Origin of the sequence: Pseudoalteromonas sp. P1-8 (genome assembly GCF_001399985.1) — a bacterium.
Taxonomy (GTDB): Bacteria; Pseudomonadota; Gammaproteobacteria; order Enterobacterales; family Alteromonadaceae; genus Pseudoalteromonas.
Window position 1 is genome coordinate 1 of the sequence record NZ_LJSO01000001.1, and the last position, 57,671, is coordinate 57,671.

General features: G+C 41.2%; 41 protein-coding genes and 1 pseudogene (1 of these 42 running past the window's edge). 25 read left to right on the forward strand and 17 right to left on the reverse strand.

The window, feature by feature from the left end:
• Positions 1-795 (reverse strand): annotated as a pseudogene (locus tag AN213_RS00005) (signal recognition particle-docking protein FtsY); the annotation flags it as partial.
• Positions 796-1,004: 209 nt separating this feature from the next.
• Here AN213_RS00005 and rsmD point away from each other — a divergent pair.
• The 13 genes from rsmD to AN213_RS00070 all read left to right on the forward strand — a co-directional run bounded on the left by rsmD (position 1,005) and on the right by AN213_RS00070 (position 16,315).
• A complete protein-coding gene (gene rsmD / locus AN213_RS00010; protein WP_054560979.1) occupies positions 1,005-1,622 on the forward strand; it encodes a 16S rRNA (guanine(966)-N(2))-methyltransferase RsmD in 618 nt (205 codons plus the stop codon).
• Between the two features lie 145 nt (positions 1,623-1,767).
• Positions 1,768-1,983 carry a 30S ribosomal protein S21 gene (gene rpsU, locus AN213_RS00015; protein WP_002957797.1) on the forward strand — a complete coding sequence of 72 codons (216 nt, stop codon included), beginning with the start codon at positions 1,768-1,770 and terminating at the stop codon, positions 1,981-1,983.
• A gap of 21 nt (positions 1,984-2,004) precedes the next feature.
• A complete protein-coding gene (locus AN213_RS00020; protein WP_054551044.1) occupies positions 2,005-2,451 on the forward strand; it encodes a GatB/YqeY domain-containing protein in 447 nt (148 codons plus the stop codon).
• A gap of 136 nt (positions 2,452-2,587) precedes the next feature.
• A complete protein-coding gene (gene dnaG / locus AN213_RS00025) occupies positions 2,588-4,339 on the forward strand; it encodes a DNA primase (protein ID WP_054560980.1) in 1,752 nt (583 codons plus the stop codon).
• Positions 4,340-4,462: 123 nt separating this feature from the next.
• Positions 4,463-6,319, forward strand: coding sequence for an RNA polymerase sigma factor RpoD (gene rpoD, locus AN213_RS00030; protein ID WP_054560981.1), 1,857 nt, complete (start codon positions 4,463-4,465; stop codon positions 6,317-6,319).
• A 64-nt stretch (positions 6,320-6,383) separates the two neighbouring features.
• A complete protein-coding gene (gene prmA / locus AN213_RS00035) occupies positions 6,384-7,265 on the forward strand; it encodes a 50S ribosomal protein L11 methyltransferase (RefSeq protein ID WP_055196721.1) in 882 nt (293 codons plus the stop codon).
• 270 nt (positions 7,266-7,535) lie between these two features.
• Positions 7,536-8,507, forward strand: a complete 972-nt coding sequence (gene dusB / locus AN213_RS00040; RefSeq protein WP_054551040.1) for a tRNA dihydrouridine synthase DusB — start codon at positions 7,536-7,538, stop codon at positions 8,505-8,507.
• Positions 8,508-8,528: 21 nt separating this feature from the next.
• Entirely contained in the window at positions 8,529-8,819 is a 291-nt protein-coding gene (fis, locus tag AN213_RS00045; protein ID WP_002957804.1) for a DNA-binding transcriptional regulator Fis, read from the forward strand.
• Between the two features lie 234 nt (positions 8,820-9,053).
• Positions 9,054-10,640 carry a bifunctional phosphoribosylaminoimidazolecarboxamide formyltransferase/IMP cyclohydrolase gene (gene purH / locus AN213_RS00050; RefSeq protein ID WP_054560984.1) on the forward strand — a complete coding sequence of 529 codons (1,587 nt, stop codon included), beginning with the start codon at positions 9,054-9,056 and terminating at the stop codon, positions 10,638-10,640.
• Between the two features lie 102 nt (positions 10,641-10,742).
• Positions 10,743-11,564, forward strand: a complete 822-nt coding sequence (locus AN213_RS00055; RefSeq protein ID WP_055196723.1) for a class I SAM-dependent methyltransferase — start codon at positions 10,743-10,745, stop codon at positions 11,562-11,564.
• Positions 11,565-11,579: 15 nt separating this feature from the next.
• Entirely contained in the window at positions 11,580-12,866 is a 1,287-nt protein-coding gene (purD, locus tag AN213_RS00060; RefSeq protein ID WP_054560986.1) for a phosphoribosylamine--glycine ligase, read from the forward strand.
• A gap of 94 nt (positions 12,867-12,960) precedes the next feature.
• Entirely contained in the window at positions 12,961-15,459 is a 2,499-nt protein-coding gene (locus AN213_RS00065) for an EAL domain-containing protein (RefSeq protein WP_054560987.1), read from the forward strand.
• Positions 15,460-15,505: 46 nt separating this feature from the next.
• The gene (locus tag AN213_RS00070) at positions 15,506-16,315 is read left to right on the forward strand and encodes a DUF2797 domain-containing protein (RefSeq protein WP_054560988.1); all 810 of its coding nucleotides are present in this window, start codon (positions 15,506-15,508) and stop codon (positions 16,313-16,315) included.
• Here the strand turns inward: AN213_RS00070 and AN213_RS00075 are convergent.
• Positions 16,312-18,816 carry an EAL domain-containing protein gene (locus tag AN213_RS00075; protein WP_055196725.1) on the reverse strand — a complete coding sequence of 835 codons (2,505 nt, stop codon included), beginning with the start codon at positions 18,814-18,816 and terminating at the stop codon, positions 16,312-16,314. The genes AN213_RS00070 and AN213_RS00075 overlap by 4 nt on opposite strands.
• 78 nt (positions 18,817-18,894) lie before the next feature.
• Here AN213_RS00075 and AN213_RS00080 point away from each other — a divergent pair, with 78 nt between their 5' ends.
• The gene (locus tag AN213_RS00080) at positions 18,895-19,188 is read left to right on the forward strand and encodes a hypothetical protein (protein ID WP_054560990.1); all 294 of its coding nucleotides are present in this window, start codon (positions 18,895-18,897) and stop codon (positions 19,186-19,188) included.
• On the opposite strand, the gene AN213_RS00085 is transcribed toward AN213_RS00080, so the two are convergent.
• The 6 genes from AN213_RS00085 to AN213_RS00110 all read right to left on the reverse strand — a co-directional run bounded on the left by AN213_RS00085 (position 19,185) and on the right by AN213_RS00110 (position 24,124).
• Positions 19,185-20,105 (reverse strand): histone deacetylase family protein, encoded by a 921-nt coding sequence (locus AN213_RS00085; protein WP_055196727.1) that lies wholly within the window; start codon positions 20,103-20,105, stop codon positions 19,185-19,187. The genes AN213_RS00080 and AN213_RS00085 overlap by 4 nt on opposite strands.
• Before the next feature lie 68 nt (positions 20,106-20,173).
• On the reverse strand, positions 20,174-21,721 hold the full coding sequence (locus AN213_RS00090) for a serine hydrolase (RefSeq protein WP_055196729.1): 1,548 nt from the start codon (positions 21,719-21,721) through the stop codon (positions 20,174-20,176).
• A complete protein-coding gene (locus AN213_RS00095) occupies positions 21,718-22,233 on the reverse strand; it encodes a gamma-glutamylcyclotransferase family protein (protein WP_054560993.1) in 516 nt (171 codons plus the stop codon). The genes AN213_RS00090 and AN213_RS00095 overlap by 4 nt, the downstream gene beginning before the upstream one ends.
• A 7-nt stretch (positions 22,234-22,240) precedes the next feature.
• The gene (locus AN213_RS00100; protein WP_054560994.1) at positions 22,241-22,861 is read right to left on the reverse strand and encodes a LysE family translocator; all 621 of its coding nucleotides are present in this window, start codon (positions 22,859-22,861) and stop codon (positions 22,241-22,243) included.
• Between the two features lie 6 nt (positions 22,862-22,867).
• The gene (locus tag AN213_RS00105) at positions 22,868-23,650 is read right to left on the reverse strand and encodes a hypothetical protein (protein ID WP_054560995.1); all 783 of its coding nucleotides are present in this window, start codon (positions 23,648-23,650) and stop codon (positions 22,868-22,870) included.
• A 3-nt stretch (positions 23,651-23,653) separates the two neighbouring features.
• Entirely contained in the window at positions 23,654-24,124 is a 471-nt protein-coding gene (locus tag AN213_RS00110; RefSeq protein ID WP_055196731.1) for a CreA family protein, read from the reverse strand.
• A 103-nt stretch (positions 24,125-24,227) separates the two neighbouring features.
• Between AN213_RS00110 and AN213_RS00115 the strand changes: the two genes are divergently transcribed.
• Both AN213_RS00115 and AN213_RS00120 read left to right on the forward strand, forming a co-directional pair.
• Entirely contained in the window at positions 24,228-24,815 is a 588-nt protein-coding gene (locus AN213_RS00115) for an outer membrane beta-barrel protein (RefSeq protein WP_054560997.1), read from the forward strand.
• 10 nt (positions 24,816-24,825) lie between these two features.
• The gene (locus tag AN213_RS00120) at positions 24,826-25,155 is read left to right on the forward strand and encodes a 5-carboxymethyl-2-hydroxymuconate Delta-isomerase (RefSeq protein ID WP_054560998.1); all 330 of its coding nucleotides are present in this window, start codon (positions 24,826-24,828) and stop codon (positions 25,153-25,155) included.
• Here the strand turns inward: AN213_RS00120 and AN213_RS00125 are convergent, their stop codons facing one another.
• Complete coding sequence (locus AN213_RS00125; RefSeq protein ID WP_055196733.1) at positions 25,156-27,285, reverse strand: winged helix-turn-helix domain-containing protein; 2,130 nt, start codon at positions 27,283-27,285, stop codon at positions 25,156-25,158.
• Positions 27,286-27,615: 330 nt separating this feature from the next.
• Here AN213_RS00125 and AN213_RS00130 point away from each other — a divergent pair, with 330 nt between their 5' ends.
• Positions 27,616-30,636: a TonB-dependent receptor domain-containing protein gene (locus tag AN213_RS00130; RefSeq protein WP_095209676.1), complete on the forward strand. Its 3,021-nt coding sequence runs from the start codon at positions 27,616-27,618 to the stop codon at positions 30,634-30,636.
• Positions 30,637-30,696: 60 nt separating this feature from the next.
• Here the strand turns inward: AN213_RS00130 and zapE are convergent, their stop codons facing one another.
• The gene (gene zapE / locus AN213_RS00135; protein WP_055196736.1) at positions 30,697-31,809 is read right to left on the reverse strand and encodes a cell division protein ZapE; all 1,113 of its coding nucleotides are present in this window, start codon (positions 31,807-31,809) and stop codon (positions 30,697-30,699) included.
• Positions 31,810-31,867: 58 nt separating this feature from the next.
• On the opposite strand from zapE, the gene rsuA reads away from it, so the two are divergent.
• Positions 31,868-32,566 carry a 16S rRNA pseudouridine(516) synthase RsuA gene (gene rsuA / locus AN213_RS00140; protein WP_054561002.1) on the forward strand — a complete coding sequence of 233 codons (699 nt, stop codon included), beginning with the start codon at positions 31,868-31,870 and terminating at the stop codon, positions 32,564-32,566.
• 154 nt (positions 32,567-32,720) lie between these two features.
• Positions 32,721-34,295: a methyl-accepting chemotaxis protein gene (locus AN213_RS00145; protein WP_055197429.1), complete on the forward strand. Its 1,575-nt coding sequence runs from the start codon at positions 32,721-32,723 to the stop codon at positions 34,293-34,295.
• Between the two features lie 62 nt (positions 34,296-34,357).
• On the opposite strand, the gene AN213_RS00150 is transcribed toward AN213_RS00145, so the two are convergent.
• Positions 34,358-35,140, reverse strand: coding sequence for a YggN family protein (locus tag AN213_RS00150; protein WP_054551020.1), 783 nt, complete (start codon positions 35,138-35,140; stop codon positions 34,358-34,360).
• Positions 35,141-35,245: 105 nt separating this feature from the next.
• Positions 35,246-37,675 carry a zinc-dependent metalloprotease gene (locus AN213_RS00155; protein ID WP_055196738.1) on the reverse strand — a complete coding sequence of 810 codons (2,430 nt, stop codon included), beginning with the start codon at positions 37,673-37,675 and terminating at the stop codon, positions 35,246-35,248.
• Positions 37,676-37,835: 160 nt separating this feature from the next.
• Between AN213_RS00155 and AN213_RS00160 the strand changes: the two genes are divergently transcribed.
• On the forward strand, positions 37,836-38,804 hold the full coding sequence (locus AN213_RS00160; RefSeq protein ID WP_054561004.1) for a class 1 fructose-bisphosphatase: 969 nt from the start codon (positions 37,836-37,838) through the stop codon (positions 38,802-38,804).
• Between the two features lie 40 nt (positions 38,805-38,844).
• Here the strand turns inward: AN213_RS00160 and AN213_RS00165 are convergent, their stop codons facing one another.
• Complete coding sequence (locus AN213_RS00165) at positions 38,845-39,168, reverse strand: hypothetical protein (protein ID WP_055196740.1); 324 nt, start codon at positions 39,166-39,168, stop codon at positions 38,845-38,847.
• 43 nt (positions 39,169-39,211) lie between these two features.
• Between AN213_RS00165 and AN213_RS00170 the strand changes: the two genes are divergently transcribed.
• Together AN213_RS00170 and AN213_RS00175 are read left to right on the forward strand one after the other, a co-directional pair.
• A complete protein-coding gene (locus AN213_RS00170; protein ID WP_055196742.1) occupies positions 39,212-39,568 on the forward strand; it encodes a DUF5522 domain-containing protein in 357 nt (118 codons plus the stop codon).
• A gap of 180 nt (positions 39,569-39,748) precedes the next feature.
• Positions 39,749-42,181 carry a TonB-dependent receptor gene (locus tag AN213_RS00175; RefSeq protein ID WP_055196744.1) on the forward strand — a complete coding sequence of 811 codons (2,433 nt, stop codon included), beginning with the start codon at positions 39,749-39,751 and terminating at the stop codon, positions 42,179-42,181.
• 239 nt (positions 42,182-42,420) lie between these two features.
• On the opposite strand, the gene AN213_RS00180 is transcribed toward AN213_RS00175, so the two are convergent.
• From AN213_RS00180 to AN213_RS00195, 4 genes are all read right to left on the reverse strand, one after another.
• Entirely contained in the window at positions 42,421-44,724 is a 2,304-nt protein-coding gene (locus AN213_RS00180) for an ATP-binding protein (protein ID WP_055196746.1), read from the reverse strand.
• A gap of 9 nt (positions 44,725-44,733) precedes the next feature.
• Positions 44,734-46,002: a PotD/PotF family extracellular solute-binding protein gene (locus tag AN213_RS00185; RefSeq protein ID WP_055196748.1), complete on the reverse strand. Its 1,269-nt coding sequence runs from the start codon at positions 46,000-46,002 to the stop codon at positions 44,734-44,736.
• A 121-nt stretch (positions 46,003-46,123) separates the two neighbouring features.
• Positions 46,124-48,142, reverse strand: a complete 2,019-nt coding sequence (locus AN213_RS00190; protein WP_054561669.1) for a hybrid sensor histidine kinase/response regulator — start codon at positions 48,140-48,142, stop codon at positions 46,124-46,126.
• A gap of 162 nt (positions 48,143-48,304) precedes the next feature.
• Entirely contained in the window at positions 48,305-54,619 is a 6,315-nt protein-coding gene (locus tag AN213_RS00195; RefSeq protein ID WP_055196750.1) for a M4 family metallopeptidase, read from the reverse strand.
• Positions 54,620-54,868: 249 nt separating this feature from the next.
• Between AN213_RS00195 and AN213_RS00200 the strand changes: the two genes are divergently transcribed.
• From AN213_RS00200 to AN213_RS00210, 3 genes are all read left to right on the forward strand, one after another.
• Positions 54,869-56,119 carry a diguanylate cyclase domain-containing protein gene (locus AN213_RS00200; RefSeq protein WP_160318711.1) on the forward strand — a complete coding sequence of 417 codons (1,251 nt, stop codon included), beginning with the start codon at positions 54,869-54,871 and terminating at the stop codon, positions 56,117-56,119.
• An 89-nt stretch (positions 56,120-56,208) separates the two neighbouring features.
• On the forward strand, positions 56,209-57,102 hold the full coding sequence (locus tag AN213_RS00205; RefSeq protein ID WP_055196754.1) for a TIGR01777 family oxidoreductase: 894 nt from the start codon (positions 56,209-56,211) through the stop codon (positions 57,100-57,102).
• A gap of 81 nt (positions 57,103-57,183) precedes the next feature.
• Positions 57,184-57,671, forward strand: the start of a protein-coding gene (locus AN213_RS00210) for a GGDEF domain-containing protein (protein ID WP_055196756.1). The gene runs 655 nt beyond the window's last position; 488 of the gene's 1,143 nt are visible here — the first part of the coding sequence; it begins with the start codon at positions 57,184-57,186; the stop codon falls past the right edge of the window.

A 57,671-nucleotide genomic window follows, 5' to 3' on the forward strand; every position in this document is an offset into this window, starting at 1 on the left:
TCTAAACGATCCGCCTCTGCTTTCTCTGCAGCAATACGTTCTTGCTCTAGACGATCCGCTTCTGCTTTTTCTGCAGCAATGCGTTCTTGTTCTAAGCGCTCCGCTTCTGCCTTCTCTGCAGCAATTCGTTCTTGCTCTAAACGTTCCGATTCTGCCTTTTCTGCAGCAATGCATTCTTGCTCTAGACGGTCTGCCTCGGCCTTCTGCGCAGCAACTTGCTCGGCTTCACGCTGTGCCTGTTCTGCAGCAGCACGCTCTTGCTCTAATTTCATTGCTGCTTCTTGCTCAGCAAGACGAGCTTGTTGTTCTTGACGTTGTTGTTCTGCCGCTTGCTGCTCTTGAGCTAAACGTTCAGCTTCTGCTTGTTCTGCCGCAATGCGTTCTTGCTCTAAACGTTCCGCTTCTGCCTTTTCTGCAGCAACACGTTCTTGTTCTAAACGCTCCGCCTCAGCCTTTTCAGCAGCGATACGCTCTTGTTCTAAACGTTCAGCCTCTGCTTTTTCAGCAGCGATACGCTCTTGCTCAAAACGTTCAGCTTCTGCCTTTTCTACAGCAATGCGTTCTTGCTCTAAACGGTCAGCCTCTGCCTTTTCTGCAGTCTAAACGCTCCGCTTCTGCCTTTTCTGCAGCAATGCGTTCTTGCTCTAAACGTTCAGCTTCAGCCTTTTCGGCTTCAATTCGCTGTTGTTCTTCTATTTGCTTCTGGTTATCAGCCTCTTTTGCTGCTTGCTCTGCTTGTTGCTTATCTGATTTGCCAAAACCAAACCAAGACAGGAATTTACTTTTTTTTGCCATACTTGCTAATAACCACTTATAAAAATCTGATAAACTTACATGAATAATAGTTTGGTGACAGTTCAGCTTTTTAGCCAAACATAAACAGGTACCATCTATCGCTAAGGTCGCAATACTATCACTTTTAGCGCAGTAGAAAAATGACACGCTAGCTATTGCATACAATATTATCTGAGCTAGTGGTCAGTTACCAATGATTAGTGAGTTAAATGAGAAAAAAATCAACAGCTAACCGCCAAGCAAAAGCAGCGAACAATAAATCAGCAAATGGATTTATTCGTATTATTAGTGGGCAATTTCGCGGTAGAAAATTACCCGTAAAAGATGTGCAAGGCTTGCGCCCAACCACAGACCGAATAAAAGAAACTGTATTTAACTGGCTAATGCAAGATACCCGAGGCGCAGCGGTACTCGATTGCTTTGCCGGTTCCGGCGGTTTAGGTTTTGAGGCGTTATCGCGCTTTGCTGATCATGCTGTGTTTTTCGAACTAGATAAAGGTGCCGCTAGCCAACTAAAAGAAAACATTAGCACCCTTAAATTGGATAATGCCGTCGTAAAACAAGGCAATAGCCTTTCATTATTAGAACAAAACATGCAAAACGAGCAATTTGATCTAATTTTTGTTGACCCGCCATTTCGACAAAACTTGGCTGAAAAAAGTTGTTTTTTACTCGAAAAAAATAGCTGGTTATCTGCCCAAGCACTTATATATGTTGAGGTCGAAAGCGAACTAAGCGACTTAGACACCCCAGATAACTGGATGCTTTTAAAAGAAAAAACTGCCGGACAAGTGATTTGTCGGCTATATCAACGCGAGACAAATTAACTCTGTTTTGCAAACCTAGTTTCTGTTAATATTATTCTTTACATGTGGTGTTGCTTCGGATTACAATACCGCACCATTTTTGAACCACTTGGTCGTTATTCGATCAACTTGAGCAACGCTCATTATTTAGGTAGGTGAATTTTTAATGCCAGTAATTAAAGTAAGAGAGAACGAACCGTTTGACGTAGCACTTCGTCGCTTCAAGCGTTCATGTGAAAAAGCAGGTATCCTTTCAGAAGTTCGTCGTCGCGAGCACTATGAAAAACCAACAGCTGAGCGTAAGCGTAAAAAAGCTGCTGCAGTAAAGCGTCACATGAAGAAGCTTTCTCGCGATAACGCACGTCGCGTTAAATTATACTAATCAGTATTTGGTCTTGTATAAATGAGCCTTTTATTAACGCTAAAAGATGCGCAAAAAGATGCGATGAAGGCAAAAGACAAAGAACGTCTTAAACCTATCCGCATGGTACTTGCTGCAATCAAGCAACGTGAAATTGATGAGCAAATTACGCTTGACGACGACGGTATTACCGCTGTTTTAGTAAAGCTTGTTAAGCAACGTCGCGATTCTTACACCCAGTACATTGATGCGGGTCGTGAAGATTTAGCTGAAATTGAAGCCAGTGAGATTAAAGCACTTGAAGAATTCTTACCTCAACAATTGAGTGAAGAAGAAATCATTGCTCTTATTGACTCGGCTATAGCTGATACAAACGCAGCGGGTATGCAAGACATGGGTAAGGTAATGGGAGTTATCAAAAGCAAAGCTGAAGGTCGTGCCGATTTAGGTAAGATTTCTGGCTTAATCAAGCAACGATTAACTGCCTAACCCCCACATACAGATGTATGATTCAAGCAAACCGAGCCTAGTGCTCGGTTTCTTGCTTTTAGTCTTTCATAAACACAGTAATTGTGTTCAAATCTTATTTTACAACGCATAGATAGCGCAGGAAAATACAACAGCTATGGCCGGAAAAATACCTCGACAGTTTATTGATGATTTACTCGCTCGCACAGATATTGTTGAGTTAATTGATTCGAGAGTTGGCCTTAAAAAAGCAGGTAAAGACTACCAAGCTTGTTGCCCATTCCATAACGAAAAATCACCTTCATTTACCGTTTCTCAAGATAAACAGTTTTACCACTGCTTTGGTTGTGGTGCCAATGGCAATGCAATTTCGTTTGTTATGGAATACGACAAATTAGAGTTCGTTGATGCTATTGAAGAATTAGCGAGTATGCTCAATTTAGACGTACCTCGCGAACAAGGCACAAGTTCTGGCCCGCAACGCACTGCAGAACAAAAGCGCTCCGATTACGATTTAATGTTACATGCTGCTCGCTTTTATCAGCATCAGTTAAAGCATCATGCCAACTCAAAAACGGTTATCGACTATATCAAGGGTCGTGGTTTAAGCGGTGAAACAGCGAAAAAATTCATGATTGGTTATGCGCCAAGTGAATGGGAAGCGCTATGCCAGCAACTTGGCCGCAACAAAGAACAAAAAGAGCAGCTTGTAGAACTAAAACTAGCCTCTGAAAAGTCGCCAGGTCGTCAATTTGACTTCTTCCGTGATCGACTCATGTTCCCTATTCGCGATAAACGCGGTCGGGTGATTGCCTTTGGTGGCCGTGTTATGCAAGCGGATCAAGGTCCTAAATACCTTAACTCACCAGAAACCCGTATTTTCCATAAAGGCTTTGAGCTTTATGGTTTATACGAAGCCAAGCAAGCACATAAAAAACTTGAACATATTTTAATTGTTGAAGGGTATATGGATGTTGTTGCTTTAGCTGAGCAAGGCATCGAATATGCCGTTGCCGCCCTTGGCACAGCAACGACCGCAGAACATATGCACACTTTATTTAGAACCACAGATAAAGTGATTTGCTGCTACGACGGTGACCGTGCAGGTCGCGATGCAGCTTGGCGTGCACTAGAAAATGCACTGCCTTATCTTGGTGATGGTAAGTCATTAAAGTTTGTGTTTTTACCAGATGGTGAAGACCCTGATTCACTGGTACAAAAAGAAGGTAAAGACGCTTTTGAAGCTAGGTTAAGCGAAGCGGATGATTTTACTAAGGTGCTGTTTAATAAGCTCAGCCAAGAGATAGACCTTACTCAAGACGCAGGTAAAGCTAAGCTCCTTAGTGATGCCCTGCCACTAATTGAAAAAATCCCTAGTGATTTTTACCAAGAAAATATTTTGGAACATCTTGGCCGCTTAATTGGTCGAACAAGAGAGCAGTTAAATAATCGCGTTAAGTCGCCAAAGCAACAGCATGCGATTGAGCGTAAATTTAAAATAACACCAATGCGTCAAGCGATTGGTATTTTATTGCAACACCCAAATTTGGCGACCAGCATTGCTTATATGCCAGAATTAGCTGAGATGAAAATAGCCGGTATTGAGCTATTTTTACGCATTCAGCACTTAGCACTAGAACGTGAAGGTATCACGACGGCACAAATTTTAGAGTCATTTAGGGATGGCGCTGAATATGACGCGTTAGTGAAACTAGCAACTTGGCAGCACCAAATAAATGACGATCGTTTAGAGACGGTTTTTAAAAATACTTTTAAATTTATTGAAGACCAGTGTTTAAATTATCGACTAGAGACCCTATTAATAAAAGACAAGACCCAAGGCTTAAGCAGCGAAGAAAGGCTAGAATGCCACTTACTGACGCAAGCGTTAAAAGGCAGCAACAGCTAGTCAGAATTGAATAATGCTGTTATACTGTGCTATTCACTGCGTCTAGTTAGTTTTCGTGTCGCTTAATTAGTAAGCGAGCTGGCGCCTGTTGTATCAACTTTCAGAGTGGAAGAATAAATCTCTATGGATCCAACTCCTCAGTCACAATTAAAGCTTCTGATTCAAAAAGGTAAAGAGCAAGGTTATTTAACTTTTGCAGAAGTTAATGATCACCTTCCACAAGACATTATCGACTCAGATCAGGTAGAAGATATCATTAGCATGATTAATGATATGGGTATCAAGGTAAGTGAAAACGCACCTGATGCCGATGAATTAATGATGCAAGAAACAACGACAGACGAAGACGCAGCAGAAGCCGCGGCAGCTGCACTTGCGACTGTAGAAAAAGAGATCGGTCGAACAACTGACCCTGTACGTATGTATATGCGTGAAATGGGTACTGTTGAACTTCTTACGCGTGAAGGCGAAATCGTTATCGCTAAGCGTATTGAGGAAGGTATTAACCAAGTACAGATTTCAGTTGCTGAATACCCTGAAGCAATTACTTATCTACTAGAGCAATGGGACAAGTTCGAAGCAGAAGAAATGCGCTTAAGCGACATTATCTCTGGTTTCTTTGATCCTAATAATGAAGAAGAATCACAAATCTCTGCAACACACATCGGTTCTGAGTTAAACGAAGAGCAACTCGACGAAGAAGACGACGAAGACGATGATGAAGATGACGACAGTGATGACGATGATGATAGCGATGGCGACACAGGTCCTGATCCTGAAGAAGCTCGTATTCACTTCGAAAACTTACGTGAGCTTTATAACAAGGCACGCGAAACGTTCGAAGAAAAAGGTCGCTCGCACCCGGATTCACTTGAAGCTATTGCAGAAATAGGCGAACTATTTAAAACCTTTAAATTAGTGCCAAAACAGTTTGACCGCATGGTTAACAACATGCGTGAAATGATGGACCGCGTTCGTGTACAAGAACGTATCATCATGAAACAAGCTGTACAAATTGCTAAGTTACCGAAAAAGAGCTTTATCAAGCACTTTGCTAACAACGAAACAGACACAAGCTGGATTGACCTTGAGATTGCTGCAAACGAGAAATACTCAGTAGCACTTGAAACAGTTAAACCAGAAATCATTCGTTGCATCAGCAAACTAAGTGCAATTGAAGAAAGCACAGGCCTTAGCATCGAACGAATTAAAGATATCAACCGCCGCATGAGTATTGGTGAAGCGAAAGCTCGCCGTGCGAAGAAAGAAATGGTTGAAGCGAACTTACGTCTTGTAATTTCAATTGCGAAAAAATACACCAACCGTGGTTTACAGTTCTTAGACCTTATCCAAGAAGGTAATATTGGTCTAATGAAAGCGGTTGATAAGTTCGAATACCGCCGTGGTTATAAGTTTTCTACTTATGCAACATGGTGGATCCGTCAAGCAATCACGCGTTCGATTGCTGACCAAGCACGTACCATCCGTATTCCTGTGCACATGATTGAGACGATCAACAAATTAAACCGTATCTCTCGTCAAATGCTACAAGAGATGGGTCGTGAGCCGAGCCCAGAAGAATTAGCTGAGCGTATGTTAATGCCTGAAGACAAGATCCGTAAGGTACTTAAAATCGCTAAAGAGCCAATTTCAATGGAAACACCAATCGGTGATGATGAAGATTCGCACTTAGGTGACTTCATTGAAGATACCACTATCGACTCACCTATTGATTCTGCAACAATGGAATCACTACGTGGCGCAACAAACGATGTACTAGCGGGCTTAACAGCACGTGAAGCTAAAGTACTACGTATGCGTTTCGGTATCGACATGAACACTGACCATACATTAGAAGAAGTAGGTAAACAATTTGACGTAACACGTGAGCGTATTCGTCAAATCGAAGCGAAAGCGTTACGTAAATTACGTCACCCTTCTCGCTCTGACTTACTGAAAAGCTTCTTAGATGCTAAGTAATTTAGTATCGCGTTATTAACTAAAAGGCCGCTGTTGCGGCCTTTTTTCTATTCGAGAGATATTCATGGCTTGGATCCAAATTCGCATCAACGCAAATGCAGACAACGCAGAATTAATCAGCGACTTACTCATGGACACTGGCAGTGCGTCAGTCACTTATGTTGATGCCAAAGATACCCCTATTTATGAGCCAAAACTTGGTACTGTGCAGTTATGGGCTGATACCACTGTGATTGGCCTGTATGACGCTAACCATGATATGGAAAGCGTAGTAGCAACATTAAATGCTGAAGCAACACTCGCCGATAAGCTCGTTTATAAAATTGAACAGCTTGAAGATAAAGATTGGGAACGTGAATGGATGGATAACTTCCACCCTATTCAATTCGGTGAGCGCTTATGGATCTGCCCAAGCTGGCGCGATATTCCAGATCCTGATGCGGTTAATGTATTACTCGATCCAGGCCTTGCTTTTGGTACAGGTACCCATGCAACGACTGCGCTTTGTTTAAAATGGCTAGAAAGCCAAGATTTAACAGGTAAAACTGTGGTCGACTTTGGTTGTGGCTCAGGTATTTTAGGAATTGCTGCGATCAAACTCGGCGCTGAACGTATGATCGGTATCGATATAGATCCTCAAGCACTTGAAGCAAGCCGCGATAATGCAAAACGTAATGGCGTTGCAGATAAACTTGAAGTGTATTTACCTGAAGATCAGCCAGAGTTTACAGCCGATATTGTGGTTGCAAACATCTTAGCTCAACCTCTTCGCGAACTACATGAAGTGATTTTAGGTCTTTTAAAACCGAATGGTAAAATTGCTATGTCAGGCATTTTAGAAGAACAAGCTCAGTCTGTAGCCGATGTTTACGCCCCGTTTTTAGCACTTGATGACGTGGCTGTTGAGGGTGAATGGACCCGAGTAAGCGGCATCAAGAAAGCCTAAATAGCACTAGAGTATTTACTCAAACATAATAGGTAAAGCCAGTATTTAACAGGCTTTACCTTATTTTTACAGTTAGTAGTTTCTCACTTTTTTGTGAGTAAAAATTTTTCTGTTCAAATATCAAACAAATCAACCTACCCGTCAAACTGTTATCAAAAGTCAATACGAAAAGGGCAAAAAAAAGTCACTTTTGTTCAATTTATAGCCTTTGATTTTTGCTAAAAAAGCCGTAAACTTAGCGCCCCTTGAAAAGAGGCCAATTGAATAACAGTGCGTATCGGTTCATACCAACTTGAGAACAATGTAATTGTCGCGCCAATGGCAGGCATTACAGACAGACCATTTAGACAACTTTGCCGTCGCTTAGGTGCGGGCCTTGCTGTTTCTGAAATGCTCTCGTCAAACCCGAAAGTATGGAAAACCGAAAAATCGATGAACCGTATGGATCACAGCGGTGAATCGGGAATTCGTTCGGTGCAAATCGCCGGAGCCGATCCTGAGCTTATGGCACAGGCAGCACAATTCAATGTCAGCAATGGTGCACAGATCATAGATATCAATATGGGGTGCCCAGCTAAAAAAGTGAATAAGAAACTCGCAGGCTCAGCCTTATTACAGTTTCCTGAATTAGTACAAGAGATACTCGATGCCGTTGTTAATGCTGTCGATGTCCCTGTCACTTTAAAAATCCGTACCGGATGGGATCAGGATAACCGTAATGGTGTCGAGATTGCGAGAATAGCTGAACGTTATGGCATTGCCTCACTGGCAGTACACGGGCGAACGCGCGCATGTATGTATAAAGGTGAAGCAGAGTACGCCACAATTAGGGATATTAAACGTTCAGTGTCTATCCCTGTCGTTGCCAATGGTGATATTACTTCACCAGAAAAAGCAAAGCAGGTTTTGGATTATACGGGTGCAGATGCCATTATGATTGGTCGAGCCGCCCAAGGTCGCCCTTGGATTTTTAGGGAGATAGACCACTATTTGCGAACTGGAGAACATTTGCCAGCACCTGAAATTGCAGAGGTGCGTAGCATTTTGATGGAGCATTTAGACAATCTTCATCAGTTTTACGGGGAGCCAATGGGAGCGCGTATCGCTCGAAAGCATGTATCTTGGTATTTGCAAACCCATGACAGTGACGGTCAGTTTAGGCGAGTATTTAATGCGTTAGATAACCCACAGGCACAAGTCGACGCATTAGAAGAATACTTTAAAACACTAGCAGCTAACTAAGAAAGAAAGAGACATATAACGATGTTCGAACAAAACGTGACTTCTCCATTTATCACAAACCCTCATGTACAGTCACACGAGAAACCACAGCCGTTGCGTGATGCAGTGAAAAAAGCTGTTCATCACTACTTAAAGCAACTTAATGGTCAAGACGTACAAGACGTATACGACCTTGTTCTTTCTGAGCTAGAAGCACCATTACTTGAAGAAGTAATGACGTACACGCGTGGTAACCAAACTCGTGCTGCAATCTTACTAGGTATCAACCGTGGTACTTTACGTAAGAAGCTTAAAAAATACGGCATGAACTAATACTGGTTATATTGGACTCGTAGTAAGCCAGCATATTTATTTTGCTAATAAACGCTTACTAATCCAATACAACTGATATAAAAGTTTTTAATAAAAAGCACCTTAGGGTGCTTTTTTTATAGCTGTTAAAAACTATGCAAAATCCTCACGCTTTAAACGTCGTTTTTTAAAGCAGATTCAGTTAAAATACCGCCTTTCTAAGCTAGCTCAAACATTGAGGTAATCAAAACTACAATGGATACACATCGTCCAATTCGTCGCGCACTATTAAGTGTGTCAGATAAAACCGGTATCGTTGAATTTGCTCGCGCTCTTGAAGCACAAGGCGTGGATATTTTATCAACTGGCGGTACTTGCAAATTACTTGCTGATAACGGCATCAAAGTCACTGAAGTATCTGACCATACTGGTCACCCTGAGATCATGGATGGTCGCGTAAAAACACTTCATCCAAAAATTCACGGCGGCATCTTAGCGCGTCGCGGTCAAGATGAAGACGTAATGGAGGATCACAACATCTCTGCTATCGATATCGTTGTAGTTAACTTATACCCCTTCGCAAACACTGTTGCGAAAGAAGACTGCAGCCTAGAAGATGCGATTGAAAACATTGATATCGGTGGTCCAACAATGGTTCGCGCTGCGGCGAAAAACCATAAAGACGTAACTATCGTAGTTAATGCAAAAGATTACGACCGCGTAATCAGCGAAATGCAAAGCAACAACGGTTCAACAACGTATAAAACACGTTTTGATCTAGCTATTGCTGCTTACGAGCACACAGCTCAGTACGATGGCATGATTGCAAACTACTTCGGAAAAATGGTTCCTGACTACACAGAGGAAGCTGCTGAAGAGACTAAATTCCCACGTACTATCAACATGCAGTTCACTAAAAAGCAAGATATGCGCTACGGTGAGAACTCACACCAAGACGCTGCTTTTTATGTTGAAAACGACCTAACTGAAGCATCTGTTGCGACTGCAGTTCAACTGCAAGGTAAAGCACTTTCTTACAACAACATTGCTGACACTGACGCAGCATTAGAGTGTGTAAAAGAATTCGACGTACCAGCGTGTGTTATCGTAAAACATGCGAACCCTTGTGGTGTGTCAATTGGTGACAACATTCTTGAAGCTTATGATCGCGCATTCAAAACTGACCCTACATCAGCATTTGGTGGCATCATCGCATTCAATAAAGAACTTGATGCAGACACAGCTGAAGCTATTGTTGCTCGTCAATTCGTTGAAGTTATCATTGCACCTAAAGTATCTGAAGCTGCAGCCCAAATCGTATCTGCTAAGCAAAACGTACGTTTATTAGAATGTGGTGAATGGTCTGGTAATGCAACAGGTCACGACATCAAGCGTGTTAATGGCGGTATTCTAGTTCAAGACCGCGACCTAGGTATGGTAACGCAAGGCGACCTTAAAGTTGTATCTAAGCGTCAACCAACTGAGCAAGAATTAAAAGATTTATTATTCTGCTGGAAAGTAGCTAAATTCGTTAAGTCTAACGCAATCGTTTACGCACGTGACGGTATGACGATTGGTGTAGGCGCAGGTCAAATGAGCCGTGTTTATTCAGCGAAAATTGCTGGTATCAAAGCCGCTGACGAAAACCTTGAAGTAAAAGGTTCAGTTATGGCATCGGATGCATTCTTCCCATTCCGTGACGGTATTGATGCAGCAGCAGAGGCTGGCATCACCGCTGTTATTCAACCAGGTGGTTCAATGCGCGATGAAGAAGTTATCGCTGCAGCTGACGAAGCTGGTATGGCAATGGTATTTACAGGTATGCGCCATTTCCGCCACTAATCACATAAAGGGTTAAGCACATAGCTTAACCCTTTTTGTTTGCCACAAATTCACGTATTCTGATTAATAATAATAATTACCCATATAATGAAGGAACAGATGATGAAATTTGCCGTAAAATCGTTACTTGTTGCCAGCCTTGCACTGACATCAGCACAAGCTTTAAGCCATGGCCATGAATCAGCGCTTACACAAGCCGTGCAATCAAGCGAACGTGATGCTAAAAATAGCGCACGTGATCAATATCGCCATCCAGTTGAGACACTTGAGTTCTTTGGCTTCAAGCCAAGCATGACAGTTGTTGAAATTGCACCTGGCGGTGGTTGGTACAGTGAAATCCTTGCACCGGCTGTAAAAGGCCATGGTGTTTACTACGCGGCACATTTCCCTGCTGATTCTGAGGTGGGTTATTACCAACGTTCATTAGCTGGTTTTAAGAAAAAGATGAGCGATGACGCACGCTTCAGTGAAGTTAAACTAACTGAATTTGCGCCGGTAACACATCTTGATATTGCACCAGCGGGTAGCGCAGATCTTGTCTTAACATTTAGAAATGTACACAACTGGTACATGGGTAAAGATAAAGAAGGCGCGTTAAGTGCGTTTAAAGCATTTTATAAAGCACTTAAACCAGGCGGCACTTTAGGTGTGGTTGAACACCGCCTACCTGAAGCGCGCAGCGATGAAGATCAGAAATCATCAGGTTATATGAAGCAAAGCTATGTAATTGAAATTGCAAAGCAAGCTGGCTTTGAACTAGTGGCAAGCAGTGACATTAATGCAAACCCTCTTGATACAGCGGATCACCCTAAAGGGGTGTGGACACTACCACCACGTTTAGCACTTGACGAAAAAGATGCTGCTAAATATAAAGCGATTGGTGAGAGTGATCGTATGACGCTGAAGTTTAAAAAACCGCTATAAATAGGATTATACGCCATGAATGTACTTGTCATCGGCAGTGGCGGCCGCGAACACGCTCTTGCGTTTAAGGCTGCACAAAATACTAAAGTAAACACCGTTTTCGTTGCTCCTGGTAACGCAGGTACTGCACTAGAGCCAAAACTTGAAAACGTAGCTATCAACGTTGAAGACCTAGCAGGTTTAGTTACTTTTGCTAAAGAAAACAACGTTGAGTTAACTATTGTTGGTCCAGAAGTACCGCTTGTTTTAGGTGTCGTTGATACATTCCGTGAAAACGGTTTAGCTATCTTCGGCCCAACAGCAGGTGCTGCACAGCTAGAAGGCTCTAAGTCATTCACTAAAGACTTCTTAGCACGTCACGACATTCCAACTGCTGACTACCAAACGTTTGAACAAATCGATCCTGCACTTGCTTACCTAAAAGAAAAAGGTGCGCCTATTGTTATTAAAGCTGATGGCTTAGCAGCAGGTAAAGGCGTTATCGTTGCGATGACAGAGCTTGAAGCTGAAGAAGCTATCCGCGATATGCTTGCAGGCAACAGCTTTGGTGAAGCGGGTAGCCGTGTAGTTATCGAAGAGTTCTTAGAAGGCGAAGAAGCCTCTTTCATCGTGATGGTTGATGGCAAAAACGTACTGCCATTCGCAACTAGCCAAGATCACAAACGCGCTTACAACGGTGACCAAGGTCCGAACACTGGCGGCATGGGTGCATACTCACCGGCTCCAGTGGTGACTGATGAAATTCACCAACGCATTATGAACGAAGTGATCAACCCAACGGTTGAAGGTATGGCAAAAGAAGGCCACCCATACACTGGTTTCTTATACGCAGGTTTAATGATCACCGCTGATGGTACGCCAAAAGTAATCGAATACAACTGTCGTTTTGGCGACCCTGAAACACAACCTATGATGCTTCGTCTTAAGTCTGACCTTGTTGAGCTTATCGAAGCGGCTAACCGTGAAGAACTAGATAAAACAGCAATCGAGTTCGACCCGCGTGCAGCAGTCGGTGTTGTATTAGCAGCAAAAGGCTACCCAGATAGCTACCCGAAAGGTGATGTAATCAGCGGCTTGCAAGTTACTTACCCTGAAGGTGAGAAAGTATTCCACGCAGGGACTAAGCAAGACAGCGACAACGTAGTAACAGCTGGCGGTCGTGTACTTTGTGCTACAGCACTTGGCAACACAGTAACCGAAGCGCAACAACGTGCTTATAAACTGGTTGAACAAATCAGCTGGGAAGGCATGGAATATCGTACTGATATCGCTTACCGTGCAATTGCTCGCGAACAGAATTAAGGTCAAACCAGTCTAATTCTGAAAAAAGCGCAGTTTATCTGCGCTTTTTTAATGCTACACTGTTAAGAACATTTGCCTAGATAAAGAACTAATTTTGAATAATAAAGCACTGAAATATAACTTTGTTTCATTTCTTATTCTGACAATTTTGTTTTTTATCATTGCTACCCTAGCTGCACATTTAGCCAGCCCTACCCGCTACACTATAGATAAAACAGCCCCCATCTACAGTAATACAGCTTATCGAATAGATAGTAGTAAAGCGCTGACTCTCGAGCAGTTTTTAGCTGAACCAGACAAACTTAAACAGCGCCCTTTTAAAGATGTTGAGTGGGATTTAGCGGCGCAAGATTATTGGTTAAAGCTTGATTTAGAAAACCGTCAAGCAAAGCCTGTGGAGCTGGCGATTCACTTTGACAACCCTATGGTTGATTATCTTAGCGTTTATCATGTTGATGATAAGGGGCAGCTTATAGATACAACCGAATTGGGTGATAAAGTATCAGGCCTCAGTTTGTTTCAGTACAGTACACCGCACAGCATGCTCACCATGCAGGGCTATGAGCAAACATCACTCGTTATAAAAATTGATACGGTTGGGATTAGCAAAACGCCTATCAATATTTATGGTGAAAAAGAGTTTCAAGATCTACTACGTTCGCAATCAGGAATTTGGGGGATCTTCATTGGTGTACTGATCATGGCAGCCTTGTATAACTTGGTATTATTTTTAGGGATCCGTGACCGCGTCTACCTTATTTATATAGGCTACATCATCTCAGCACTGCTACTTATGGGCTCAGTGCTCGGCTTTGGTTTTTACTTATGGCCGTTATCGTGGCAAATCTTTTTTAATGAGCAAGTGGTCTTCAGTAACTACGCGATTGCATTTTTCACTGTCGCGTTTTGCACCATGTTCTTACGCTACCACAAAGACAATTGCCGCTTATACAAACTCAGTATCAGCTTTTTAGCCTTGCTGTTTAGCCTCAGTCTTATCAGCTTTTTTATGCTGGAATACCATTCTTCAAAAATCTTTTTTGCCATCATGGTGCCGTTATACATTCTATGTATTTGCATGATTTACAAAAAGTTGGTGAGCGGTTTTCGGTGGGCAAAATTTTATGTCATGTCGTGGGTGCCACTGATTGTAGGCGCTGCCATTCAGCCTTTAGAACTAACGGGCTTTATTCCTTATAGCTTTGCAGTTAGGCACATATTTTTAGTCGCCATTCTCTGTGAGATTGTGCTTATGGCAATGGCGTTGGCAGATCGCGTTCGTTATCAACGTGAAAAAGCGCTTTATCATGCAACCCATACCCAACAAACTGAGCTACTCAACCAAGCAATGCTCAAACAAGCCTATATGGCGATTACCTCGGAGCAAAGACTCGCTAATCTTTGTTTAGTGAAAATAGAGCAATTTAATGCCCTAATGAGCATTCTAAAGCCAAGCCAAAGCAGCCAAATAATTATTACTGTTGCCCAATCGCTAGAGCATCAAATTAATAAGAATAGGCAATTTATTAATTTAGAATCGGCGTTAGATAACAGCCCAAAAGTAGCTGACTTAGGCAATGGTGTACTGGCTTTTATTTCTACCAAAATTCAATCGCAAGCAGAGCTGCACCAAGAACTGAGCAACTTATGCAAACAGCTGCCTAAGCAATATAAAGTGGCAGGCTTAGACCTGCAGCTTTACTACCGTTATAGCATTACCGAACCGGTGAGTGATGATGGCTTTGATATTTGGCTACAACGTGGCTACTTAGGTCTGTCACAAAAACAACAAAACATCGACTTTAATACACCGCATATCGATATGGATGTAAGCCTTGCCGCTGAGTTACAACAAGCAATGCGAAGCAATACCTTAGCCATTTACTTACAGCCCATTATTAATTTACGCAATGGTGCTATCTGTGGCGCAGAGGCATTGTTACGCTGGCCTACAGCGGGTAAATACCTGGACATTGAGCAACTTATTTTATTGGCTGAACGTACTGGTTTAATTAACGAGTTGAGCTTATGGGTGATTGATCAGGCTTGCCTAGCTGCTGCCCAGCTTAATCGACAAGGCTATCGCGAGCATACCATTAGCGTTAATTTAAGTGCCAAGAATCTAGCGATCCCTAAGCTTGTCGAAAAAGTCGAAAACACCATTTTAAAGCATGGCATTACTGCGGATCAGTTAAAGTTTGAATTGACTGAATTTGCGCTTATCAAAAACCATGATGAAATGGTCAGCTTTATCAGCGAACTTAATAAACTCGGTAGCAAGGTGGTACTCGATGATTTTGGTACTGGTTACTCGTCGTTGAACTACTTAGTAAATTATTCATTTAGCACGATTAAAGTCGATAAGAGCTTTATTCTTGATTTAGTGAATAACACCACCAACCAGGTAGTGGTAAAAACGGCTATTGATATGGCTCATAACCTTGATATGAATATCACCATCGAAGGCATTGAAGACCAAGAAACAGAAAAAATGCTGATCAAGATGGGCGCAGATCAAGGGCAAGGCTATTATTACAGCAAAGCGGTACCGATTAATGAGTATCTAAGCTTTATTGCCTCACAATTTAAATAGGCCGTGTTACACTGCCCTTTTTAACATCTTTAGGGGCCATGTAAAGATGCAAGGTACGATCAGAAAATTAAAATCGACACTGACCTCTCCTGTCGAATATCAATTACCTATCGGTGATGAGCTAGTTTCATTAAATGACTATATTGGTAAGCCGCTCACGCTGACATTCACCGGCAATATTTTTTGCTGTAACTGTGGTAAGAAAACCAAGAAAAGCTACTCTCAAGGCCACTGTTTTGTCTGTATGCGCAAACTGGCTAGCTGTGACATGTGTATCATGAAACCTGAAACGTGCCACTTTGATAAAGGCACCTGTCGAGAGCCACAGTGGGGTGAAGAAAACTGCATGATCCCGCATTACGTGTATTTAGCCAACACCTCAGGCCTAAAAGTAGGAATTACCCGCCATACTCAAATTCCTACACGCTGGATTGACCAAGGTGCGACGCAAGCTTTACCTATCTTCAAAGTACAAACCCGTCTTCAATCGGGTTTAGTTGAGGTTGCCTTAGCCGAATTTATTGCTGATAAAACCAATTGGCGAAACATGCTAAAAGGTCAATCTGAAGCGATTGATTTAAAAGCTGCTGCTGCAGAGTTGATCCCACAAATTGATGCTAAGTTGAGTGAACTTGCAGAGCTATTTGGCGCAACAGCCATTGAAAAGCTCGATGAAGATGTAGTTGAGCTAGACTACCCAGTCAGTGAATACCCAAGCAAAATCAGCTCTTTCAATTTTGATAAAGCACCAGAAGTATCAGGTATTTTAAAAGGCATTAAAGGCCAGTACTTAATTTTTGATACTGGCGTCATTAATATTCGTAAGTTTACTTCTTACGAAATTAGCCTAGCTTAGGCACTTTTTTCGCTATTGAGGTAAAAGTCATACCATTGCTGCTTCGCTATTGGGCGGCAAAAGTAATAGCCTTGAATGGTATCGCAGTTAAGTGAACGTAAGTAATTTAACTGCTCTACCTTCTCTACCCCTTCCGCGACAACATGAATACTTAAACTTTTCGCCAGGCTAATAATCGCCGTGACAATTTCACTGTTACCGTATTCATCGGGCACTTTTGCGATAAAGCTGGCATCTATTTTTAACGTATCAATTGGCAGTTTGGTTAAGTAGCTTAAAGCCGAATAGCCCGTTCCAAAGTCATCTAACGTAATATGCACACCTAGCTTTTTAAGCGCGAGTAACTCTTGCTTAGCCTCACTAAAGTGGCTGATAAAGCAGCTTTCAGTAAGCTCTACTTCAAGCTTGTGTGGGTCTACATCGTAACGTTCAAGTAAGCGCTCAACATTCGATGCTAGTTGCCCCTGACGTAAGTGATTTGCCGAAATATTAATTGCTAAGCGCCCTGCCTCAATGCCTTGTTGCTGCCATTTTTCTAACTCTTTACAAGCTTGCTCGATGACCCATAAATCAAGTTTCACAATTAGGCCTAGTTCTTCAGCAAGGGGAATAAATTTAGCGGGTGATATCACCCCAAGGTTTGGCTCATGCCAACGCAAGAGAGCCTCTACCCCTAAAATTTTGCCTGAATTTAACTCCTGCTTAGGTTGGAAATAAAGCTCAAACTCATCGCTTTCTATGGCGTTTTGTAATCGGCTCATCATTGCCAATCGCTCTAAAGAACGTGCATTCATCGCAGGCTTGAATAATTGAAATGAATTACGCCCCACTTCTTTAGCACGGTACATAGCAATATCTGCATGCTTAAGCAGTGTAGCGCTATCTACGCCATCATCAGGGTAAACTGCAGCGCCAATAGAAGCTGTAATTGCAACCACATGCTCGTTAATAGCAAGCGGCATACTCACTTGCTGCAATACTTGTTCGGCAAAGTTGAGCAGTGTTTCAACCCGATTTACTTCGCATAATAAAACAAACTCATCGCCACCTAAGCGCGCAAGAGTATCCCCTTCAGGTAGAATTGATAAAATACGCTCTGCCACTTGCTGCAATAAGTTATCACCAGCGTCATGCCCTAAACTGTCGTTAACCTCTTTGAAGCGGTCTAAGTCGATAAACATCACCGCTAATAGATCATGGTTTCGTTTGGCAGAACTCAATGCAATAGAGAGTCTGTCATGAAATAAGCGTCGATTAGGCAGGCCGGTTAATTCGTCGTAATAGGCAAGCTGGGCAATTTTTTCTTCGGCACGTTTGCGCTCTGTAATGTCGCTAAAAATTGCCGCATAAAGCACTTCATCAAAGTTAGGGTCTTTAATCTGGATAATGGTGAGCCACTCTACAAACTCTTCACCATCTTTTTTGCAATTGCAGATCTCCCCTTGCCAGACCCCTTCGTATTCAATGGCATGCCACATTTTTTGATAAAACGAACGGCTATGTTTTGTAGAGCTTAAAATATTGGGGCGCTTACCAATTACTTCATGCTCAGCAAAGCCGGTCAGTTTAGTAAAAGCAGGGTTAACTTGAATAATAGTGCCGTCTTTACGGGTTAACATAATGCCATCGAGTGAGGCATCAATAATTTTATTTGCTAAAAATAGGTTACGTTGTGACTTTTGCAAAGCAATATCACGCTGCTCTATGGCCCGTTCAAGCTCGCAGCAATAAGCTGACTCAATCTCTGTGATCAAATCAGCAAATGATATCACCCCGCAAATTTCATCATCTCGAACCACTAAATGACGCACATTACGCTCTGTCATAGTGCGATACGCATCAAATAAACTGCTTTCACAATCAATTTCAATTAACGGGTAGCTAGCATATTGCCAACAAGGATTTAGCCACTCGGTTTGAATGATCAGCTCAACAATATCACGCTGAGTAATAATACCGTGCAGTTCAAGCTCTCGGTTATAAACCAGTACACTATCAAGGCGGCCTGCGCGCATCAGTTGCACAACCTCTTCTATCGGTGTTTGCGCATCAACTATCTCTAGGTCAGTGCGATACTGCTCATGAATAGGTCGAAATTGTAGGTAGTGGTCCAAACCTTGGTTATGCACAATATCCGAAAGGTTTAACATACCTGCAGGCTGATTCTCACTATCCATCACCAATAAATGACGAATGCCATGCTGTTGAAAACGTAGGGTTGCATCACTGACAGAGCATTGATTTGGTACTGTAATAACAGGCGCCGACATGACCTCGTGAATGGCAAGGTTCTTATAGAGCGGGCTGCTGATGTCAATTTTCAAACAATCAGCCTCAGTCCAAATCCCAACAACAGACTGCTCATGCTTGATAAAAATCGCCGTCACATTGTGAACATGCATCAACCTCACCGCATCGACCAAAGGCGTATGCGCAGGACACGATACCAGCTTTTGCGAAAAGACATCACTCACCTTTTGATGTCGTCTTGGTTGATTCATAAGTCGACTTTCCTAGTTCTTACATGAATTGGCAATTATAATCATTTCAACCTATGCAACTTTGACACAGGACAATAAATGCACTCATCATTTCCTAAGATTATTTTTTCAGACCATGAAATAGCATTAGTTGAAGACGAAGCCGATATAGAAAGCTTTTTATATGGCTTAAGTGAAGAGCAGCAACATGAAGCGATGCTACTTTTGGCAACAGGGCAGTATGTCAACTTGCAGGGAGAAAGCGTGAAAGCATTAACTGATATAGAGCTTGCTAATAGAGTGACTGAGCACCTAGCACAAGAGGGAGTATGCTGTTTAAGTAAGGTTACTCGGCTTACACCAACGCAAGCCTTTGCGATGCTGGCAGATTAAGGCGCATCCACCAGCGCTTTAATGTGCGCAACGGCACTACGACCTAGAGCTGATAAAGCATAGCCCCCTTCAAGATAAGAGATAATCCCTTTACAATCTTGCTGCTGACAAAACTCAGCTAATTGCGTGGTTAGCCATGCGTAATCGTCTTCAACAAATTTCAGGCTTGCCATGTCATCTTCAAGGTGAGCATCAAAGCCAGCACTAATAAACAACAGTTCAGGTTTAAATTCATTGAGTTTTGGCAGCCACTGCTCAAGGTAAACAGCTTTTAAGTCATTACCATCACTGGCAATTGGCAGCGGTGAGTTAACTAAAGTCGCGTTATTTTCAACCGCAGTATTTGGGTAAAAAGGGTGTTGAAACAAAGAGCAAAACAACACATTGTCATCATCTAAAAAGATATCTTGCGTGCCATTACCGTGGTGTACATCAAAGTCCAAAATAGCGATACGTTTAACACCTTTGCTTTGCGCGTATTTCACGGCAATGGCTAGGTTATTAAAAACGCAAAAACCTGCAGAAGTGCTACGGTTTGCATGATGCCCTGGCGGTCTAACCGAGCAAAATGCGGCATCCAGTTTATCAGCAAGGATTTCATCAACGGCGAGTAATCCAGCACCAACGGCTCGTTCAATTGCTTTCATTGAATCTGGGCACAGCCATGTATCGCCGTCTAATTCAGCAAGTCCTTCATTGGGAATTGTTTGCTCTACATGGCTTACCAAAGGTTCATCATGAGCACGTAAAAAGTCGTCGCGGCTGGCTTTAGGAGCTTGTAAGTGAGTAATTGCTATATCAACACCACTTGCTAGCAAGCGGTCGGTGATCACATCTAAACGCGCAGGGCATTCGGGGTGATCCTCAATCATTTTATGTTTACGACAAAATGGATGTGAGATAACTGCCGTTCTCATAATACGCTCCTTGAATTATTTTCCCCCAGTATAACAAAGCCACCTAATGGTGGCTTTGCGACTTTGGTTTACTTTTTAGCGCGTAAATCTAAATTCCTAAAGTCAAAACTAAAGTCTGTGACCGCCGTTGAGACAGCGCGCATTTTTGCACTACTCACTCGGTTATCTGGGCTCATTTGAAACTCAATGTAAGCATCTGCTTCAAGTAACTTTTCATCCCATTTCACAATAAACGTATTGCCCGTGTAATGCTCAAGCTGACCTTTCAAACGCTTTGTATGGGTAAAATCTATACGTAGCTGACCATTTAACTCCTCGATTACCACATCACCATACCAGTTATCGTGCAGCGTGCCTGTGTAGTTGATATTTGGTAGTTTCGCTTGATAATCAGCAGGTGTTTCTGGTTTTGCGTTTGCGTAAGCTTCTTTTTTACCTTCAAAGTGCTTTTTAGCAAGGTCTTCAACCCAGTCTTTATCTTCAAGATCTAATGCATCTTCTAATACTTCATAGGTCACCGCAGAGAGCGCGCTGAATGCTTGCTGGTTACTCAGAATAACAATACCGAGGTTTTTCTCTGGTAATAATGTCACTTGAGACACCATGCCTAAGATACCACCACCATGGCCTAGCTTTTTAATGCCGTGGAAATCTTCAATGCTCCAGCCTAAACCATAACCTCTAAATTGTTGGTGGTAAGCTTCATAAGCACTTTTTGATGCCATTGACGTAATGTGCGGGTGCCACATTTGTTGCTGCTGCTTTTCAGTAAATAACTGCTGGCCATTTGGCATTTTGCCATGTGCAAGCTGCGTGCGTAGCCATTGGCTCATATCGCTTACGCTTGATGCAATCGCACCAGCGCCACGGAAATCTTCAAGGTAGTTCACAAAAAATGGGTGTAGTTGGCCATCCATTGGAATATGACCCGTCGCCCAGTTTTTATTGCTACTAGGGATACGTGAAAAACCTGCGCGTGAGTTTTTCATATCAAGTGCCTGAAGAATATTTTTCTCGATGTAATCATTCCAGCTCATGCCAGACACACGGGCTACGACCTCACCTGCTGTCACAAACATTAAGTTGTTATAGGCGTATTTACTGCGAAAGCTACTCGCCGGTTTTAAGTATTTTAGCCCTGCGATAATTTCATCAATCGATTTGTCAGTATCTGGCCAAATCATTAAATCGCCTTGCCCTAAACCCAAACCGCTACGGTGGCTTAATAAATCGCGAATGGTCATTTCACGTGTTACATAAGGGTCATACAGACGAAACTCAGGAAGATGATCAATTACTTTGTCATCCCAGCTAAGCTTACCTTCATCAATTAATTTAGCTAACGCTGCTGCGGTAAATGCTTTGGTGTTTGACGCGATACCGAATAAGGTGTCTTTATTTACTTTTTTACCGGTATCAAGGTGAGATACACCAAAACCTTTTGCTAACACGACCTGGTCATTTTCAACAATCGCTACAGCCATACCCGGTACGTCAAAACGTGCCATTGACGTTTCGATTACTTTTTCAATTTTTTTAGTATCAATATCGGCATAACTGTAAAACGAACAGCTCGATAACAGCGCCGCTGCAACGGCTAATTTACGAAATATCATAATATCCCTTGGTGATTTTTATTGTTGTGAATAGCGAACTCTTTCGCTGCTCGGGTTTTATCTGGATCATCGCAACTTGGTCTTGCGAGTATTGCTTCACTGTAATGATTTGGTACACCTGCTTCAAGCGCTCCGCGATGAACATGCTGAAGATACCAGTCGAATGGCAGTAAAGACTCATCTAAGGTATTAGCAATATAACAATGGGCAGCAAGTTGCTCGCCATCAATGAGTTCAACGGTGATATCTACACAGTCATAACGCGGCCCTTCGATATCATCAAGAATCGACTTTTCAGCTTCGTTTAACTGATACACAACACCATATACCAAGGCATCTGCCTGATCTGTTTTGCGCACGCTGCACTTTGCAGAGCCGTCGGTACTTACCATATCAAACGTCAGCTCATAGCCCTTTAAAATAGCTGTGCCTACCCGCTTTGCTTCAGGCAGCCTTGCCAGCAATCTGCTCGATGACATATTTGAACCAAATGAAAAGTTATATAGCGTCATACTTACCTCACACAACAACGCGAATAGCTAAGGCAATTAAGATCACGCCAATGCCTCTATCAAACCAGTATCCGCTTTTTAAGAAAAATGCTCGCACTGATGCTTTTGATAACACCAATGATAAAAATGAAAACCACAGCCAAGTCGCCATTGCCATATACACGCCATAACCAGCCTGCACTACAACAGGTGTTTCAGGGCTTATTACAAGAGTAAACAACGACATAAAAAACAGTGTTGCTTTGGGATTAAGGGCATTGGTAAAAAAACCGCGTCGAAATGCTTTATACACCGATTCAGGCTCGGCAGGGGCAAGGGTTTGCTGTTTACTATCGCTAGGTTTTGCGCTTCGTAACGCTTGCACACCCAAGTATGCCAAATAAGCCCCTGCAAGGTATTTTAAAGCCATGAATAAGCTAGGTGACTGGGATAAAATTAATGCCACACCTAATACACAATAAGCAATATGCAGCAAAATAGCCGCACCAACCCCAGCACTGGTCCAAAGCGCATTTTTACGACCTTGTTGAATACTTTGCTTTAGTACAATTGCAAAGTCAGGACCTGGGCTTGCTACCGCAAAAAAGTGAGCTATGGCTATCAATAAAAACTCATCTAAATACTGCACTCAATATTACCCTACTGCTTGTTCATCTAATGCTAATAACAACGGATTTGCACTGTCATTTACCAATGCTTTAATTTGCTTTTGCGCTTTTTTATATTGGCTGCGTAAATGGGGTTTTAAAAACTTCTTCGACTGATTATCCCCTTTAAAATGCGTAACCAACGCATGCATAAATAGCGTTTGTGGCTCAGTCAGCGCTGCTTGGCGATTGGCATAAGGGTTATAACCGCAGCCGCAGCCACCTTTAAATTGATACACCGTATTACTCATCATCACCCCAAAACCTAAATAGCATGCCAACGCATCGCTTGCTTGCGGTAAGTACTCTTTACCGCCGGGAGGTAAGACACCCACATGGTGAATCAAAATGGTCGCTAAGGTACCAGCAAAACTTGCCACTAAATCTTGCGGTTGATTGATTTGGTTCGGGTTAAAGGAGATATTCACCGGATGATTTGCCGGCACAATTAAGCTCGCCTCGCTACCGCGTAAATTGTCTTGAAATTCAAAATGCGGAAACACCTGCGGTGTAAGCCCAGATGGCGCAACTAAGTTAATTGGCCACGCCTGCATCCCCGCATAATCAACAACTCGACTAAATACTTTTTCAGCCATTTCACTGACGCTAGACACCCTATCCGGAAAGAACTGCCCGTTAGGTAAAATGATTTGTGTGTGTTTTAAAAAATATTCACTATCAAAGTGTTCAACAGCCCATAAAAAGGTATCGATTAACCACTGCTGCTCTTGCTCATCAACAAGTGGGGCCGACTTAAATAACGCTAACATAAATTACTCTTGTGATTGTGCCCATTGCCATGCATCCGTATTGTAAAGAGGCACAGTTGATAAAGCATGATGATGGCTGCCGCTCGACTCTTTCGTTGAATAAGACAAATATAATAAAGTGCGTGTTGGCGCATCATAAATACGACGTACTTTTAACGATTTAAACAAAATACTTTTCGATGATTTAAATACCACTTCGCCTGATTTACTGCGGTCAATTTGTTGTAATTGGTCAGCGGTAATGGGGCCTGTTTGACGACAGGCAATAGACATATCAGATGGATCAGCAAAATCAAGGTTCGCTTCAATATGGCTAATGTGACAAGTAACACCGCTGATCAGCGGGTCTTGTTGTGATACCACTTTAATATCTTTGGTCGTAAATAATCCTAAACTCACCGAAGCAGCATCATCCGAGCAACCACTCAACAAAATCAGTGGCGCAGTAAGAGCAGCTAATTTTAGTAACTTCATCCTAGTGTTCCTTATTAAAAAGCGATAGTTGTCCGTTTACAACGATTTGCTTGCTATGTTTCAATACTATCTCAAAATATCTTCAACAACGAGCACCTAAACAATGAAAAAATCGCTTGGTTTACTGTGTTTAATGTTCTTAAGTAGTACAGCTCAAGCTGACTACTCTATTAGCGCTGGTTTCGGCAAAAACTTTACTAACTCGGTGCAAACCGAAGAAAACCTTAAAATTGAGCTTGAGGATGACAGCCATTTTACTGTCAGCCTAGATAGAACCATTGATAATGCTCGTTATGGGTTCTTTTATTCAGCAACCGAGCTTGATATGAAAGACCAAACTAACAAGCAAGTCGAGATGCAATACCTGCTATTTCAAAGTGCCGTAGAAGTGCCATTAGCTGACCGTATAGTTGGTTTTGTTGGTGCCCAAATTGGCGCAAACCACGTCAGCACTGACTTTGCCGACTCTGATACATATTTTACCTCTGGCCTTTATGCTGGCGCAGATTATTTATTTACTGAACAAGCACGGGTTTATGTTGAAACTCGCTGGCTGGCAACTATTGTAAATAATGCAAGTAACGTATCGTGCACATTGCCAACATCAGAAGACGACCAATGTCTATGGCACTTTGATGGTGATGTGTTAAACCAATTTCAGACAAACATCGGTTTTAGTTACCGCTTTTAAGGAAGACCCCATGCCGCACATTGTTATAGAACACTCAGAAGACTTGCCAATTCTGCCACAAGTGTTAGTTGAAAAAGTTCACCAAGCCGTTTTTGACTCAGGCTTATTTGAGCTTTCGACCATAAAGACTCGTGCAATTGCTTATCAGCATTACGAATTAGGTGAAGGCAAAGATGGCTTTATTCACATCGGCGCATCAATCATGGCAGGCAGAACTATAGAGCAAAAGCAAATGCTCAGTGAGCAATTACTAAGTTGCTTAAGAACATACTGCCGCCGCTCGTATAGCTTAAGCGTTAATATTTACGATATGGATGCTGACATCTACCGTAAGTGTTAACTACTTTGGTAAATAGGCTGCGGGTAAACGCTTGATTTCTATCTCAGGCGATAAGTACGCGGTGTAAACCAGCCAACGCTCATTGGGTATGTAGGTCAAGCCCGATGAGCGACTATAAGCTCGCTCCGGTAAAGCAATTAAATCATGATGCTGCTTGCTTGCTAAGTCATAGTAGCTAATACGGTAATCACCTAAGCGTTCTTTATAATAATAAATACGCCCCTTATGATACGCGTTCTTTGCCACCAGCAACCATGCATAACTGCGCGCCAACTTAACATCGTTCACCAGCATTTCTTCAACACCCGTATCATGATGTTTTATCCAAATAGCATGGCGCGAGTTGGTAAATAAAATATCGCCTGATTGTGTTTCAACGCCATACTGCGCAGGCACTTCAACAGCTTTACCTAGGCTTTTACCTGTTAAGTCATAACGATATAAGTAGTCACCATCAGAAACTAAAATATGCTGGCTATCAGCGCTAAACTTGGGTTTAATTGCATGACTAAATGGCAGTTTGATTTGCTGACTTTGCTCTACTTTGAAATCATAAATATATAAGCGGGTACTGCCATTGTCATACAATGAAAACAAAATATAGCGTCCATCGGCTGACCAGGTTGGATCACGAACTTCCCCCGTGTTATGTGCAAAGTCAGTAAGCTGCTTTCGCGAGCTACTATCGGGGTTAACAATCCAAAGCTGTGAACTGCCCGATTCATTCGACACATACAGCAGTTTATTTTGCTGCTGATTATATTCAGGGAATAGCGAGCTAAAATTGGTCGACAACATAGAAAACGGCGAGTTGGCCACTTGTTCGTCTATTTTCAGACGCGTGATCACCTTATCTAAATCCCACTGATGGTAATAAACACTGCCATCACTACTGTAATTAGGTGAACTCATGCCCGTAATTTGCGTGTTGATTAGGGTTTTATTCTTAAGGTCAAAGAAGTAGCCATAACGTTTACCGCCCTCAACTGCACTAAACGCCAACTGCTCTTTTGATGGATGCCAATCTACACCATGAATATCAACAAAATCATGAGTTAGCCGTTGGCTTTGTCCTGTTTTTACATCAATTAAAAACAGCGCTTTTTGGTTGTTTTTAACAGTACGCGTAACCACAACTCGCTGTGCATCTGGCGAAAACGACACTGACTCATACACAGTTTCGCAGTCATCATTACAAGGAATAACTGTTTCTTTTGTTTGTTTTGCCTGTAAATCGAGCAGTTTGATACGAGTGACATAGTCACCTGACTTACTTGTATGATCAGCAATGTAGGCCAAGGTTTTACCATCACTACTGATATCAAGATCAGGCGCATAGTTATTACTGCACTCACCTAGCACGACACTGGTGGCATTTACCAAAGAGAGTTTTACAATTTCACAAACATCATAGGCCATGCGGTAATAATATAATGTGTTTGCATCTGGGCTAAACACAGAGCGCCCTTCTGTAAAAGGTGAGTCCGTTAATTGCTTTGCTGGGTGCTCAGGAAAATGTAAATCACGTAAATATAGGTTATTTGGTTTACCAAGCTGTCGCCATGAATACACCAAATAGTGCTGTTCATCAGAAATTGAAGGATAAATCTCACGACCAGGGCTTGCCGTCACGCTTTCGATGCTATTAAGCGGCAACACAAAGCTTGAGTTAGTTTGCTTTGCAGGCGAAGAGAACAACCAATACATCACAACCAAGCTAATGACACACAAAGCCACAAACAGCTGGCGGGTTTGCGCAGCTGTGATACTAAAACCCACAGGGTTTTCTTTATCGGCTGTATCTATTGGCTCGGGCTTTAACAAAACGCGATAACCCGTTTTACGTAATGTCTCTATGTAAGTTTGTTCTGGATCGAGTTCTTTGAATGCTTTTCGTAGATGCCAAATAGCATTTGTTAAGGCTTTTTCACCGACATAAAAATTGCCTTCCCATACATGATTGATGAGCTCTTCACGGGTGATTGGTTCGGGGTAACGCGCCACTAAGCAAGCTAACAACTCAATAAACTTAGGCTGCAAAAGCTGTTCACTGCCATTGCAGATCAGTTTATTTTCGAGTGGGTTAACAATACATGAGCCCAGCTGATAAACGCGATTAGATGTTTCCATTTACTCTAAATAAAACCCCATTTTAGAAGTACAGCAGTATAAAGCCCTATCAATTTATCGTAAAAGCAGCCCTTTCACCAGCTTTAACGTTGCAAAACAGTTAACAATGAACATTTCTTAACCCACTGATTTTAAATAAATAGATATTCAATAGATATAAAATAGAGACATAAACGAGCCACCTAAGATTGTAGTTAGGTTCACATTTCTATAAAAATTTTTACGTCAATACCGACCAACCAGAGTGTTGTTCACTGTAAATTTTAACTGCCCTTAAAAAGAGCATCACTCTGGTTCTAAAAACTAAAAATAAAACAACTAGGAACGCCTGTGAGAAATCTACTAACCAAACCTTGTGCTATTGCACTTGCTGTTGCCAGTGGTTTTAGCCAACATGCATTTGCCAATGAGGCTGACATTGCCCGCCCTGCCAACACCACTCCAGCCGCTAATGAACAAACTGAAGAACCTGAAAAAATCGTTGTAACGGGTTCACGTATTAAACGCGATAGTTTTTCAATTCCAACACCGTTGGTCACAATGGACCGTGAAGCTATTGCCGATACAGGTTTAACCAACTTATCAGATATTCTGGTTGATAACATGCCAGCTCTTAGCGAGAGCATAGGTAACACCACCAGCCAATCAAGTGTATCAGCAACCGGTTTATCGACAGTGCAACTTCGAGATTTAGGCGCTAACCGTACCCTTACATTGATTGATGGTCGTCGTGTTGTTTCAAACAGTTACAGTGGCAACTATGTCAGTTTAAATACCATTCCTAGCGGTATGGTTGAGCGCGTTGAAATAATCAGTGGCGGTGCATCTGCAACCTATGGTGCCGATGCTGTAGCAGGTGTGGTGAATATTATCACCCAATCCAAAAAAGAAGGCTTTGATTTTAAAGCGAACACAGGTGAAACCACCGATGGCGGCGGTAAAGAATTTACCCTTGATTTAAACTACGGTACCTCGTTTGCTGAAGATCGCGGTTACGCCTATTTCAGTGCCAACTGGGACCGTGATTTCGGTATGACTTTTTACGATCGTAAACGCGCACAAATCGAAGATAGTTACGATTACGATCCAGATCGCATGTGTAATGTAATGCAAACAGCAGATGGCGATCAATGTATGCGTGACATCACACAAGCTGATTGGGTAAGCAAAAGTGACGGTATTCCTGGCGGTGTGTTCTTAGAAAACAGCCGTAACGACACACAATTTTGGTATGACGGCCAAACTCTACGTGATGACTGGAAAGGCAACGAAGAAATTTACGGTGTGAATTCTAGGCAATACGTGATGCTTGATGTACCAAGCGATAACGCATCTGCTGCAGTTAAAATTGATTACGACTTAACTGACGATGTGATGTTCTACGCGCAAGTTCAATACAGTGAAAGTGGCTCTTTTAACAATAAGTCGCCTGAAGATGAATACGAAGGTGCCTATGTACCGCGTTATGACCCTGCCACCGGCGAGCCTCTTGCAGATGTGGCACCGGGCTATATCCCAATCGACAACCCGTATGTTCCACAAGAAATCCTCGATGCCAACCCATATAAAGATCGTATTTATTGGGATCGCCGCTTCAGTGAAGTCGGTAATATCAGCACAGATAATACCCGTAAAACGATTCGTAGTTGGGCAGGTCTTCAAGGCACATTATTTAACGACGAGTGGGACTGGGATCTATCAGCAAGTTATGGTCGCTTTACCCAACACCAAATTCGTAGCAATGAATTAAATACTGTAAAACTTAATCAAGCTTTGCAAGCAGAAGAATTAGCGGATGGCACCATTCAATGTATTGATGAAGCAGCTCGTGCTGAAGGCTGTGTGCCAATTAACTTATTTGGTGAGGGATCTATCACCGAAGAGATGGCTGCTTGGATCCGTACCAACCCAATTATTGATACCGAAATAAAACAATACGGTGTGGTTGGCTACGTAGCGGGTGATTTATTTGAATTACCAGCTGGCTCAGTATCCGCAGTATTTGGTGGTGAATACCGTAAAGACAGCCAAGACCTATCAACCAGCGACGATATGAAAGCAGGTGGTATTACCTTCAACTATGTACCAAATTTTTATGGTGAAGTTGAGGTCTATGAAGCCTTTGCAGAGCTTGCGATCCCACTTTTAAAAGATGCTCCTTTAGCAAAAAATTTAAGCGCAGAAACTTCATTACGTTTGGCTAACTACAGCATGGAAAACGTCAACACCGTTGCCAGCTACAAGCTAGGTGTATTTTGGGAACCAATCGAAGGCTATGCATTTAGAGCAAACTACGCTCGCGCTCAACGTGCCCCCACAATCACAGAGCTTATGTCACCACCGCGTGGCGATTACGACAGCTATGATGATATTTGTGACGGTTTAACGGCAACATCAACTAAAGCAGGTCACGACAACTGCCGCAAAGAGCCGACGTTAGCTGCGCAACTTGCTGCTGATCCTAACTTTGAATTTAGCGATGAGAACAACAGTTACTCTCCAGGGGCAGGTAACGAAAATCTAAAAGAAGAAACCGCTGATACTTATACCTTTGGTGTGACAGTGGCTCCTGCCTTTTTAGAAAACTTTAATCTTGCCGTTGATTACTACGATATTGCGATTGTTGATGCGATTTCGCAGATCAGCAATGAAAACATCATGCGTGAATGTTACGACTCAGAAGCAGCATGGGGTGAAGACAACGTATTTTGTAATGATATTACCCGTAATAGCGAAGGTAACATTATCAAAATTCTTCAGCGTCAATATAACCTCGATGAGCTAACTGCACGTGGTTATGATGTGGTTGCACAGTACAAATTAGACTTAGATAACCTAGGTCAGTTGTCATTTAAACTAGATTACAACCATGTAATCGAAAACTCGCAAACTTATGAAGGACTTGATGGCAGCTTAGTAACCAGTCACTACGCAGGTTACGGCAGCAGCAAAGATAAAGCCTCAATGTCACTGACATGGCGTAACGATAACTTGCGTATTCGCTGGCGTACAAATTACTTAGGCTCGTTTAAAGCAAGCCAGAGTCTTGAAGAAGATTATCAAGAGTATATTGCCGAAAATGATGCCCGCTGTGAGGCTGGTGAAGATACTTGTATCAGTAATCCAGAAAAACTTGCCTACCAAGATTATGGCTCGTTCTTAAAACACAGCCTTTCAGCGTCTTACACCATGTCACTTGGTGAACAGAGCCAATTGCGCGTATTCGGTGGTGTGAATAACGTGTTTGATAATAAAGGTGACTTTTATCCATATGGCCGTGGTAACTACTACAGCGCATACGGCGGTGGTGCTGGTCGCTACGTGTATGTAGGTGCTCAATATAGCTTTTAACCGTTTCATATGAAGATCCCCAGCTAGGCTGACATCAAAGGCGCATTTTTATTGCGCCTTTTATCTTTTCCAGCTTTGCATCTCAACTAATCGAGACTCGGTACGCGCATATTCAAATGCCAGTTTTTGGCCTTGATATAAATCGCTAATACCCACATCGGCCGAAATCACCAGTAATCGGCTGCGATCATAAAACTCATCAACCAAAGCAATAAAGCGCCGTGCTTCATCATCTAAAAAGTGTTCTTGTAAATCCTGCTTTTCTCGCTGATAACTATCTTCAATGCCATGCACAATTTGTTTACCTGTTGCTCCGCGCCCCATTACTGGCACATTGAGTAAATAAACGCGCTGAAAACGCTCTGCCAAATAAATATAATCCGCGGTGCTTCTAGGTCCTGAGCAAAGCGTCATAAAATCAAACATAATGGCGTCTTGAGCTTGCATTACACAGCTAAGCTCGCGGTGGCAAACCTCTATCGTTGTTTGCCTTTGTATTACTTGCTCTTGCTTTAAAAAGCGCTCTGTTAGCGCCTTTTTGTTACCAATAAAATAATGTGCGGTTTGTTTGCCAAAGCGAAAGCGATGATCTGTGTCGCCTTCAACACTTAAAACATGGCAATGCTCATTTAATAAATCGATAGTGGGTAAAAACCGTGCTCGCTGTAAACCGTTGCGGTATAACTGCTCAGGTTGGCAGTTTGAGGTCGCGACTAACACTACTTGCTGCTCAAACAAGGCTTTAAATAAGCCACCTAAGATCATAGCATCACCTATATCAGACACAAAAAACTCATCAAAACAAATCAAGCGAATGTGCTCTGCCCACTCTTTAGCAATCACCGTCAGAGGATTTTTCTGCCCTTGCAGCTGAGTTAAGCGCTCATGCACTTGCTTCATAAAATGATGAAAGTGCAAACGCTGCTTAGCTTCAGTGTTAACAAGCTTGAAAAACACATCCATTAACATGGATTTACCACGCCCTACTGGGCCATATAAATAAACTCCTTTTATTGGCTTAGCGCTTTGCCACCAATGGCTTGGTGCAGCTAATTCTGTGGCTAAATTATCAAGAGCATTAATCGCTGTGCGCTGGGCACGGTCTTCTTGCAAATCACCTTTGGCTATTTGCGCTTGGTAATGCTGTAATATTTGTCCTTGCTGTACTGTCATAGGTAAATAGTATCCGCTATACTCGCCGCCATTGTAGCCGACTAAAAATGTGATCCCAATGAAATTTCCATGCCGTTTAGATAAATTTATTAGCCATATTGCCGAGTTACCTCGCAGCAAAACCAAAGCAGGTATCAAACGTAAATACGCCACTGTTAATGGCGAGGTGATCACCTCATTTGATTATTCAATCAACCAAGATGACGATGTGCGCTGGCAAGGCGAGCCACTGGTATTTTTAGGCAAGCGCTACTTCATGCTCCATAAGCCAGCAGGCTATGTATGTGCCAATAAAGATGACCTTCACCCGACTGTATTTGATTTACTTGATGAACCAAATATGAGCGACTTTCATGTTGCAGGCCGTTTAGATATCGATACCACAGGGTTAGTAATCATCACCAATGATGGCGACTGGTCACACAAAATTACTGCACCAAAGCATAACAAATTCAAAACATATTTAGTTGAAACTCAAGAACCTATCGATGAAGAAGCCATTACAGCGTTAGAGCAAGGGGTGCAATTACACAACGAAAAAGAGCTAACTCGCCCTGCGATTGTTGAAAAACTTGCAAGCTACAGCTTACGCCTTTCAATTTGCGAAGGTAAATACCATCAAGTTAAGCGAATGCTTGCTGCTGTAGGTAATAAAGTTGTTGAATTACATCGTGAAAAAATAGCTGACATCACCCTCGACGAAAGCCTTGCAAGCGGTGAATATCGTGCCCTCACAGAAGCCGAACTGAAGCTCTAAATAGGTACTTGAGCAAAAGTCATGATAACGCTGTCATTTTTCCTTAATAAAACCAGACAAACGTGGTAAAAGTTAACAGGGGAAATAATAAAGGAGGCTGACTGTGTTATCAGGATTAGCTTTAAAAACAAAAATTACCTTATTTGCTATCGCTATGTTTATTGCGTTATCTGCGATAGCGTTACTTGGCTTACAATCTTTACGCCATGCCAGCGAAAGCGACAATATCGCGCGTATCAATCAGCTCATGAAGAGCACCACCAATATTGTTGAGCAATTTGAGTTGATGGTTAAAAGCAATCAACTCGAAGAAGCACAAGCAAAGCAGCTTGCTATTCAGGTACTTCGAGAAAATAAATACCATGACTCAGAATATGTCTACGTCGTCGACAACAACTTAGATTTTGTTGCTACTCCGCACGACCCAGAACTACACGGTACCAGCTTTAACGATTTTAAAGATGCCAGCGGCAACAGTATCGGCCGTATGGTCGAAAATCTAGTGGGTAACACTACCAATGAAATCATCACCTATCACTGGGATTCAGTGCGAGATGGTGAAACCGTTGATTTAACCTCTGTAGTACAAAAAACACCGCTGTTTGGCTGGTATGTTGGTACAGGCATTAGCGCCAAAGAAGTTGATGAACGTTATTGGAATACTGCAAAGTGGCTGCTCGGCTTATCTATGCTTATTGCCATTGCGCTGAGCTTTGCCATTGCCCGCTTTGGTTCATCGCTCACTAATGCCTTGGGCGGCGAAATTGACGAAGTAATCGGTATTGTAAAAAACGTCTCTCGTGGCAACTTAAACTCACATATTCGCCAAGATGCCCCACCTGAGAGTATTATTGCTGCCATGCATTACATGCAGCAAGGTTTACGTGGCGTTGTTGGTGGCATTAAAGGCGTTACAGATAGCTTAAAAAATCAAAGTGTTGATAACGAATCTCGCTCTGTTGAGCTCGACAAACTGACTCGAAGCCTAAACGAAGAAACTCAAATGGTTGCTTCAGCTATTACCGAGTTAACAGCCTCAGCGCAAACCGTTGTAGAACATGCTGAACAAGCAGCTTACTCAGTGCAAGAAGCCGAGCAACAAGGTCAAAGCGCCAGCCACTTAACCAGCGAGGCTGCTGATACCATCGCGCTTTTAGAGCAGCAAATTGACAGCGCTGGCAATAACATTCAAGTGCTTGATGATGAAGTAAATAATATCGCTAATGTGCTCAGTGTTATTCAAGGTATTGCCGAACAAACGAACTTACTTGCGCTTAATGCTGCTATAGAAGCTGCCCGTGCAGGTGAACAAGGACGTGGCTTTGCGGTGGTTGCTGATGAAGTACGAGGGCTTGCCCAGCGCACACAAACCAGCACTGAAGAAATCCGCAATATGATTGGCAAACTACAAGCTGCAACCCAAGATGCCAAGTCATCTGTTTCGCTTAGTATTAGTACCAGTGAACAAACCGTTGAAAAGTCGACTAAAGCCAATGAAGAACTAAAACGCGTTGCCAGTTCACTCAGCGCAATCGCGCAAATGAGCCATCAGATAGCTATTGCTGCAAAAGAGCAGCTTGATGCCGGTGAAGACACCGCCAAACGTATCGTGACTATCTCAGACACCGCTTCACAAACGGCTGATGTATCAAATCAGGCCCATACAGCAACCGATTTGATCAAAGGTCTTACTAGCAATTTAGAAACTGAAACCGCTAAATTCAGTTAATTTAAATCAACTAAAAACGAAAAAGCCCAGCAACTGCTGGGCTTTCTCGTTTTAAATTCGTATTAAGACTTTATTTGTACCAAATCAAAATCGGCCATCCCCGGCACCATTTGTTGTAAGCGCGATTCAGTGACATCTAACGAGTTTAAACACTCACAATATTCAGACGCTTTCATCTCTAATTGCTCTGCTTTCTTTTGCAGTGATTTATCAATTTCTTTTGAGATGATATCCATACGCTGCCCCATATCATTGATACGGTCTTCGATATTACCTTCGCGGGATTTAAAAGCATCGCCTAACGAGACTAAAATAGCGCCAAGTGATCCGTGCACTGCAGAGTGAATTTTCTGACTGATTTCTTTGGTAAAAAAGTCATCGATTTTCGACAGCGACTGTGGAGCAATAAAGAAAAAGTCATCACCACGCTTAAATTTATCCATCAGTGCACGCTCAACATATTGCAGCTGAGTTTTTAACACTTCTGGCTCTTTGTCTGACATGCCCTCAACAACTTGCTCGATAGCACTTAAGCCAAGGTTTACACCATCGGTCGCCAAGTCAACAAGCTCAGGGACGGTTTGCCTAATGCCTCGACTGAATTGCTCCACAACTTTGCTTTCATCAGGGCTTAAATCAACCCAATAACCTCGTATAAATAATTGGTTATCGTTGTTGATCTGTACGCGAGTTTGACCTTTATCAACGATACGAATGACATCATCGGTGATGATTAAGCCATGGCTTAGCTCTACATCGCATTGTTTTTTTTCTAGGGTTGCGTAGCTTGAAAAGCTAGAGAATGTAATGGCCGCTGCTAACAACGAGCGAGAAAAGAACGCCATATACACCTCAAAAAGACAAAAAAGGAAGGCCGCTAGATTAGCAAATATCCAATTTTATGCAAGTAAAACGCCTAGCTATGCTAGGCGTCTTAAAATAAAGGAGGATTAAATTGGTGAGCCCGGTGGCATTGGCAGCACTTTAAAGTTTGTAGGCCATTCACCACTTTCTAAAAAGTAACTGATTTGCTCGCTTAAATATTGCTTAAATGCACTGTTACCAACGGATGCACTGCCTAGCATGGATTCTTGCTGGTAACTCTTTGCAAGTTTAGCTAAGTAGTAACGAAGCTGTGCTTGCACTTCGGGTGCCACCTCATTGCTTGCCACTAAGTCAGCAAACTGTTTTGCAGTTAAAAGCTGTACACGTTGGCTAATTTTACCTGCCATCCCTGAAGCAATTTTTTGCTCAAAAACTTGCTGATAAGTTTGTGCTAATAGCGCATCTAAACCATAAAATGCATCGCTTCGTGCTTGCTGCTGTGCTAAACGGTTAATGCGTTGGCTATTAAAAAGTAGGCTCAAGCTATGTGCTGCAGCAACCTCAGGCAGCGCCATCGCATCAAGCGTGAGTCCTGTGCGGCCAACAATGCTCTCGCGTGATTTTGATTCACCATACGCTTTTGGTGGAATAAGCGCTAATACCGACTCAGGCAAAACAAGGTTCTCAGCTTTTAATGTCGCAAGTACTGCATCGGCTGCCGCTTGTTGCGTTTGCTTTGCCACAACCTGTGCCCCTTTAGGTTGTGAGCCATCACGTACTTCGTATTCGTAATTTACACCGGCAATTAATTTAACCGCAGCTTCAACTTGATAGCGATGGAACAAATAAAGTGGCACCAGCATTTCTTCTAATTGCGATAAAGCAGTGCCTGTTTTGATGTTTTCGATACCAAAGCTCGTCAGCGCTTGTTTACGAACATCAAGTACACGCATTAGCTCATCACTCGGTGAACTACCGTTATCCCATAAATGCCCTGTTGGGTGAGCACCACCTTGAGCGCGGGCATCACTGTCTGAAATAAATTCCAGCCCTTTGCTTTTGTTTTCAGCTAAAATTGCGGCCAATTGCTGTGCTTCATCTTGATTGGTGAAGTCGCTATAACCGTATTTAACCACTTGGGTATCCCACACGCCCATGCCAGCAGCATAACCTCGGCTTACATCTAATTTACCTTGCTCATTAAAGCTTAGTAGTGGGTGTGGATAATCCATTACAGAGGCTCTGTCTGCCACTGACGCTGCAAAATTATGCGAAATACCTAAAGTATGCCCGACTTCATGGGCGCTTAATTGACGAATACGATCAAGTGCCATGGCTTGTAAGCGCTTAGCCACTTCATTGCCTTTAAAATAGGGAGCTGCTAATGCTTCTGCAATTAGGATGTCTTGACGAACACGCAGTGAACCCAGTGTCACATGACCTTTGATAATTTCGCCTGTTCGAGGGTCAATCACAGAGCTGCCGTATGACCAACCACGGGTTGCACGGTGCACCCATTGAATTACGTTGTAGCGAATATCCATAGGGTCTGCATCATCAGGGAGCACTTTAACGATAAATGCGTTCTTATAACCTGCTGCATTAAAGGCATCATTCCACCATTTAGCACCATCAAGTAACGCTGTTTTAACTGGCTCAGGTACACCCGGATCTAAGTAATAAACAATCGGCTCAACGGGCTCGCTGATTGGCAGGCTCGGATCTTTTTTCGCTAAACGATGACGCGGGATGTAACGCACATACATAGATTCACCCAGCGCTGCCGCATAATCTTTGTGCTCAATGCTCCAAAAACCTGCTTGAGGGTGGAATTTGCGAGGGGTGTAGTTATCGTCCGGTAACTCAATTAATGAGTGATGCATATGTACTGTCAGTGCATAAGGGTCTGGGCTCACTTGGCGTACATACTTACCTGGGTTATTACCTTGAAAAGTAAGCACGGCTTCTAATTCAGTATTTTTTTCAAATGCTTTTGAACGTGCTAAATAAACCGCGCTGCGGTTGCTATCTAAGTTAAAACTTCCCTGCCCGGTTGCCGATAAGCGACGGCTTACACCATGAACATCGCTTAATAAATAAGGGGTGTAATCCACAAGTACAGCAGTGTCTGACTGAGCTACAACACTAAAGCCGGCTAAAATACTTGATGCGAACGCCTCTTTAATACTTTGTTGTTCCGCAAGGTTATTAGTATTAGCGCGGTAATAAGTATTAATAGCTCTTAGCATCACCTTATCGCCAAAACGCTCAAACTGAACTAAGTGAGTATCACCTAGCTGACCGCGATCTAAGCCAATATCGTTTGAACCAACACCGTAAGGTAAGCTTTGTTGTAATAAAAATTGCTGCTCGAGTTTATCCACCTCAAGATACAATTTGCCGTTTTCTGTATCGTAGTAAAATGAAAAATAGCCTGAAAAATGAGTCATTTTTTCAGTAAAATCATTTATAGACTTAATTGCTGCGTGTGCTTGAGTTATCATAGTAAGTAGCACAGCTAAGAGCAGATATCGAAGTAATGGTATTTTTTGCATAATCTTATCTTTGTTATTCGCGTTTTAAATACTGTATAGGTATTAAGCAGTATAAAGTACCGCCAAGAAAAATCAGCTATTTAAGACGAAATTCAGCGCTTGCTAAGACATTCTCTCTCACACTAAAAATGTCTGGCTACAACGTTATCAGGAAAATAGAATGCGTAGACTCCCACCGGTATTGTTAGAAGATGGTTGCCCTCGTGAACTGATCTCATTGATCAGAACGGTACTTGCGGCATGTAAAGAAATTTCATTTCGTGTTGGTCAAGGCGCCCTATCTGGCGTATTAGGCTCAACCCTAGACGAAAACATTCAGGGTGAAACTCAGAAAAAACTCGATGTTCTAACTAACCAACTTTTAAAAGATATTTTATTAGAATCGGGCTACGTAAAAGCCATTGCCTCTGAAGAAGAAGACTTCACCGTTGCGGGTAATCCAGATGCCAACTACATTGTTGCATTCGACCCACTTGATGGCTCATCAAATACTGATATCAACTCACTCGTTGGTACGATTTTCTCAATTATGGCGGCGCCTGAAGGGGCTGATCCGGCTGATCCTAGTATTTTTATGCAACCGGGTAAAAACCAAGTTGCAGCGGGTTATGTATTATATGGCCCATCAACCGTGCTGGCGTTAACAACTGGCAAAGGCACACGCTTTTTCACCTTAGATAAAACGCACGGTACCTTCTTATTAACGCAAGATTTTGCAACCGTACCTGAAGAGACTAGCGAATTTGCAATCAATGCTTCAAACCAACGCCATTGGCAACCAGCAATGCAAAATTACATCAATGACTTAATTGCTGGTGATACCGGACCGCGTGGTCGTAACTTTAACATGCGCTGGATTGCTGCAATGGTCGGTGATGTGCACCGTGTATTATGCCGTGGTGGTATTTTTACTTACCCAACCGACACGAAAGATCCAAATAAACCTAACAAATTACGTTTACTATACGAAGCAAACCCAATGGCAATGTTAATCGAACAAGCTGGCGGTATTGCCTCAACAGGCACTGAGCGCATCATGGACATTCAACCTGATGCTATTCACCAACGTGTGGCGGTGATCTTAGGTTCGAAGAACGAAGTGGAAACCTGCTTAAGCTACCATAAATAGCAAGCAGTAAATGCCTTAGGCTGAAAGGTATAAAATTCTTTCAGCCTAAAGTCACTACTAATAACTTCTTTAGCGTACTTGTACTCAACTCACCCATTTGCTCGTTATTACTTAGCGCATAAATAGCCCCTTCAACGGCGCTTTCGTCGATGTCTTGCCTAGACTCGACTGCGTTTGCCCAAAGTTCTAATTCATCGATATCTATTTCGCCGTCTATAACACGCTGTAAAACCTGACAGAAAACATCTTGCGTCAGAGTATGGACACCACCTTGTGTGTCTGGAGTACTGGTAATTACTGAGATTGCCTCAAATCGGTTATCACCAAAGCGGGCAAACTCATCTAATGCGTCTAATTTATCCATTTGCTATGCTTACCTTTTCAATCTCAAAGCATCTTTTTACTTAATGACAACCCTTACTTGCTCACAATGCAAAGCAATGCTTAACTGCCAAGCCGACAATATTAATGCCTGTTGGTGTAGTGAGCTGCCCAACATTTTACCACTCGATGAGGCTGCAACAGAATGTTTATGCCGAGACTGTACTATAAAAAAGATCAATTCATTTTTATCTAAACTTTACCAACAGCCTCTTGAACAGCAGCTTGCCTTCGCTAAGCCTTATTTTACTCAAGGTAATTTAATAGAAAATCTCGATTACACCATGCAAAACAACTACATGGTATTTAGCCGCTGGTTCTTTTTAAAACGTGGCCACTGCTGTAGTAATGGCTGTACTCATTGCCCTTATTCCGATAGCTAACCTCTTACAGAGTATTTATTCAAATATTTTGCATTTAATTGCAAATAACGCATGGACGATAAGAATAAAAATACATTATAATTGGATATAAATTCACTAAATCATCAATTTTTAAGCTTAAATTACTAGTAACGTCTATTTTTTAAGCATAAATTTACTGTAACTAAGTCGGAATCAATCATGAACACTTTTAAGCCTGCTCTACTTGCAAGTGCAATTTCTGCAGTTTTAATCAATAGCAATATGGCGTTTGCTGCAGAAGATGCTATCGAAGTTGATAAATCAATTGAAACTATTCAAATTACTGCAACACGACGTGCAGGCTCAGTGCAAGATGCACCGCTTAATATCACAGCGCTCAATGGCGATGTAATTAGCGACCAAAACATTGGTGATCTAGAAGATGTCGCACGCTGGGTACCTGGCTTAACAATTTCTGATCAAGGTGGCCGTGAAGGTTCTCCGATTATCGTTCGTGGTTTGAATACAAATACTTCTGACCGTATTTCTGATAGTGGCACAGTGGCAACCTATGTTGGTGAAATTCCACTTAGCATCGACTTACGTTTAACTGACGTTGACCGTGTTGAAGTGCTAATTGGCCCACAAGGTACACTGTATGGTGCAGGTACTTTAGGTGGTGCAATTCGTTACTTACTAAAACAACCAGAGCTTGATATCACCGAAGGTAAGGTTACAGGCGATGTATTTAGCATTAACGAAAGTGACGGCACTGGCGGTGAGTTTGGTCTGGTATTCAATACCCCGCTAATTGAAGAAAAACTAGCGCTTCGTGCTAGCTTAAATTATTACGATAACCCTGGTTACATTGACTACACCCACGTGGTTCAAGAACCGGGTGTATCAAACCCAAATCCTGATTTTTCAGACAGCAGCGATGTAAATGCCAACTTAAAAAGCGTAAGCGATGTTAACGATGAGCAAATCACCACTGCACGTTTATCACTTCGTTGGCTTGCAACCGAAGATATTGATGCAACGCTAAACTACTTCTATCAAAAGCAAGAAAATGGCGGTAACTCGACATCGCAATATGGCTCTCTTGCTGATAGCAGTGCGCTACAAGGGATTCCTGGAAAATACGAAAACGTAGCTCGTGTACTTGAACCAGGTGAAGAAGAAAACGATTTATTAAGCTTAGAAGTAAAAGCAGATCTTGGTTTTGCTGAGCTGGTATCTGCATCTGGTTGGTCTAGCTATGAGCAATCTGGTCAGCGCGATCAAACTGATCTACTTTACGATATTTGGTCAGGCTATGCCGATTTCCCTTCTTTTGTTGGCTACACGCACGATACCTCAGATCGCGATACATTTACGCAAGAGCTTCGTTTAGTTTCAAATAGTAATAGTGCTTTTAGCTGGATTGTAGGCGGCTTCTACAACAAAGTAGAAAGTTACTCTGATGATCGTGAGTACACGCCGGGTCTGACTGAGTACTGGGGTGGTGGTATTCCAAATGTTGAACAAGACCTTGAGTACATTCTAATTTCAGATAGCGAAACCACTGAAAAAGCACTTTTTGGTGAAATCGGCTACAGCATCACAGATCAGTTTGATGTAACTTTAGGTGCTCGTTTTTACGAATACGATGTATCAACAACATCAGGCTCTGCTACACCGCTTTATTCTGGTGATTTTGATTCACTAGATAACCTTGTTATGGAAAATGTGAGCGCTAGCGATAACGGTAACTTATTTAAGTTTAATGCTAACTATACATTCGATAATGGTGTACTTGCTTACTTTACCGTGAGTGAAGGTTTCCGTATTGGTGGTGGTAACGGTATTGCTCCTTGCCCTGATGTATTACCTGAGCAACAAATTGTTTGTGCCCTGCCAAACGAAGAAGATTACAAACCAGATACAACGGTCAACTACGAGCTAGGCTTTAAGTCATCATGGTTACGTAACCGCCTACATTTTAATGCGGCGCTATTTAATGTTGATTGGAAAGATGCACAAGTGGGTAGCAGCACCGTAAATGGTCAAGAGCTAATTACCTCAAATGCAGGCTCTGCTAATTCTAAAGGTGTTGAGCTTTCTACTCGCGCAATGATTGGTGATAATTGGGCTGCATATGCGACATACGCGTATGCAAAGGCTGAATTGACCGAAGATGCGCCTTACTTATTTGGTGTGTTAGGCGATGACTTAGCACAGTACCAAAGCTACTATGATGGTGCCAAAGGCGACCGTTTACCGGGCGCTCCTGAGCATCAATTCTCGTTTGGTCTTCGTTACGAGCAAGATGTCTTAGGTGATAAGTTACTAAGCGTAAACTACGGTATCACAGCGCAAAGCGATGTAATCACCAAAGTAGGCTTAAAAGCAGACGGCGAAGTATTACCAGGTTATGCACTAAGTAACTTATCTGCCAAAATTACTGGTGATATGTGGTCTGCAACGCTTTACGTAGACAACTTATTCGATAAGTACGCATTCACTTCTGTACGTCGTGATAAGTCTTGGGCTGGTATGTCGCAATATGCTGAGCTTAATAAAGAGCTACCTGAGCTACAGCGTGTTTATGGTCACTACACCACAGCGCCGCGTACTATCGGTATGAAGTTTAGCTACAACTTTGAGCTGTAATTAAACATACCCATAAAAGCCTTGCCACCTTCAGGCAGGGCTTTTTAATACCAATTCGCTTAATTAATTGGTCTATTTTGAGGCAAGAAAACCTCGTTGATAGCAAGGCAAAAATTTCGTTATTTAGTTGTTCTCGGCAATTGCTCCTGCATTGCTCTACCTTCTGCATCCATGCAGTCGTAAAACAGAAATTTTTAACGCAGATAGCGACAGGTTTAATCCCTCAAAATGATTAAGTATTATTGCGTGTTGGTATCACAGTCACTCGTAGCGCTCACTTCACTTTTAGACCACTTTAGTAAAGCCGTTTTAACACATTGGTAGTCAATCGGCTTGGCAACAAAATCATTCATTCCTGCGGCAAAACATCGTTGCTTATCTCCTTCAAGTACATTGGCCGTTAAGGCAATAATAGGAGTCGCTTTATACTCTGGCATTTCTCTTATGCGTATTGTTGCTTGCGGGCCATCAAGTATAGGCATCTGCATATCCATAAATATAATATCAAAGAAGTTTTGCAGATTATTTTCCCCACTATGTTCCTTACATAGCGCAACAGCCTGCTCGCCATCCCCTGCTATTTTTATTGAGCTTATACCAAACTCATTTAACATAGCTTCGATAACAACCTGATTAATATCATTGTCTTCGACGACCAATACATTTAATGATGAAAAGTCTACTTGTTCCTCTTCATTTTCTTGCCGAGTTTCGGTTTCAAACTCAGAGTGCTCAATAACCTGTGTTGTTTTTAGCTCAAAATAAAAACAAGAACCCTGCCCTAGCTCACTTTCTACCTGCAAAGGAGCATTCATCAAAATTAGTAATTTGCTTGAGATAGCAAGGCCGAGCCCTGTACCACCGAAGCGCCTTGTAATTGAGGTATCCGCTTGAGAAAACGCTTCAAATAACTTACCGAGATTTTCTTTTGCGATACCTATTCCTGTATCAATCACACTAAATTTGATGCTCAAATCATCGCTGCCTAGCTCATTAATTTTTACGTTGAGGGTCACACAGCCTTTCTCGGTGAATTTAATTGCATTCCCAATAAGGTTTATCAACACTTGTTTTAGGCGGGCTTCATCAGCAAAGAAAACACAATGTTGATACTCTTCAGCAACAGAAATATTCAACTTAATATGCTTACTTTGGGCTTGCTCTTTAAATAAATGCTGTAACTCATCTAGTAGCGAATTTAAATGTATAGGCACAGACTCTAGCTCAATTTTAGACGCCTCAATCTTACTTATATCTAAAATGTCGTTGATGATTACCAATAAACCTGCCCCTGAAGATTGTATAATATTAAGCATCTTCATTTGTTCATGAGACAAACTGGTACGACTCAACTGCCGCGCCATTCCTAAAATGCCATTCATAGGGGTTCTAATTTCATGGCTCATATTTGCCAAAAATTCTGATTTCACCTTGGTGGTGTGTTCTGCCGTTTTCTTGGCTTGGGTAAGGTCTTGGCTTAACACCCGAAATCTATCTGCCGCAGTTGCAAGCACACCAATTTCATCGTTACGCTTTAAATCATAAATAGGAGCTGATAAATCACCAGCTAAGAAGTATTGAAAACTTGTGGTTAAACGTGTAATTGCACGCGATATATGCAGGTGGAAATAGATTGCAAGTGCGATAATGTAGATAACTACACCAACAGCAAGAAAACGCAGAGTTTGATCTGTTTTTATTACTGTTTCTTGCGCTTCACTTTTAATCTTTTGCAATTTTGCTAGGGATTGCTCTCTTAGTTTATCTGCAAGGGTACTGAACTCTATAGCATCGCCAGCCATAACAACATTAACCAAGCTTAAATAGTTTCGGTTAGCCTGCACGCCTCTCGAAAAAGCCTGTTTATAGGTTTTAGCATGTTCACGGTTATTACTTAGATCAGTGTTGGTTTGTGACTGATTTGATAAAATAGCCAGCGCCTTATTAACCGCTGCTCTTTTAGAATAATCTTTTTTGGCAAGAAACAAAGAGGCATCACGATGTAATTCATGCCATACATTGAGATGTTCAGTGATAGCCAATTTGTTTTCATTGGTAGTCGCAGTTAATTTGAGGTTGGTTAATTCATTAATAGCTGCTAAATAGATTTGCGGTAACTCAACGTCAGTGAGCTCTGTTTTTATTTCATAACGCTTGGCAAGCACATCTAGATTTTCACCGTACCGAGAAATCAGCTGTGTCATTGAATTTAAATAAACTTGGCTTTCAAGTTCATCACTTTTCAAATCAACACTTTCTAAACGTGCTTTTATACTTTCAAAGTTCTCTATTATTTTACTAAATACGGTTTTACTACCTGATAATCCATAAACTGAAATATCACGCTGCATTTCAACAATATCTTTATTTATACGAAGTATACCCACGGCATAATTACTAATGCGGCTTATATCGTTAAAAGATGTTTCAATTCTTTGTAATCGCTTGTTCAAGACAAAATAACTCGCCCCCATTACAAGTAAAACGAGTGTCAATGCCAATAACACTTTGGCTGCTAAAGACCTAGAAAAAATGGTTAGCAATGTAGCTCCTTATGAGTTCAACAACTCATACCATTTATCTAAACTATAATCATAATTCGGCATTACCGTATTCCAGACCGCTATATTCGAAAAACGCTTGATATAGCTTCCTCCATCACGAGCTTGACCCGCTAGAACAGATATTTTGCCGTCTGTTCCGCGTAAATCCATGGATGCTTCTTGCCCTTCATACCAATATTGCCATTCTGCTTTTGACATAAGAGGCTGACTCCGCTCAGGATTAGAAATGTAATAACCTTGTCTTGCGATAAATGCGCCTGGATAGCCAGAAAGCCACCAATTCATGTATTCATAAGCAGCATCTTTAACATGTCCCTGTGCATTAGCTGATAAGCACATAACCCCGTGCCAAGCACGATAACCTTCTTTGGGTGAAGCATAAACAACCGGGATACCTTGCCCTTTGCAGGCACTGACACCGGGCGAAAACATACTTTGAATAGTGACGCGTTTCATTTTCATAAAGTCGACCGACTGCGGTACCGAAGTCCAAAAGCCAGCAAAATGACCTTGTCTTTTCTTTTGCAGTAAAATTGCAAATAGCTGGTCAATTTCGCTAATACTCATATTGCCCATATCTTTAAACTTCATCAGCCCCTGCGCTTCGGCAGCCAGAGCAGAATCAAAAATACCGATTGTTGGCGCATTAACAAGCGCAACCTTACCTTTATTCTTTTCATCGAGTAACCAAGACCAAGACTCAGTTTGATAAGGAATCCCCTTTTCTATGAACTGAGTGTTGTAACCAAACGAGTCGACATTATGCACGTAAGGCAAGAAACTAATTGCATCGCTTGGTGTAGTCGCAAGCGTTCCATCTGCTTGCACGTAAAGAAGTTTGTTGGGTGAGTCACCAGCGCCTAACTTGGCTTCAGGCACAATTTTACCTGTTTTAGAGAGTGGGTTGATTTCATGCCAATAGGTAAGGCGATCTGTTTCGATAGGCTGAATAGCCCCTGCTTGCCAGAGAATATTAATTGAATCTGACCATTGCTCATATAAGTCAAAGCTACTTGGGTCTGATGCTGCCTTTTGCAACACCGCAGCACTGCCCATTGGGGTAAATTCAATATTAATACCCAGCTCAAGCATGGCTTTTTGCCTGAGTTCTTCTTGTAGAGTTACGTGGGTCCCCATAACCCTAATTGTGGGAGTATTCTTAGCGAATACATAGGGAGCTTTAAGGGCAACTGTTGATGCTATGGCACCAACACCTAATGTTTTTAAAAAGTCTCGGCGGTTATCAGAGTAATTCATTTAGCAATCCAGCATATTAAACCCATTAAAAGTATAGGTTAAATTTTTAAATTGCCTAAAATAACTACTCATTTACCCAGCAATGATTTTTCTAAGCCGAGTATTCACAAACTACAATTATTTAGATTAAAAAATGCTCTTTAGCTGTCACAATTGCTTGCTCAATAGCCGTATTTTTAACAGGCTTTGAAACAAATAAATCCATTCCAGCTCGTTTGCACGCTGCTTTATCATCTGCAGAAGTATTTGCTGTTAAAGCAATAATATAAGTTGTATCAGTTGGGCAAATTTGCTCATCTCTTAAAATACGTGTTGCTTCAATGCCATCCATTTCTGGCATTACGCAATCCATAAAAATCAGATTGTATTTGTTTTGCTTGCATTTATTTATCGCATCAATACCATCGCAGGCATAATCGGCCGTTAAGCCTAACTTTTCTAGGTGTGCTTTTAACACAAAGCGGTTAATTTGGTTGTCATCAACAACCAGTATCGATAAAGGTAAGGCTGAAAAGTCGATATCAGAGGCATGCAGCGTATCATGTGATTGTGGCTGTCCTAGTTTTAGAGGTAATTGAATATCAAAACAACTGCCTTTTTGGAATTCGCTACTGACCTTTATTATGCCTCCCATATAATCGATAAGTTCCTTCACTATTGCAAGGCCAAGCCCTGTGCCCCCCTTTTTTCGGTCCTTATTTAGCTCTTGGGTAAATGGTGAAAAAAGTGACTTCATAAAGGTTTCCGTCATGCCTATACCCGTATCAGAAACTTGCAAATTCAAGATGACATCGTCATTTTGAACTCTAGCAGATACGTATAACTTAATAGTGCCTTGCTCAGTAAACTTTAATGCATTACTCAATAAATTAGACGCAATTTGGGTGAGTCGGGTGTTATCACAGTAAGTCCAACATTCTTCACTAATATCAATTTCGACGTCAAAATAAAGATTCTTTTCTTGATATAAAGGTAAATATAACGACGCTAAATCAACAAAAATTGTTTTTAATAAAAAGTGACTAGGCTCTAATTTCAGTTCACCATGATTTATTTTAGAAAAGTCGAGCACTTCGTTAATTATATTTAACAAAATATCTGCACTTCGTAATGCAACTTTGAGTTTTTCTTCTCGTTTTTGCTCTGACTTTTCATAGAGTAAAGTCGTTAGCATGCCTGTAATGCCATTTAACGGCGTGCGCAGTTCATGGCTAATCTTAGCCAGCAAGATACTTCGGTCTTCAAGAGTTCGCACAGCATCCGCTTTTTGCTTTTTAAGCTCCTCACGAAGTAGCACCTCTTTCGTTACATCTTGAAAAGTACCTATTAAACGAACACATTGCCCGTTTTCAAATTCCGCTTCGCCATAGGTTGAAACCCATACAGGATTCCCTTTCGCTGTAATAAGCTGAATTTCAATATTCCAATCTTTACCATGCTCAATTGCTTCTTGGACTACTTGTTGTATTGCATCACGACTTTCACCTTCTTTATAAAATTCAATAGCCGTTTCAAGGTTTGGAGAATAATCTGAAGGGACTTCATGGATTGCTTTAGTTTGTTTACTCCAGTAGAGCTTATTTTCTAGCAAGTCGAGTTCCCAAGACCCTATACGAGCAACTTCTTCGACTTGCGCGAGCATATAGTTCTTTTTAACTAATCTCTCAGATGAGGCATTACGTGCTAATTCGTTACCTAACCATTGAGCAAATAACTCTACATAATCGTGAGACTCTTCACTAAAAGGTTTTGATACTTTAGGCGCTGAGAAGTTAACTGTGCCGAAAACATTTTTGCCAACAAAAATAGGTGCGCCAATGTAAGATTCTAGTTGAAAGTTTACATAACAAGGGTGCTGTGCAATCCGACTATTTGAGGCATGATGAAATGAAAGCGCTTTATTAGCTTCTAAAGTGTGAGCACAATAGGTACCTTCCAGATCGAATTGCGTACCAACCGGGATTGCATTATCAGGCGCCACCACATGAATGACCGTATAGAGCTTGTCATCAACTTGACTCACAATCGCAAATTCGAGATCAAATACCTCTAAACCAAATTCTAGTAACTTGATTACTTTGTCGGAAAAATCAATTTCTTGATTAGATACTATATCGTGGAATTGGCGCAGAAAGTTCAACCTAGCTCCCTAGTTATTCGAATTTTATTTGGCTCTAAAGAAGCATACCAAGAATTTCAAATAACAACAGCAGTAATCATAATTTAAGATTGAATTTGTATTATTAGTAATGATTTTCACCTATTAAAAAAGCCCCTTAAAAAGGGGCTTTTATTAGCTATTTTAGTGTCTGTTTACTCGCCTTCTATAAACGAAAGGTAACAGAGCAATTAGAAAGACAAAAACGCCACCGCTACTAGATTCAGCTTTATCACCATTACTACTAGTAGTTACATTTTTGACAGTTACATCTATTGATTGTTCTGCAGTTCCCTCTCCGTCAGAAACTGCTACTTTGAATTTAAGCAATGAATCCTCAGAAACAGTTGGAGATTTAAATTTTAACGTTTGAGAATTCGATTGAAGAATATCAGCTTGAAGACCTTGTGTTTGGATCCAATTGTAAGTTAACGGCTGTGATTCTTTATCTGTCGCAGAAACAGTAATCACACCTTCTACATTCTCATTAACTGTATAACTATTAGCAAGTTCAATTGTTGGCAATTGGTTTACATGCAAGAATAAAACAGATTGCTCATGAACAAATTCCTCATAGCCATCGTTAATGGTTAAAGAAATTGTTCCCTGCTTCGACTCTAAAAGCTCAGACACTTTCAAGATTGCTATACTTTCATTCTGGTTTTCGATAGTAACTTCGGGTATTGATACAGACCAGTTATACGTTAACTCATCTGCATCGCTATCTGATGTTCCTGACGCATCTAAAACGAAGGTATGCAGCTCGTCTATTGTCTCAGGAATAATAAGAGATAATGTTGGTGCGCTATTAAGACTTTCTTGTGCCAGTTTAGCGACAACCTCAACAAAACCATTTTTCTCGCCGTCTAAGTCAAATTCACTACCATCCACAACCGTAAAGGCTGAACAATTACTGCACTCAGAACTAAAGTCGCTGCTTGCAATTATCTCTACCGATTTCCAACCACTTAAAGTTAGTACGCGTGCTTGTAACTCATCACTCAATAGAGAGTTTTCAAGTATTGGTAAAGCAAGGTCTACTGATTCTGTGCGCTGAGCAAGCTCTACATTGATGTTTATCAAATCACTTTTCAATTGGAAATGAGGATCTTCAACGTCCATATCCGTGAAGGCATCAAGCAACATCTCTTCAGAGATATTCATGTTTTCTATGAAATTATCACTTTGAGTGCGAATAACATCACCCGCGCTAATAACATGATAATCATTGTTCGTAAAAACATATGCTCCTGAAGCTAGAACTCCTTTCGAAGTGTTAGAAGAACTATCTAAGAAATCAACAATCCCATCACCATCGCTATCGCCTATCCACTCTGTACTATCAGGAATATTGTCACCATCTGTGTCCGCAGTTCCATTATCAAAGGTAACATTATCAATTAGTGACACAGTCTCAGTTTTCGTCATAACTGACTCACCATCTTTTAAGATGTCATAATTAAAGGTAATCTCTCCTTGCCAGTCATCTGCAAAATTAAAATCACCTCTCCATATAATTGAGTCATACGTATACACATAAACTTCATTTATGACTTGGTCATCAGATAATAATGTCATTTTAAGCTCTAAATCTTCATAATTTGAGAAGCCATACGCTTGTATTTCAACATGAGTACCATACCCTTTGACCAAACTCGCCATTCGCTTACCATTTTGTTTATAAGTGGCCGTGATACTGCGCGGTGCATCTTCATCTAAATGAATTATTTCAGATTTATTAAACTCTTCTGTGTAACCGCCGTCATATACTTCAAGCTCAATTGAATCAACTAACGAGTCAAGCATATTTCCTAATACTACATTTTTAGTCCCTTCATAGCTGTAGTCACTAATAGATTGAATATAATTGCCAGCAATCAAATTCAAACCAAAGTTATCATATAACGGTTTACCTCTCACATTAAGCGCAACAACGGGCAGAGCATCCCGATAAACATAGGTATAGGGTTGAATATCAATACGTGGATTTATATGCAGGTTAATAGTTCCAGCTGTAGTATTACCAGCATTATCGCTTGCCGTAATATCTAAAGAGTAACGTCCAGACTCAAATGCTATATCAATGTCTGATTCAATAGTTATTTCATTTATGCCTGATACTGCATCATAAACAACTGATCGGCTTAACAACTCCTCGAACAATTGCTCTTCTGTAAATCCACCATTCATAGCTACAGCATAGTCTTGAATGATAGGAGGGGTCGTATCAGTGACAAAGAATGTTTGCACAGCTCTTGCACTATTCCCTGCAATGTCTTCAGCTACCCAAGTTATTTGATTCTCGCCATAAACAAGCGTTCTAGACGAAGGGTATACATCGACAGCAACTCTATTGTTATCTGTTACCTCAGGATAAAGGCTTCTAGAAATGTATGTGTTTTCATAAATCCCTTCTATTGTCACAGGTGACAAATCTGAGAATACTGGCGGTAAATTTTCTCCTAAATTAGGATCATCTGGATGACTATCCTCACTATCAACCACACCATCTGAATCTGTATCTTCAACTGTTGGGTTAGAACCTATTTCAAATTCAGTTAAGTTAGCCAAACCATCTCTGTCTAAATCTTGACTTGCATCGAATGAGTCAAGAACATTCAGACCAAATTGATACTCCCAGAAATCAGCCATGCCGTCACTGTCGGTATCTAAACTAGTATCAACCTCTGAAGTCCACACAACTCTATCAATGAAAAATGAGTCGTAACGGTAAAAATCAGCACCATCTAGATTAAATTTAATTGTATTGAAGCCACTAGCTATAGGAATTAATAGTCGAGATTTTTCGTACTGAATTTCAATATCTTCATTATTAACTTGAACTTGTAAAAGCCTATATTTATTAATGTTGTAGTCAACAGTGATAAAGCCCTGCTCAAACAAACCAGCAATAGCAAAGCCTGCATTCACTTGTGTATAAGTTTCGCCACTAAAGTTAGGGTTAAAAGAAAGGCTATTCACTCCGTTAGAAGACCAACTATCACTTGAAATCCAGTCAACATTATTTGCTGCTAACACCGTGAAGCGGTTTGGTAACCCACCAGTTTCAAAGCTTTCGAAAAGGTTATTTATTGCTGAAGGCGTTGAAGCGTATTCTGTTGGCGAGCTTTGCGCATAATATTCTTGTACGTCTGTAAAACCATCTTCATCTCGATCAGAACCAGTAGCATTTACGTTAATCGGTGAGGTCATAAGTACATTTACTTCGTAACCGTCAGGAAGTTCATCCCCATCACTATCCGAATGCCTAGGATCTGTCCCAAGAGCATACTCTTGCAGAGCAGTTAGTTCGTCATTATCGTAGTCAGAAGAAGCATCATTAGCATCAGTTAAATTAAGCCCATTTTCAACTTCCCAAAAATCTGGCAGGCCATCACTATCAGTATCAACATCGCTCGTATTAGGAATAAATTTAAAATTATCTAACCAAACAGCATCCTCTTCAGTAGAGATTGATCCATCTTTTGTATATGAGAACTCAATAACGTTAACACCTTCAGGGATTTTAACAGTTACCGACCCTTCTTTTGTTCCAGCAATCGACTTATTGTCACTATTTGAACCATTAATTTTTAGAACGAAAGAGTCGCAACATTCTTCAGACTCTATTTTATAGTCAAATATAAGGTATGCTTCCACGAAGACACCTGTAGCACTGAATGAGCTCATTTGACTATCTGAGATTTTACCAGAGCGAATGCTTTGCGAACCATCGGTAGCAAAACTATTATCAATGTACCAATCAGCATTGTTTTCTGATGAATGATTAAACCATTGAGGAAGTTGAGAATCTTCAAATGAACTAGTTAGATTCAATTGCTCTGGAAATGAATCTGCATCTTGTGGGTCTGTTTGTAACTGAAACTCGGTGTAGTTACTAAATCCATCATTATCACTATCAAGCATTGCATCAGTAGAGTCTGTTAAATTTAGACCATGCTCATATTCCCAGCCGTCTGGAATTTGGTCTCCATCTGTATCAAGGTTATTAGGATCGCCCTGATTTAAAAACTCATTAAGATTACTCAAACCGTCATTATCATTATCTAATGATGCATCATCTGGATTCGAAGGATCTAAGCCGTTCGCAACTTCCCAAGAATCTGGTATCGAATCACCGTCAGTATCAGCAAATTCATTACTGATGAAAATGTTATCAATGAAGACTGAATCTAAGCCTGATGATACAGAACTATCTTTTATGTAAGCGAATTTAAGTGTATTTAAGCCTGTAGGAATGACTTGCTCGAATGAGCGCCAATCGGTAATACCAGAATCAATTACAACTAATTGCTCGTTTAGATACACATATAAATGATCAAAATCAGCTTCTGTAGATAATTTATAAACGAAGCTGAGGTACTTAGTCTGGTCTGTTACAAAGCTATATTCAAAGCTCGTTGTTTGATTATCATCGATATCATTGTTAGTTAGAGAAAAGTTGTAGCTTTCATCTATTTGATATGTTTCCCATGGCATTGAAGGGTCTGTAAAATCAAAGCTTTCAGGAACAAGATTATCATTAAAATTAATAGCGATTGTTTCAGGAATTGAAGGCGTAGAATCTGCATCACTTGGGTCTGAGCCTAGTAAAAATTCAATTAGGTTTGTGAAGCTATCATTGTCTAAGTCACTCTCTGCATCTGCACTATCTAGAGGATCTAATGCGAAATTGACTTCCCAACCATCAGTCATTTTGTCGTTATCAGAATCAGGATTAGTTAAGCTTGTTTGATACTCATGATGTTCTTGATAATCAGTTAGGCTATCGCCATCAGTATCAGAATTATTTGGCAATGAATTTAATCTGTATTCTTCTAAGTTGGTCAATCCATCATCATCAAGATCACCTGCTGCATCTGTAGGGTCTGATGAGTCCAGTGAATATAACAACTCCCAATTGTCATCCATTCCATCGTTATCATTATCAATGAATTGGATGTTATTACATACAACACCTACCGTATTGAATGCATCGACAACATCATTTGTTTTATAGCCTAAATCAATGGCACTGTTGATTGCGCCACATGCTCCATCAATAAAGTCAGTTGAATTTACCCAATAATTTTGGTTTGCGTAAAGCATAATTTGAAAAGCTTTACGTGGGTCCCACTCTGGCTTATTTGCTAGTAAATAAAATGCTCTATTAAACACACCACTGCTGTAATGAACATCAATACCAGAATAAAACTCAGATGCATGGTCTATTGAAATACCATCATTAGACGGGGTTTCAAAATAACGCAATGCTGCTCTATTTTTTGTAATATCAGCACCTGTCAACCAATCTGTAGAACCTCTGACAAAGTATTCAGCGGTTTCACCAGCCATGTCTGAAAATGACTCGTTAATTCCTCCAGATTGGTCGTAATAAAATAAGTTGGAATTTTGCTCTGTAACACCATGACTCACTTCATGAGATACAATATCTAAAGATACTAGCGGGTAAAAACTATCGGCACCATCACCAAAACTCATCGCAGAGCCGTTCCATGTTGCGTTCTCCCAACCATCACCTTGGTGAACACGTAGCAATAACTTAAAGGTCAGTGGTGCCGTGTTATACCATTGCTCATACATATCAAACACCGAGGTTCCAAATGCATGTGCATCATTTAAAGGCGAATAGGCACCATTAACCTCTTTGTGAGTATTTCGATCACACGGAAATGAAAACGCAGATGAGGGTTCACTGCCTGACTCCATCGAAACAGTTTTTACTTTATCATTTTCTAGAAAGCATGTTTCTCCTACTTGAGAAACAGCAAATGCTGGATAATCTTCGCCATATTCATAACGGCCAACTTTCTCATTACCACCTGGCCCCATCGCCTGTGTGTGCTTGATATTATTCCACGCTTTAAACACTTCATAAGTTTTTTCATTGATGATAGCTGAAGGCTTTGACTCATGTTCAGCATTCAAAATTTCAAGCTCAATTAAATATGCGTAATGAGCTTGATCGTTTTTAACATAAATGTAACGCTCTGATTTTAAGAGCTTATAAGAAGAATCTAGTGACAGTTTAGAAGCTTTAAGCACAGCTAAAACTGCAGCTTCTAAATCAAATTGACTGTTTGCTCTTAATTGTAATTTTGCATCATCGATATCGGTCGCAAAAAAGCCACTCATATGCTGTGACTTATCTTGAATACGAACTTGCTGCCCCCAGATAGGAACCCCAGAATAATATTGCTGTAGAATTTTGTTTGATGAATTTTTTCTTAGTACACCATTAGAGTTATGGTGAGGCAAAATAACCTCTTCAAAATAAGAACCTTTTGTTTGATTTTTTTGAAGAGACTGATTTGTTAATAGCAGGTTTTGAAGTTGTGGCTTGTTAGAGGGACTTACCCTTTCTACTGTTGCAGCTTGAAGAGAGTATGCGCTGAACATACTAAAAACTGCAGCACCTGCAATTAATCCCTTATGCATAATAGTTCCTTAAATACTTTATTTACTTATTATCGGAACTAAAATACCAAAAATAAACACAATCTGCACCAATTTGTTAAGCTCACATTAATAATTTAACTAAAATTTCGAGTTCATATTTTAAAACCCAAACTGGAAAAACACCCAATATCAGTTAATACTTTATAACTAACAACTTAATTGGTCCCCCCTACTCACCCTATGTCGCTGAGAGCTAAATTTATCCTTCTACTTTCCTCTATTTTTTTAGTGGTGGTAGCCAATACCTTCATTATCTATGTATTAGATAAGCAAGGTCAGGCTAAGCTTGAGGCGGTGATCCATACTCATGATGTTCTCGATGAATCTGAAAAGCTCTACAATCAAATAACGAACGCAGAAACTGGGCAACGTGGTTATTTATTAACTCAAGACCTCAACTATTTAGAGCCCTACTACACAGCACTTGAACAAGTTAAACAACATTTTTTGACTATCAATAAGCTAACGCTAAATAACCCCGAACAACAAGACACTCTTACTGAAATTGATGAGCTGGTCGACAAAAAATTAGCAGAGTTAGCATTAACTGTCACACTTGTAATGCAAGGCACGCCATATGCCCTCGAAGAAGCTAAAGCGATTGTGTTAACGAATGAGGGTAAAAAGTATATGGACCAGATCCGCGAGCATATTTTACAGTTTCAAAATACTGAGCTTGCCAAGTTAGAACAGCAAAATGCTGACTACCAAAAAAACAGACTATTTATAACTCACTTCGTAACTTTGCAAATACCATTAATGCTCATCTTGTTAGTTTTTTGCGCTTTTTATATCAATGCAAAGCTTTTTAAACCTCTAAAGTTATTAATTCAAAACACTGATCAACTAGAAAAAGGCGAAAAACCAAAAACGTTGACGATTAGTAGCCATGATGAAATTGGCTATGTGTTAAAACGCTTTGCACGCATGAGTGACATCGTTTATGAGCGAACGAGTAAGTTAAATTTTCAAGCTAGTCATGATCATCTAACAGGCGTTTTAAATCGCACAGAGTTAAAGCCAGCATTGAAGCAAGCCATTACTACTTGCTCTGAAGACAATAAACTGGCTGTTATATTTATAGATATAAATAAATTTAAACAACTCAATGATGAATACGGCCATTTAATTGGTGACCAAGTTCTTATTGAAACCGCAAAACGGATTACGTCATCAGTTAGAGCCGATGATGATGTGTATCGTTATGGGGGAGATGAATTCGTCATAATTACACATAATATCGCTAAATACAGACACATTAATGCCATGAGCACGCATCTATTGGCACGTTTTGATAACCCATTTGTATTTGAACAGCTCACATTAAATATTTCATTAAGTATTGGGGTAGCCCTTGCTCCAGATCACAGCCTAGATCACCAAGAATTGCTGAGACTAGCTGACCAAGCAATGTATCACGCTAAACATGAGTTAAAAAATAGCTATCATATTTACAACAACCACAATCAAGAAGACTAATCTAAATTACTGCTTTATACGTATATATTTGCAAAAATCACCATCACTATGTATAAAAAATACACACAGATATTAATTAAGGCAGCACTATGCATATTTTATTAACAGGTGGAACGGGCCTTATTGGTAGACATTTGTGCCCTTTTTTATTGAATCACCACAAGGTTACTGTGCTAACACGCAACCCTATTCAAGCCGCGGTCATACTGACTCATCAAGTACACACTGTTAAGTCACTCGATGAAGTTAACTTTGAAGAGATTGACGCTGTCATTAACCTAGCAGGTGAACCAATAGTCAACAAACGTTGGAGCGAGTCGCAAAAACGAACTTTACTGAATAGCCGAATTAATCTTACTTTACAGATATCTAAAGCAATTAGTCGCTGTGAGTCGCCGCCTCATACCTTTATTTCTGGCAGTGCGATTGGCTTTTATGGTCGCCAAGAAAACCAGCCAATTGATGAAAGCTTTAATGATATTTATCCTGAATTTAGCCATGTTCTTTGCCGTGATTGGGAGCATGCAGCGACGAAAGCACAATCTGACCAAACTCGAGTATGCCTACTTCGTACAGGTATCGTATTAGCTAAGCAAGGTGGTGCTTTAGGTAAAATGCTGCCTGCTTTTAAATTTGGCTTGGGTGGACCAGTAGGTCATGGTCAACAAGGAATGTCGTGGATCCACATTGACGACATGATCCAACTCATCCTTTTTGTGCTTTCACATCAAGAGATACACGGGCCTGTCAATGCCACTGCGCCAAACCCTGTTGATAATAATGAATTTAGTCAAACACTCGCGAGTGTGATTTCGCGACCTGCCATGCTACGTATGCCTAGCTGGGTTTTAAAATTGATGATGGGAGAAATGTCTGATCTTCTGCTTCATGGTCAATTTGTGCTTCCGAATAAACTACTTAGTCACAATTACCGCTTCCACTATCCAACATTGCAGCCGGCATTAGAAAGCCTGAAATTATAGTTACAATGTACGGGTTGCCAATACTCAACTAATACATAATAATTAAATAGATTTTAGTCGAGTGATTCTTCAGGGAAAGTCATGATGCATTTACCCACCATAATCAGCATATCAATTTTATTGAATGTGATTATTGGGTCGTTCTTATTGTCTTTGTATTTTTTAAGACAACAATCAAGTTATTTATATTGGGGTAGCTCGTGTCTCATATTTGTAGGCGCACAAATAGCAGCTTCTCTGCGTATTTTTATCGACCTTACTCTAATTACACATTATCTAGCTGATTTACTGATAATTTCAGCTCCCTTAGCAGCCATACTAGGTATTCATGCTTACAGTCAATCAGACAAAAAATGTCAAAATAAATGTGCATATGTATTAGTTGCAGCTGCAGTAATATTACTCCTTGTTTATGATTCACCATTTAGCCAGTTATTCACAACAGCCATAATTGCAGCATGTTTTAGCTATGCAGCTTTCGCGCTAAGGAAGTTGCATGTTAAACGCATCATGCATTTAGTATTACTCAAGTTGTGTTTCGTCATTCACGCTTTGATTATGGTAACCCA

Bases quoted from the DNA above. Each gene is read 5' to 3' on its own strand.
- AN213_RS00020 (WP_054551044.1), top strand. From the start codon at position 2,005: ATGAGCCTTTTATTAACGCTAAAAGATGCGCAAAAAGATGCGATGAAG.
- AN213_RS00165 (WP_055196740.1), bottom strand. From the start codon at position 39,168: ATGGATAAATTAGACGCATTAGATGAGTTTGCCCGCTTTGGTGATAAC.
- AN213_RS00090 (WP_055196729.1), bottom strand. From the start codon at position 21,721: ATGATATTTCGTAAATTAGCCGTTGCAGCGGCGCTGTTATCGAGCTGT.
- AN213_RS00070 (WP_054560988.1), top strand. From the start codon at position 15,506: ATGCAAGGTACGATCAGAAAATTAAAATCGACACTGACCTCTCCTGTC.
- purH (WP_054560984.1), top strand. From the start codon at position 9,054: ATGGATACACATCGTCCAATTCGTCGCGCACTATTAAGTGTGTCAGAT.
- purD (WP_054560986.1), top strand. From the start codon at position 11,580: ATGAATGTACTTGTCATCGGCAGTGGCGGCCGCGAACACGCTCTTGCG.
- AN213_RS00150 (WP_054551020.1), bottom strand. From the start codon at position 35,140: ATGGCGTTCTTTTCTCGCTCGTTGTTAGCAGCGGCCATTACATTCTCT.
- rpoD (WP_054560981.1), top strand. From the start codon at position 4,463: ATGGATCCAACTCCTCAGTCACAATTAAAGCTTCTGATTCAAAAAGGT.
- AN213_RS00175 (WP_055196744.1), top strand. From the start codon at position 39,749: ATGAACACTTTTAAGCCTGCTCTACTTGCAAGTGCAATTTCTGCAGTT.
- AN213_RS00125 (WP_055196733.1), bottom strand. From the start codon at position 27,285: ATGGAAACATCTAATCGCGTTTATCAGCTGGGCTCATGTATTGTTAAC.
- AN213_RS00105 (WP_054560995.1), bottom strand. From the start codon at position 23,650: ATGTTAGCGTTATTTAAGTCGGCCCCACTTGTTGATGAGCAAGAGCAG.
- AN213_RS00110 (WP_055196731.1), bottom strand. From the start codon at position 24,124: ATGAAGTTACTAAAATTAGCTGCTCTTACTGCGCCACTGATTTTGTTG.
- AN213_RS00185 (WP_055196748.1), bottom strand. From the start codon at position 46,002: ATGAATTACTCTGATAACCGCCGAGACTTTTTAAAAACATTAGGTGTT.
- AN213_RS00115 (WP_054560997.1), top strand. From the start codon at position 24,228: ATGAAAAAATCGCTTGGTTTACTGTGTTTAATGTTCTTAAGTAGTACA.
- AN213_RS00145 (WP_055197429.1), top strand. From the start codon at position 32,721: ATGTTTATTGCGTTATCTGCGATAGCGTTACTTGGCTTACAATCTTTA.
- rpsU (WP_002957797.1), top strand. From the start codon at position 1,768: ATGCCAGTAATTAAAGTAAGAGAGAACGAACCGTTTGACGTAGCACTT.
- dnaG (WP_054560980.1), top strand. From the start codon at position 2,588: ATGGCCGGAAAAATACCTCGACAGTTTATTGATGATTTACTCGCTCGC.
- AN213_RS00120 (WP_054560998.1), top strand. From the start codon at position 24,826: ATGCCGCACATTGTTATAGAACACTCAGAAGACTTGCCAATTCTGCCA.
- AN213_RS00095 (WP_054560993.1), bottom strand. From the start codon at position 22,233: ATGACGCTATATAACTTTTCATTTGGTTCAAATATGTCATCGAGCAGA.
- zapE (WP_055196736.1), bottom strand. From the start codon at position 31,809: ATGACAGTACAGCAAGGACAAATATTACAGCATTACCAAGCGCAAATA.
- AN213_RS00155 (WP_055196738.1), bottom strand. From the start codon at position 37,675: ATGCAAAAAATACCATTACTTCGATATCTGCTCTTAGCTGTGCTACTT.
- prmA (WP_055196721.1), top strand. From the start codon at position 6,384: ATGGCTTGGATCCAAATTCGCATCAACGCAAATGCAGACAACGCAGAA.
- AN213_RS00205 (WP_055196754.1), top strand. From the start codon at position 56,209: ATGCATATTTTATTAACAGGTGGAACGGGCCTTATTGGTAGACATTTG.
- rsuA (WP_054561002.1), top strand. From the start codon at position 31,868: ATGAAATTTCCATGCCGTTTAGATAAATTTATTAGCCATATTGCCGAG.
- AN213_RS00055 (WP_055196723.1), top strand. From the start codon at position 10,743: ATGAAATTTGCCGTAAAATCGTTACTTGTTGCCAGCCTTGCACTGACA.
- AN213_RS00170 (WP_055196742.1), top strand. From the start codon at position 39,212: ATGACAACCCTTACTTGCTCACAATGCAAAGCAATGCTTAACTGCCAA.
- AN213_RS00080 (WP_054560990.1), top strand. From the start codon at position 18,895: ATGCACTCATCATTTCCTAAGATTATTTTTTCAGACCATGAAATAGCA.
- AN213_RS00195 (WP_055196750.1), bottom strand. From the start codon at position 54,619: ATGCATAAGGGATTAATTGCAGGTGCTGCAGTTTTTAGTATGTTCAGC.
- AN213_RS00160 (WP_054561004.1), top strand. From the start codon at position 37,836: ATGCGTAGACTCCCACCGGTATTGTTAGAAGATGGTTGCCCTCGTGAA.
- AN213_RS00075 (WP_055196725.1), bottom strand. From the start codon at position 18,816: ATGAATCAACCAAGACGACATCAAAAGGTGAGTGATGTCTTTTCGCAA.
- fis (WP_002957804.1), top strand. From the start codon at position 8,529: ATGTTCGAACAAAACGTGACTTCTCCATTTATCACAAACCCTCATGTA.
- AN213_RS00085 (WP_055196727.1), bottom strand. From the start codon at position 20,105: ATGAGAACGGCAGTTATCTCACATCCATTTTGTCGTAAACATAAAATG.
- rsmD (WP_054560979.1), top strand. From the start codon at position 1,005: ATGAGAAAAAAATCAACAGCTAACCGCCAAGCAAAAGCAGCGAACAAT.